Source organism: Psychroflexus salarius (assembly GCF_900129035.1).
Lineage (GTDB): Bacteria > Bacteroidota > Bacteroidia > Flavobacteriales > Flavobacteriaceae > Psychroflexus > Psychroflexus salarius.
On sequence record NZ_FQTW01000005.1, the window covers coordinates 1 to 57,671 of the forward strand.

At 33.6% G+C, this 57,671-nt stretch carries 59 protein-coding genes and 1 tRNA gene (1 of these 60 running past the window's edge); 35 read left to right on the forward strand and 25 right to left on the reverse strand.

Annotated features, from left to right (window positions below; translation table 11 throughout):
* Positions 1 to 546 precede the first annotated feature (546 nt).
* From BUB82_RS07165 to BUB82_RS07180, 4 genes are all read right to left on the reverse strand, one after another.
* Positions 547 to 620 (reverse strand) — tRNA-Arg (locus BUB82_RS07165).
* A gap of 159 nt (positions 621 to 779) precedes the next feature.
* The gene (locus tag BUB82_RS07170) at positions 780 to 1,625 is read right to left on the reverse strand and encodes an OmpA/MotB family protein (RefSeq protein WP_073192934.1); all 846 of its coding nucleotides are present in this window, start codon (positions 1,623 to 1,625) and stop codon (positions 780 to 782) included.
* Between the two features lie 58 nt (positions 1,626 to 1,683).
* The gene (locus BUB82_RS07175) at positions 1,684 to 2,703 is read right to left on the reverse strand and encodes a glycosyltransferase family 2 protein (protein WP_073192935.1); all 1,020 of its coding nucleotides are present in this window, start codon (positions 2,701 to 2,703) and stop codon (positions 1,684 to 1,686) included.
* A complete protein-coding gene (locus tag BUB82_RS07180; protein WP_073192936.1) occupies positions 2,693 to 3,139 on the reverse strand; it encodes a type I restriction enzyme HsdR N-terminal domain-containing protein in 447 nt (148 codons plus the stop codon). The genes BUB82_RS07175 and BUB82_RS07180 overlap by 11 nt, the downstream gene beginning before the upstream one ends.
* Before the next feature lie 37 nt (positions 3,140 to 3,176).
* Here BUB82_RS07180 and holA point away from each other — a divergent pair, with 37 nt between their 5' ends.
* The gene (gene holA, locus BUB82_RS07185; protein WP_073192937.1) at positions 3,177 to 4,184 is read left to right on the forward strand and encodes a DNA polymerase III subunit delta; all 1,008 of its coding nucleotides are present in this window, start codon (positions 3,177 to 3,179) and stop codon (positions 4,182 to 4,184) included.
* Here the strand turns inward: holA and BUB82_RS11725 are convergent.
* From BUB82_RS11725 to udk, 5 genes are all read right to left on the reverse strand, one after another.
* Complete coding sequence (locus BUB82_RS11725; protein ID WP_143185662.1) at positions 4,181 to 4,351, reverse strand: Lacal_2735 family protein; 171 nt, start codon at positions 4,349 to 4,351, stop codon at positions 4,181 to 4,183. The genes holA and BUB82_RS11725 overlap by 4 nt on opposite strands.
* A 256-nt stretch (positions 4,352 to 4,607) precedes the next feature.
* Positions 4,608 to 6,734, reverse strand: coding sequence for a methylmalonyl-CoA mutase (scpA, locus tag BUB82_RS07190; protein ID WP_073192938.1), 2,127 nt, complete (start codon positions 6,732 to 6,734; stop codon positions 4,608 to 4,610).
* 15 nt (positions 6,735 to 6,749) lie between these two features.
* Positions 6,750 to 8,129 (reverse strand): methylmalonyl-CoA mutase subunit beta, encoded by a 1,380-nt coding sequence (locus BUB82_RS07195; protein ID WP_073192939.1) that lies wholly within the window; start codon positions 8,127 to 8,129, stop codon positions 6,750 to 6,752.
* A 5-nt stretch (positions 8,130 to 8,134) separates the two neighbouring features.
* The gene (locus BUB82_RS07200; RefSeq protein ID WP_073192940.1) at positions 8,135 to 8,458 is read right to left on the reverse strand and encodes an FtsB family cell division protein; all 324 of its coding nucleotides are present in this window, start codon (positions 8,456 to 8,458) and stop codon (positions 8,135 to 8,137) included.
* A gap of 70 nt (positions 8,459 to 8,528) precedes the next feature.
* Positions 8,529 to 9,137, reverse strand: a complete 609-nt coding sequence (gene udk, locus BUB82_RS07205; protein ID WP_073192941.1) for a uridine kinase — start codon at positions 9,135 to 9,137, stop codon at positions 8,529 to 8,531.
* Between the two features lie 175 nt (positions 9,138 to 9,312).
* Between udk and BUB82_RS07210 the strand changes: the two genes are divergently transcribed.
* The 5 genes from BUB82_RS07210 to BUB82_RS07230 are packed head-to-tail and all read left to right on the forward strand — an operon-like array spanning position 9,313 to position 13,360.
* The gene (locus tag BUB82_RS07210) at positions 9,313 to 10,419 is read left to right on the forward strand and encodes a PQQ-dependent sugar dehydrogenase (RefSeq protein ID WP_073192942.1); all 1,107 of its coding nucleotides are present in this window, start codon (positions 9,313 to 9,315) and stop codon (positions 10,417 to 10,419) included.
* Between the two features lies 1 nt (position 10,420).
* On the forward strand, positions 10,421 to 10,846 hold the full coding sequence (locus BUB82_RS07215; protein ID WP_073192943.1) for a c-type cytochrome: 426 nt from the start codon (positions 10,421 to 10,423) through the stop codon (positions 10,844 to 10,846).
* A 60-nt stretch (positions 10,847 to 10,906) separates the two neighbouring features.
* Positions 10,907 to 11,467 (forward strand): RNA polymerase sigma factor, encoded by a 561-nt coding sequence (locus BUB82_RS07220; protein WP_073192944.1) that lies wholly within the window; start codon positions 10,907 to 10,909, stop codon positions 11,465 to 11,467.
* The gene (locus BUB82_RS07225; protein ID WP_073192945.1) at positions 11,464 to 12,156 is read left to right on the forward strand and encodes a hypothetical protein; all 693 of its coding nucleotides are present in this window, start codon (positions 11,464 to 11,466) and stop codon (positions 12,154 to 12,156) included. Before BUB82_RS07220 ends, BUB82_RS07225 begins: the two co-directional genes overlap by 4 nt.
* 28 nt (positions 12,157 to 12,184) lie before the next feature.
* Entirely contained in the window at positions 12,185 to 13,360 is a 1,176-nt protein-coding gene (locus tag BUB82_RS07230; RefSeq protein ID WP_073192946.1) for a hypothetical protein, read from the forward strand.
* A gap of 77 nt (positions 13,361 to 13,437) precedes the next feature.
* Here the strand turns inward: BUB82_RS07230 and BUB82_RS07235 are convergent, their stop codons facing one another.
* The 3 genes from BUB82_RS07235 to gcvT are packed head-to-tail and all read right to left on the reverse strand — an operon-like array spanning position 13,438 to position 15,638.
* The gene (locus BUB82_RS07235) at positions 13,438 to 13,722 is read right to left on the reverse strand and encodes a 4a-hydroxytetrahydrobiopterin dehydratase (protein WP_073192947.1); all 285 of its coding nucleotides are present in this window, start codon (positions 13,720 to 13,722) and stop codon (positions 13,438 to 13,440) included.
* A 3-nt stretch (positions 13,723 to 13,725) separates the two neighbouring features.
* Entirely contained in the window at positions 13,726 to 14,532 is an 807-nt protein-coding gene (locus tag BUB82_RS07240; protein WP_073192948.1) for a sugar nucleotide-binding protein, read from the reverse strand.
* Positions 14,533 to 14,555: 23 nt separating this feature from the next.
* On the reverse strand, positions 14,556 to 15,638 hold the full coding sequence (gene gcvT / locus BUB82_RS07245) for a glycine cleavage system aminomethyltransferase GcvT (RefSeq protein WP_073192949.1): 1,083 nt from the start codon (positions 15,636 to 15,638) through the stop codon (positions 14,556 to 14,558).
* A gap of 117 nt (positions 15,639 to 15,755) precedes the next feature.
* Between gcvT and BUB82_RS07250 the strand changes: the two genes are divergently transcribed.
* Both BUB82_RS07250 and hutH read left to right on the forward strand, forming a co-directional pair.
* Positions 15,756 to 17,267 carry a bifunctional ADP-dependent NAD(P)H-hydrate dehydratase/NAD(P)H-hydrate epimerase gene (locus tag BUB82_RS07250; protein WP_073192950.1) on the forward strand — a complete coding sequence of 504 codons (1,512 nt, stop codon included), beginning with the start codon at positions 15,756 to 15,758 and terminating at the stop codon, positions 17,265 to 17,267.
* Positions 17,268 to 17,307: 40 nt separating this feature from the next.
* The gene (gene hutH / locus BUB82_RS07255) at positions 17,308 to 18,813 is read left to right on the forward strand and encodes a histidine ammonia-lyase (RefSeq protein WP_073192951.1); all 1,506 of its coding nucleotides are present in this window, start codon (positions 17,308 to 17,310) and stop codon (positions 18,811 to 18,813) included.
* Here hutH and BUB82_RS07260 read toward each other — a convergent pair.
* The 6 genes from BUB82_RS07260 to BUB82_RS07285 form a co-directional block, all read right to left on the reverse strand.
* The gene (locus tag BUB82_RS07260) at positions 18,806 to 19,687 is read right to left on the reverse strand and encodes an SDR family oxidoreductase (protein ID WP_073193115.1); all 882 of its coding nucleotides are present in this window, start codon (positions 19,685 to 19,687) and stop codon (positions 18,806 to 18,808) included. The genes hutH and BUB82_RS07260 overlap by 8 nt on opposite strands.
* Before the next feature lie 137 nt (positions 19,688 to 19,824).
* On the reverse strand, positions 19,825 to 20,724 hold the full coding sequence (gene menA, locus BUB82_RS07265) for a 1,4-dihydroxy-2-naphthoate octaprenyltransferase (RefSeq protein WP_073192952.1): 900 nt from the start codon (positions 20,722 to 20,724) through the stop codon (positions 19,825 to 19,827).
* Positions 20,724 to 22,061 (reverse strand): adenylosuccinate lyase, encoded by a 1,338-nt coding sequence (gene purB, locus BUB82_RS07270; protein ID WP_083574494.1) that lies wholly within the window; start codon positions 22,059 to 22,061, stop codon positions 20,724 to 20,726. Before purB ends, menA begins: the two co-directional genes overlap by 1 nt.
* A 79-nt stretch (positions 22,062 to 22,140) precedes the next feature.
* Entirely contained in the window at positions 22,141 to 22,824 is a 684-nt protein-coding gene (locus BUB82_RS07275) for an SIR2 family NAD-dependent protein deacylase (RefSeq protein WP_073192954.1), read from the reverse strand.
* 2 nt (positions 22,825 to 22,826) lie between these two features.
* Entirely contained in the window at positions 22,827 to 23,594 is a 768-nt protein-coding gene (locus BUB82_RS07280; protein ID WP_073192955.1) for a carboxypeptidase-like regulatory domain-containing protein, read from the reverse strand.
* A gap of 68 nt (positions 23,595 to 23,662) precedes the next feature.
* Positions 23,663 to 25,411, reverse strand: coding sequence for a DEAD/DEAH box helicase (locus BUB82_RS07285; protein WP_073192956.1), 1,749 nt, complete (start codon positions 25,409 to 25,411; stop codon positions 23,663 to 23,665).
* A 169-nt stretch (positions 25,412 to 25,580) separates the two neighbouring features.
* Between BUB82_RS07285 and BUB82_RS07290 the strand changes: the two genes are divergently transcribed.
* The 3 genes from BUB82_RS07290 to BUB82_RS07300 are packed head-to-tail and all read left to right on the forward strand — an operon-like array spanning position 25,581 to position 27,585.
* Positions 25,581 to 26,075 (forward strand): RNA polymerase sigma factor, encoded by a 495-nt coding sequence (locus BUB82_RS07290; protein WP_073192957.1) that lies wholly within the window; start codon positions 25,581 to 25,583, stop codon positions 26,073 to 26,075.
* A 2-nt stretch (positions 26,076 to 26,077) separates the two neighbouring features.
* Positions 26,078 to 26,683 carry a hypothetical protein gene (locus BUB82_RS07295; protein WP_073192958.1) on the forward strand — a complete coding sequence of 202 codons (606 nt, stop codon included), beginning with the start codon at positions 26,078 to 26,080 and terminating at the stop codon, positions 26,681 to 26,683.
* Positions 26,684 to 26,718: 35 nt separating this feature from the next.
* Positions 26,719 to 27,585 (forward strand): TraB/GumN family protein, encoded by an 867-nt coding sequence (locus tag BUB82_RS07300; protein ID WP_073192959.1) that lies wholly within the window; start codon positions 26,719 to 26,721, stop codon positions 27,583 to 27,585.
* Positions 27,586 to 27,590: 5 nt separating this feature from the next.
* Here the strand turns inward: BUB82_RS07300 and BUB82_RS07305 are convergent, their stop codons facing one another.
* Both BUB82_RS07305 and BUB82_RS07310 read right to left on the reverse strand, forming a co-directional pair.
* Positions 27,591 to 28,400, reverse strand: a complete 810-nt coding sequence (locus BUB82_RS07305; RefSeq protein WP_073192960.1) for a lysophospholipid acyltransferase family protein — start codon at positions 28,398 to 28,400, stop codon at positions 27,591 to 27,593.
* Positions 28,401 to 28,577: 177 nt separating this feature from the next.
* Positions 28,578 to 29,234 carry an NUDIX hydrolase gene (locus BUB82_RS07310; protein ID WP_073192961.1) on the reverse strand — a complete coding sequence of 219 codons (657 nt, stop codon included), beginning with the start codon at positions 29,232 to 29,234 and terminating at the stop codon, positions 28,578 to 28,580.
* Here BUB82_RS07310 and BUB82_RS07315 point away from each other — a divergent pair.
* Positions 29,222 to 29,950 carry a peptidylprolyl isomerase gene (locus BUB82_RS07315; protein ID WP_083574495.1) on the forward strand — a complete coding sequence of 243 codons (729 nt, stop codon included), beginning with the start codon at positions 29,222 to 29,224 and terminating at the stop codon, positions 29,948 to 29,950. The genes BUB82_RS07310 and BUB82_RS07315 overlap by 13 nt on opposite strands.
* Before the next feature lie 10 nt (positions 29,951 to 29,960).
* Here BUB82_RS07315 and BUB82_RS07320 read toward each other — a convergent pair whose 3' ends face one another.
* Together BUB82_RS07320 and BUB82_RS07325 are read right to left on the reverse strand one after the other, a co-directional pair.
* Complete coding sequence (locus BUB82_RS07320) at positions 29,961 to 30,590, reverse strand: trimeric intracellular cation channel family protein (protein WP_073192963.1); 630 nt, start codon at positions 30,588 to 30,590, stop codon at positions 29,961 to 29,963.
* A complete protein-coding gene (locus BUB82_RS07325; protein WP_073192964.1) occupies positions 30,590 to 31,303 on the reverse strand; it encodes an RDD family protein in 714 nt (237 codons plus the stop codon). The genes BUB82_RS07320 and BUB82_RS07325 overlap by 1 nt, the downstream gene beginning before the upstream one ends.
* Positions 31,304 to 31,333: 30 nt before the next feature.
* Here BUB82_RS07325 and BUB82_RS07330 point away from each other — a divergent pair, with 30 nt between their 5' ends.
* From BUB82_RS07330 to rdgB, 7 genes are read left to right on the forward strand one after another with little or no spacing between them, the layout of a single operon-like run.
* Positions 31,334 to 32,314 carry a stage II sporulation protein M gene (locus BUB82_RS07330; RefSeq protein ID WP_073192965.1) on the forward strand — a complete coding sequence of 327 codons (981 nt, stop codon included), beginning with the start codon at positions 31,334 to 31,336 and terminating at the stop codon, positions 32,312 to 32,314.
* Positions 32,283 to 33,170, forward strand: a complete 888-nt coding sequence (locus BUB82_RS07335; protein WP_073192966.1) for a hypothetical protein — start codon at positions 32,283 to 32,285, stop codon at positions 33,168 to 33,170. The genes BUB82_RS07330 and BUB82_RS07335 overlap by 32 nt, the downstream gene beginning before the upstream one ends.
* Complete coding sequence (locus BUB82_RS07340) at positions 33,163 to 33,927, forward strand: DUF4129 domain-containing protein (RefSeq protein ID WP_073192967.1); 765 nt, start codon at positions 33,163 to 33,165, stop codon at positions 33,925 to 33,927. The genes BUB82_RS07335 and BUB82_RS07340 overlap by 8 nt, the downstream gene beginning before the upstream one ends.
* A complete protein-coding gene (locus BUB82_RS07345; RefSeq protein WP_073192968.1) occupies positions 33,920 to 35,122 on the forward strand; it encodes a DUF4350 domain-containing protein in 1,203 nt (400 codons plus the stop codon). The genes BUB82_RS07340 and BUB82_RS07345 overlap by 8 nt, the downstream gene beginning before the upstream one ends.
* The gene (locus tag BUB82_RS07350; RefSeq protein WP_083574496.1) at positions 35,115 to 36,191 is read left to right on the forward strand and encodes an AAA family ATPase; all 1,077 of its coding nucleotides are present in this window, start codon (positions 35,115 to 35,117) and stop codon (positions 36,189 to 36,191) included. Before BUB82_RS07345 ends, BUB82_RS07350 begins: the two co-directional genes overlap by 8 nt.
* Positions 36,191 to 37,519, forward strand: coding sequence for a DUF58 domain-containing protein (locus BUB82_RS07355; protein ID WP_073192969.1), 1,329 nt, complete (start codon positions 36,191 to 36,193; stop codon positions 37,517 to 37,519). The genes BUB82_RS07350 and BUB82_RS07355 overlap by 1 nt, the downstream gene beginning before the upstream one ends.
* Positions 37,519 to 38,115 carry an RdgB/HAM1 family non-canonical purine NTP pyrophosphatase gene (rdgB, locus tag BUB82_RS07360; RefSeq protein ID WP_073192970.1) on the forward strand — a complete coding sequence of 199 codons (597 nt, stop codon included), beginning with the start codon at positions 37,519 to 37,521 and terminating at the stop codon, positions 38,113 to 38,115. The genes BUB82_RS07355 and rdgB overlap by 1 nt, the downstream gene beginning before the upstream one ends.
* A 42-nt stretch (positions 38,116 to 38,157) precedes the next feature.
* On the opposite strand, the gene BUB82_RS07365 is transcribed toward rdgB, so the two are convergent.
* Positions 38,158 to 39,558, reverse strand: coding sequence for a S1C family serine protease (locus BUB82_RS07365; RefSeq protein ID WP_073192971.1), 1,401 nt, complete (start codon positions 39,556 to 39,558; stop codon positions 38,158 to 38,160).
* Between the two features lie 240 nt (positions 39,559 to 39,798).
* Here BUB82_RS07365 and BUB82_RS07370 point away from each other — a divergent pair, with 240 nt between their 5' ends.
* The 7 genes from BUB82_RS07370 (at position 39,799) to BUB82_RS07400 (ending at position 46,214) form a co-directional block, all read left to right on the forward strand.
* Positions 39,799 to 40,338: a Riean_0653 family protein gene (locus BUB82_RS07370; protein ID WP_073192972.1), complete on the forward strand. Its 540-nt coding sequence runs from the start codon at positions 39,799 to 39,801 to the stop codon at positions 40,336 to 40,338.
* Between the two features lie 17 nt (positions 40,339 to 40,355).
* Entirely contained in the window at positions 40,356 to 40,763 is a 408-nt protein-coding gene (locus BUB82_RS07375) for a hypothetical protein (protein ID WP_073192973.1), read from the forward strand.
* Between the two features lie 77 nt (positions 40,764 to 40,840).
* Entirely contained in the window at positions 40,841 to 43,309 is a 2,469-nt protein-coding gene (locus BUB82_RS11730; protein WP_143185663.1) for a PGAP1-like alpha/beta domain-containing protein, read from the forward strand.
* A 138-nt stretch (positions 43,310 to 43,447) separates the two neighbouring features.
* On the forward strand, positions 43,448 to 44,233 hold the full coding sequence (dapF, locus tag BUB82_RS07385) for a diaminopimelate epimerase (protein ID WP_073192975.1): 786 nt from the start codon (positions 43,448 to 43,450) through the stop codon (positions 44,231 to 44,233).
* Complete coding sequence (locus BUB82_RS07390; protein WP_073192976.1) at positions 44,223 to 44,744, forward strand: GNAT family N-acetyltransferase; 522 nt, start codon at positions 44,223 to 44,225, stop codon at positions 44,742 to 44,744. The genes dapF and BUB82_RS07390 overlap by 11 nt, the downstream gene beginning before the upstream one ends.
* The gene (gene mltG / locus BUB82_RS07395; RefSeq protein WP_073192977.1) at positions 44,734 to 45,777 is read left to right on the forward strand and encodes an endolytic transglycosylase MltG; all 1,044 of its coding nucleotides are present in this window, start codon (positions 44,734 to 44,736) and stop codon (positions 45,775 to 45,777) included. Before BUB82_RS07390 ends, mltG begins: the two co-directional genes overlap by 11 nt.
* Positions 45,774 to 46,214 (forward strand): DUF4829 domain-containing protein, encoded by a 441-nt coding sequence (locus BUB82_RS07400; RefSeq protein WP_073192978.1) that lies wholly within the window; start codon positions 45,774 to 45,776, stop codon positions 46,212 to 46,214. The genes mltG and BUB82_RS07400 overlap by 4 nt, the downstream gene beginning before the upstream one ends.
* A 1-nt stretch (position 46,215) precedes the next feature.
* On the opposite strand, the gene BUB82_RS07405 is transcribed toward BUB82_RS07400, so the two are convergent.
* Complete coding sequence (locus tag BUB82_RS07405) at positions 46,216 to 47,655, reverse strand: L-serine ammonia-lyase (protein ID WP_073192979.1); 1,440 nt, start codon at positions 47,653 to 47,655, stop codon at positions 46,216 to 46,218.
* Positions 47,656 to 47,897: 242 nt separating this feature from the next.
* On the opposite strand from BUB82_RS07405, the gene dnaK reads away from it, so the two are divergent.
* Complete coding sequence (gene dnaK / locus BUB82_RS07410; RefSeq protein ID WP_073192980.1) at positions 47,898 to 49,808, forward strand: molecular chaperone DnaK; 1,911 nt, start codon at positions 47,898 to 47,900, stop codon at positions 49,806 to 49,808.
* A gap of 204 nt (positions 49,809 to 50,012) precedes the next feature.
* Here the strand turns inward: dnaK and BUB82_RS07415 are convergent, their stop codons facing one another.
* Positions 50,013 to 51,257, reverse strand: coding sequence for an NRAMP family divalent metal transporter (locus BUB82_RS07415; protein WP_073192981.1), 1,245 nt, complete (start codon positions 51,255 to 51,257; stop codon positions 50,013 to 50,015).
* A gap of 116 nt (positions 51,258 to 51,373) precedes the next feature.
* Between BUB82_RS07415 and pyrR the strand changes: the two genes are divergently transcribed.
* The 8 genes from pyrR to BUB82_RS07455 form a co-directional block, all read left to right on the forward strand.
* Positions 51,374 to 51,913, forward strand: coding sequence for a bifunctional pyr operon transcriptional regulator/uracil phosphoribosyltransferase PyrR (pyrR, locus tag BUB82_RS07420; RefSeq protein WP_073192982.1), 540 nt, complete (start codon positions 51,374 to 51,376; stop codon positions 51,911 to 51,913).
* A 3-nt stretch (positions 51,914 to 51,916) separates the two neighbouring features.
* Positions 51,917 to 52,855 (forward strand): aspartate carbamoyltransferase catalytic subunit, encoded by a 939-nt coding sequence (locus BUB82_RS07425; RefSeq protein WP_073192983.1) that lies wholly within the window; start codon positions 51,917 to 51,919, stop codon positions 52,853 to 52,855.
* Complete coding sequence (locus BUB82_RS07430) at positions 52,845 to 53,183, forward strand: hypothetical protein (protein ID WP_073192984.1); 339 nt, start codon at positions 52,845 to 52,847, stop codon at positions 53,181 to 53,183. Before BUB82_RS07425 ends, BUB82_RS07430 begins: the two co-directional genes overlap by 11 nt.
* Before the next feature lie 4 nt (positions 53,184 to 53,187).
* A complete protein-coding gene (locus BUB82_RS07435) occupies positions 53,188 to 54,096 on the forward strand; it encodes a ribonuclease Z (RefSeq protein ID WP_073193117.1) in 909 nt (302 codons plus the stop codon).
* Between the two features lie 77 nt (positions 54,097 to 54,173).
* Entirely contained in the window at positions 54,174 to 54,821 is a 648-nt protein-coding gene (gene pdxH, locus BUB82_RS07440; RefSeq protein ID WP_073192985.1) for a pyridoxamine 5'-phosphate oxidase, read from the forward strand.
* On the forward strand, positions 54,818 to 55,312 hold the full coding sequence (locus tag BUB82_RS07445) for a SixA phosphatase family protein (protein ID WP_073192986.1): 495 nt from the start codon (positions 54,818 to 54,820) through the stop codon (positions 55,310 to 55,312). The genes pdxH and BUB82_RS07445 overlap by 4 nt, the downstream gene beginning before the upstream one ends.
* Positions 55,313 to 57,373 carry a polyphosphate kinase 1 gene (ppk1, locus tag BUB82_RS07450; RefSeq protein ID WP_073192987.1) on the forward strand — a complete coding sequence of 687 codons (2,061 nt, stop codon included), beginning with the start codon at positions 55,313 to 55,315 and terminating at the stop codon, positions 57,371 to 57,373. It begins immediately after the preceding gene.
* Positions 57,366 to 57,671 carry the 5' end (the start) of a Ppx/GppA phosphatase family protein gene (locus tag BUB82_RS07455; protein ID WP_073192988.1) on the forward strand. The gene runs 588 nt beyond the window's last position, so only the first 306 of its 894 coding nucleotides appear in the window; its start codon is at positions 57,366 to 57,368; its stop codon lies off the right edge, out of view. Before ppk1 ends, BUB82_RS07455 begins: the two co-directional genes overlap by 8 nt.

The following is a 57,671-nucleotide window of genomic DNA, read 5'->3' on the forward strand; positions in this document are numbered from 1 at the left end:
AATAAGATAAGGATGCATATTATATGTATTAAAATGTATTATAGGCTAATTTTGTATACGCTTAGCTTAAAAATTGAATTTGATGACTTATAATTGATTAATTAATGTACATTAAATGAATAAATAAAGCACATTAAATACATAAATGATGTACATTAAAATATAAAATAATGTACATTAAAAATAAAAATTTTGTACATTAATTATACAAATGGATATTATAAGTTAATAAAACAAACCTATGTATTTAGAAGCTTATTAATCTTGTTTTAAATGAGACATCAATTGAAAGTAATGCTATCTCAATTAAGCTAAAGTGTTAACTTAAGATGAGACACTAGATGAATTAAATGATTTTATATAACTGACATCTGTTGAATGATTCAGACGTCATCTTGTTAATAACTAAAGTCTAGTGTTGAAAATTATAGTTTTAAATCAAATTTCTAAGGCTATCATTAAATATATAATAGAATGGTACAAAACCTTAGATTATTTATAAAAAAGAAGCCAAAACCCAGTATTGGTGCGGGTTTTGGCTTTCTGTGATCGCGACAGGATTCGAACCTGTGACCGTCTGCTTAGAAGGCAGATGCTCTATCCAGCTGAGCTACGCGACCTATACATTTTCAACTTAAAATGGCATCAACAAAATAATATTTTGTTTAGCGGATGCAAATATAAAACATTTATCAGCTCTCACAACTTTTTAAACCATTAAACGCATAAAAAAAAGCGCTCTTAACAGAGCGCTTTTATAAAGATATAAAATAAATTATTTAATCTAAGTTTTTCATACCATCTTCAATCATACCAAAAAACTGGTCTAATTTCGGTAGAACTACTATGCGAGTTCTTCTGTTTTTAGCTCTTCCAGATTTTGTATCATTTTCGGCAACTGGCACATATTCACTGCGTCCTGCAGCTGTCATTCTAGATGGATTTACATTATATTCATTTTGTAAAACACGCACAACTGCTGTTGCTCGTTTTGTACTTAAATCCCAGTTATCTTCAAAACATTCTCTAGAAATTGGTACATTATCTGTATGTCCTTCAACCATAAACTCAAAGTCTTTTTTGTCATTAACCACTTTGGCAACTTTACCTAATACGCGTTTAGCATCTTCTGTTATTTTATAACTACCGCTTCCAAACAACAACTTATCTGAAATGGAAACAAATACAACACCTTTTTCTACGCTAATTTCAATATCACTGTCATTAACATCATCTAAAGCACCTTTTAAACTGGTAACTAAAGCTAAGGTTACACTGTCTTTTTTATTAATAGCATCACGCATGGTTTTAATTTGTAAATCTTTTTCTTGAAGACTTTCTAAAGAGCGTTCAAGATTTTCAGCGCCTTTTTTAGAAATCGTAGCTAAATCACCCTGGCTATTTAGTAATGCAGAGTTTGTATTCTTTAAAGTCTCAATTTGAGATTTATAATTCGCCACTAGGTCACGATTTTTGTCTTCACAAGCACTTAAAGCCATCTCGGCCGATTTTAAATCGTTTTCAACTTTAGAATAATCTTCTTCTAAGGCTGCAAATTTCTTTTTAGATACACACGAGCTAGCTAATAGCAGCACGGTTAATCCCAATCCAATTACTTTTTTCATCACGTTTTAATTTAATTTTTAAACAAAAATAAGCTTTATCTACTCCTAATAATACGTCTTAACACTTTTTTGAAGTCAATGCTTCATAGCTTTTAATTCTCCAGAAAAATTTATGCCAAACTATGCTTTTTACCCTAAAATATTTTTCTGAAGAAAATACTTCTCGTCGCTTGCTTTTGATTTTTGAATAAAGTTTTATAAAACTAACATAAGCGCTTACAATTGCCAGTGCATGCTTCAGTTGAAGTTTAAAAGCAAAATACAAAATGGCTGAGCTATCAATTAAAACTCTACTAATAATTAAACATGTTAGCTTTTTTGGTGCATTCTTAACCAAATTAAACAATGAATTTCTGAAGTTTAAAAAAGTTTTTTTAGGGTTTTGAGCGTTTAAACTACCGCCACCTAAATGATAGACTTGGCTATATGGTGTGTACATAATTTTATAACCAAAATTTTTAAATCGCCAGCAAAGGTCTATTTCTTCTTGGTGTGCAAAATAATCTTCATCAAAACCGCCCAAGTTCATGAAAACTTGGCGTTTTAAAGCTAAACAGGCACCACTAGCCCAAAATATTTCGCGGGTATCGTTGTATTGCCCTTCATCTTTTTCGAGCTCATCAAACAACCTGCCACGGCAAAACGGGTATCCTAATTGGTCTATAAAACCGCCTGCTGCACCTGCATATTCAAAATAATCAGGCTTATTTAAATCTTTTAGCTTGGGCTGTACAGCGGCAACTTCAGCCTTTGTTTGTAATAATTCAATTAATGGCGGTATCCAGTTTTTGGTTACTTCTACATCATTGTTTAATAAAATAAGGTAGTCTTCTTTAATTAATTTCAGTCCTTCATTATAGCCACCGGCAAAGCCAAAATTTTGTTTGTTTTCTATAATTTTTAACTCAGGATAATTCTCTTTTAAAAATAATATAGAGTCATCGGTAGAGGCATTATCAATCACATATATATTTGCTTCTTTACTATATTTAGTAAGGCTTGGCAAAAAACGTTTCAGCAAGTTTTTACCATTCCAATTTAAAATAGCAATGGCAATTTGTGACGATTTAGCGTTCATAAGCTGGTAAATCTTTTAAAAATATATATTGTTGTTGTTGATAGTCTATCTGGCAATAATAGTGAGAAATACCATTAGTTACCCATAAAAATTTGGCATTTAATTTTAAATTGTACTGCGCTATTTGGTCAAAGGTTTGTTGGGTAATTTTAATATTTGGGGCTTTACATTCTACAAGTAATTCAATGCTACCAGAGTTGTTAAAACCAACCACATCATAACGTTTTTTTAAACCATTGAGATTAACCAACTTTTCTTCATTGAGTAGGTTAGGAGAGTAGTGTTTTTCATTAATTAAGTGTTCAATGCAATTTTGCCTGACCCATTCTTCTGGTGTTAAAAGCAAGTATTTTTTACGTAATCTAGAAAAAATAAACGTTTTATTTTCACTACTTTTGAGCTTAAATTGAAACTTTTTGAAGTTGAGTTGTTGCATGGCTTCAAAAGTAATAAAATATCCTTAAGCACCAGAAATGAAGCAAGCACAAGCCTTAATTAATAGCATTAAAAAGCGAGATTTTAAACCGGTCTATTTTTTGGTCGGTGAGCGTGAGACTTATTTTGTTGATTTAATTGCCGAGGCTTTAGAGCAACATGTATTAACTGATGATGAAAAGGCTTTTAACCAAAACATTGTTTATGGTAAAGATGTTAGTATAGATGAAGTAATTAGCTTGTCTAAGCGTTTCCCGATGATGGCTGATTACCAACTTATTATTGTAAGAGAAGCCCAAAGTCTCTCTAAACAACTTGCCCAATTAGAAGCTTATTTAGAACAGCCACAAGAATCAACTATTCTGGTGTTTTGCTATAAATACAAAAAACTTGATGCCCGTAAAAAGGTGGTTAAACTATTAAAAAAGCATCATGTTTATTTTGAGACGCCAGCGATTTATGACAACCAAGTACCTGATTGGATTTCACAAACCATGACATCTGCCGGATACAGTATAGACCATAAAGCGGCCGTAATGCTAGTTGAATTTTTAGGGGTTAATCTTGCGCATATCTCTAAAGAATTAGAAAAACTCATTATGCTAATTCCTAAAGGTCACCATATAACACCAGAAATCATTGAAGAAAATATTGGTATAAGCAAAGATTTTAACAATTTTGAGTTAACTAAAGCTATCGGTTTAAAAAATGAGCCCAAAGCTTACCAAATTATCAATTACTTTGCTCAAAACCCCAAGAATAACCCTTTAGTGGTGACCACCGGACAATTGTTTAGTTACTTTCAAAAACTTGCAAAGTATCATGCTTTAAAAGACAAGTCTAAAATGAATGCGGCTAAAAAATTAGGAATTTCGCCTTATTTTGTAAGTGAATATGTTGCAGCCGCTCAAAAATATCCTTTAAAAAAAGTAACACGAAACTTACATCACATTAAACAAATTGATTTAATGGGTAAAGGTGTTGATACCTACCAAACTTCACAGGGTGATTTGCTAAAAGAACTCATGGTAAAGCTGATGCGCTAATCTTTTTTTAAAGCTTCCAGTTTTTTAGCTACTTCTTCAGCTTCGGCGGTTTTTTGGTCAGCGGCTTTACGATTTGTTTTTGATAAATCAAAGGCTTCTTTTTGAAGTTTCTCGTACTTTTCGCGTAGTTGGTCTTCTTCTGATTTTTTCTTAAATAATCCGAACATAGTTTTTTGCTTAAAGAAAACGTTTAAATTACAACTTGTTAGCTTAAGACTTCAACTTTAACGCTAAATTAGGTTTGGTATAAAACTTAAACCCGATTATGCACTAAAACTTTACGATGAGGTTTGAAAATACTATAAAATCAGGTGATTTGGAAGATTTAGCATAGCATCGTTATGGTGAATCTGAAAACACAAATGAAATGTTGATTTTGGAGTAGTTTCAGGCCGTAATAGATTTTTTAATGCATAAGTCGGATTAGAAGCTATCTAATAAAACTTCTAAAATTTCAATAGCTGCATCACTAATTCGGCTTCCAGGGCCAAACACGGCCACAGCACCTGCCTCAAATAAAAATTCGTAGTCGGCTGAAGGTATTACACCACCAACAATAACCATAATATCTTCGCGACCTAAAGCCTTTAATTCATTGATAACTTGCGGCACTAAAGTTTTGTGACCAGCCGCTAATGATGAGACGCCTAACACATGGACATCATTTTCAACGGCTTGTTTGGCAGCTTCTTTTGGGGTTTGAAATAAAGGCCCAATATCAACGTCAAAACCAACATCTGCATAACCTGTAGCAACTACTTTCGCGCCGCGGTCATGGCCATCTTGTCCCATTTTGGCAATCATAATTCTAGGTCTTCGGCCTTCTTTTTCAGCAAATTCATTGGCTAAATTTTTGGCCTTACTAAATGAGGTATCTTCTTTCATTTCTTTGCTATAAACGCCACTAAACGATTGTATTTTTGCTTCATGCCTACCGTAAACTTTCTCTAAAGCTAAACTAATTTCGCCTAATGTTGCTCTGGCTTTAGCGGCTTCAACAGCACAGGTCAATAAATTTTCTTTACCACTTTTAGCGGCTTTAGTAAGTTGTTCTAGAGCTAAATTCACTTTGGTCTGATCGCGTTGCGCTTTTATACTTTTAAGCTTTTGCAGTTGCTGTTTTCTAACGCTTTGGTTATCGACCTCTAAAGTAACAATAGGGTCTTCTTTAGGCAATCTGTAGGCGTTTACACCAATAATTTTATCACTACCGCTATCTATTTTAGCTTGCTTTTTAGCAGCAGCTTGCTCAATGCGTAATTTAGGAATACCAGCTTCAATGGCTTTAGTCATTCCGCCAAGTTGCTCAATTTCTTGAATATGTTCCCAAGCCTTGTGCGCAATATCATGGGTAAGTTTTTCTACATAGTAACTACCTGCCCAAGGATCTACAGTTTTAGTAATTTGCGTTTCTTCTTGCAAGTAAATTTGTGTATTTCGGGCAATTCTAGCTGAAAAATCGGTTGGTAAGGCAATAGCTTCGTCTAAGGCATTGGTATGTAGACTTTGTGTGCCTCCAAAAGCAGCAGCTGTAGCTTCAATACAAGTTCGTGCCACATTGTTAAAAGGGTCTTGCTCTGTAAGTGTGTAACCACTTGTTTGGCAATGTGTTCTTAAGGCTAAAGATTTAGGATTGCTTGGGTTAAATGGTTTTATAAGTTTAGACCAAAGCATTCGTGCTGCACGCATTTTAGCAATTTCCATGAAATGATTCATGCCAATGCCCCAGAAAAATGATAAGCGCGGTGCAAAAGTATCAATGTCCATGCCGGCATCAAGCCCTTTTTTTATATATTCTAAGCCATCAGCTAAAGTATAGGCCAGTTCTATATCGGCGGTTGCACCAGCTTCTTGCATGTGATATCCAGAAATACTAATGCTGTTAAATTTAGGCATGAATTGAGAGGTATACTCAAAAATATCTGATATAATTTTCATGGATGGTGTTGGCGGATAGATATAGGTATTTCTCACCATGAACTCTTTTAAGATATCATTTTGAATGGTACCTGAAAGTTTCGATTGGTCAACGCCAGATTCCTCGGCAGCTGCAATATAAAAAGCCATAATTGGCAAAACAGCGCCATTCATGGTCATTGAGACTGACATTTTATCGAGCGGAATTTGGTTAAATAAAACTTTCATATCTTCAATCGAGTCGATTGCAACACCAGCTTTACCAACATCTCCTACAACGCGTTCATGATCGGAGTCGTAACCGCGATGGGTTGGCAAATCAAATGCTACTGAAAGTCCCTTTTGTCCTGCAGCTAAATTTCTACGGTAAAAGGCATTACTTTCTTCTGCTGTAGAAAAACCAGCGTACTGCCTAATTGTCCAAGGTCTACTTACATACATGGTCGAATAAGGACCGCGTAGGTAAGGTGGAATTCCTGCGGCAAAATTAAGGTGTTCAGTTTGGTCTAAATCACTTTTAAAGTAACAGTTTTTAAGTTGTATACCTTCAGCTGTTTTTGCAGTTTTTTTACTCGTGTTTTGACTTTCGTTTTCAAACTGAAGCTTTATATCTTGTATATTTTTTCGTTTCATAGTCTCTAAATTGGCTTAGGCGTTTGCTTCTTTGTCAAGGCGTTTCAGTTCAATCTTTTCGGCAAGTCTTCTGGTGATAATTGGTTTAAATTTGACTTGGCGTTGTTGCTTTTTTACAAATGGGTATAACTCTAAATCGGCTTTCATGCGATCATCTGTATTTTCATACTTATTAGTACCAACCATCACAAATTCTGTTTTTTCAAGTTTTTCTTCTTCTTTTTTGGCACTTGTTTCTATCGCTTTAGTCACATTGCCTTTAAAGAGTTCACTTAAATAGCCTTCATTTTTTTCGATGCTTTTAAATTCATCTAGTGCTTTTTGCGCTAATTGTTGGGTTAACTCTTCAATGTAGTAACTTCCATTTGTGGGATTATGGACTTGATCAAAGTAAGATTCATGTTTTAAAATGAGTAATTGGTTACGAGAAATGCGCTCGCCAAATTCATTTGTTTTATGAAAAATTTCGTCGTAAGCTAAATTATTTACCCAATCTGCACCACCAAGTACAGCACTCATACATTCGGTTGTGGTGCGCAGCATATTAACATTATAATCGTAAATCGTTTTGTTACGTTGGCTTGGTTCAGCAATTATTTTTAAGGTAACATCTACTGAAAATGAATTAGCTAAACTGTTGATTAACAATCGATAGGATTTTAGTTTAGCGATTTCGAAAAAGTAATTAGAACCTGTTGAAGTAATGACGTTAAGTTCAATTGTTTGTGGTAATGTTTGGGCATTACTTAAATAGTTGAAGTATTCACTAAGCACCGCTAAACTAAAGCTTAATTCTTGCTGTTTTAAGGCACCAGCATTTTGAAATAATCGCGTATCGATTGAGAGTTGAGGTTCTAGATGCTTCAATTGGGCGAATTGTTGAATTATAGCTAAATCTTCAGTTTGAGATTTCTGCCAATCACCCTGAGATGACAAATGCTTAATCGGGTCAAAGTTAAGTAGAATATCAATATTCAGTTCTGCACTAAATTCATCTAAATGCTTTAAAAACTCCTGTTCAAGTTTAAGAAATTCCAGCATTACGGGAACCTTTAAGGTGTTGATTTCTGTAAGTAAATCAAATAATTTTGTATTGGCTTCGGGGACAATTAACCATAGAGATTCGGCGCCGCGATTAGTAACATCATTTACTATTTTGGTGACTGCCGTATAATTTTCAAGGTAAATCTTTTCTGTAATTCGCCAATCTTCTGTAATTGGTAAATCGATGTTTTGATGTGTGTCTTGGTGATAAAAAGGTTTGACGTCTATACCTTCGTCAGAGTGGTCAATTAATTTTTCGTTATAATCGGCGCCTTTTAAATCAGCTTGAATTTTTTGTTTCCAAGCTTTAGAGGTTATCGGTTCAAAATCTTTAAATAATTGTTTGGCCATGTGGTTTAGTTTTGTTGTAAACTATCTTCATACTCTATAATGTAGACTTCTTCGTTCGGGCGTTTCATGAAATAATTTTCACGAGCAAAGCGTTCAATTTCTACAGAGTCATTAAGGGTTTTAAAGGTTGCTTTATCTTTAGCAATTTCCTTGATATAATATTGCTTGTTTTGTTCAAGCTCTTCAATATCTTGATTGAGTTCATGATGTATCAACCATGAATTGGTATCTATAAACAGCATCCAAATTATAAATAAACTTAAGGTTAAAATATACTTGTTGGTAAGTATTTTAAACCAGCGTTTAGTTCTTAATTCGTTTAACTTCATGGGATAAATTTACAAAAATTAAAGCTATTAAACTTAAAGTTTTGTGTGGGCTTTAATTATTAATTGGGCTTTATACCAAACGTTCTTTTATGATGGTTTGTACAATATCAATGGCTACTGTATTAAAGCGATTGTTTGGGATAATAATATCAGCATACTCTTTAGTGGGCTCTATAAATTGTTGATGCATCGGTTTAAGGGTAGATTTATAGCGGTTAATAACTTCATCAAGGTCTCGTCCACGTTCATTAATATCGCGTTTAAGGCGTCGCATCAGGCGCTCATCACTATCGGCATGTACAAAAATTTTAATATCAAACATTTTGCGAATGTCTGGATGCGTAAAAATTAAAATTCCCTCAACAATCATTACCTTTCGAGGTTGGGTTGTAATGGTTTCATTAGTGCGGTTGTGTTCTTTAAATGAATATACCGGTTGTTCTATTGATTGTCCAGATTTTAACACCTTTAAATGATCAACAAGTAAGTCAAAATCAATTGATTTGGGATGGTCAAAATTAATTTTTGTCCGATCTTCAAAACTTAAATGTGAAGTGTCTTGATAATAAGAATCTTGATAAATGACATCAACTTCATCATGTTGTAATTCATTTATAATTTGATTGACCACGGTTGTTTTACCACTTCCTGTACCACCAGCAATACCAATAATTAACATGCGTTCACTTTTGGTGTAAAAGTACACAAGCCCTAGAAATTATAAAATTAATCTGTCAATAATGTTGAGTAATTCGAGTGATAATTTTTAGAATTATTTAATTTTTGCGTTTAAACTCTCGTTAATTTGGTAGTCTAACTTAAAGATTTAATTAAATTTATATAAAATTTTAAATATGAAATTATTTTTATCATTTTGCTTTGCTTTTAGTCTATTGGCTTGTGCACAAGAAGATACATCAATTACAGTTATTGAAAATGATTATGAATATGAAGTTATTACAGACCAAGTTAATATGCCTTGGGGATTTGATTTTTTTGATGATGGGCGGATTATAATTACTGATAAATCTGGAGAAGTATATTTATATGATGACGAAAATACAACTAAATTAAGCGGTTTTCCAGAAGTCTATAATCGTGGTCAAGGCGGCTTGTTAGATGTTAAAATTCATCCTGATTATCCTAAAAATCCCTGGATTTACTTTACCTACGCTTCAATCGAAGGTAAAGCTAAAGGTGGTCACACTGCTTTTGCACGTGCTCAATTAACCGGCTCACAACTTATCGATTTTGAAGTTTTGTATAAGGCTTCACCAAACACAACAAAAGGTGTACACTTTGGTAGTCGTATAGAGTTTGACCATCAAGGTTATGTTTATATTTCAATTGGCGAACGTGGCGAACGCGATGTAAACCCTCAAGATATTTCACGTGATGGAGGTAAGATTTATCGTTTTCATGCAGATGGTCGAATTCCAAACGATAATCCGTTTGTAAATGAAGACAATGCCAAGAAGGCTATTTATTCTTATGGACACCGAAATCCACAAGGCATGGAAATACATCCTAAAACTGGTAAAATTTGGGTGCATGAACACGGACCACGTGGCGGAGATGAAATCAATATTATTAAAAAAGCGGCCAATTATGGTTGGCCAGTTGTTACGTACGGAATTAATTACTCAGGAACAACGATTACCGATGAAACCCAAAAACCTGGGATGACGCAGCCAATTCATTATTGGGTACCATCTATTGCGCCAAGCGGAATGACGTTCGTTGACTCTAATAAGTATCCACACTTAAACCAAAACTTGTTAGTTGGGTCGCTTAAATTCATGTACTTAGAGCATTTAGTCTTAGCGGATAACCAAGTTGTAAAGCGCGAAAAAATTCTCGATAAAATAGGTCGTGTAAGAAGCGTAGAACAAAGTCCTGACGGCTTTATTTATGTTGGTGTAGAAGGTGTAGGTTTGGTTAAAATACTTCCAAAATCTTAATATGAAAGTAGTTGTAATCTCTTCATTTTTGTTGTGCTTATCTGTATTGATCTGGAAATCTGAAACTAGTTCTATAAATTACCTTGAGCAAAGCCAACTAACCGAGAGTATCAAGCGCGGTCAAATTGTTTACAATAATTTTTGCATGCGTTGTCATTTGCCCGATGGCAGTGGTGTTGCAGGTGTTTATCCGCCAATTGCCAATTCAAATTGGTTGAGTGAAAAACGAACTGAAAGTATTAAAGCTGTAAAATATGGCTTAAAAGGCGAAATTGAAGTCAATGCTAAAGTTTATAATAATATGATGTCGCCTATGGGTTTAAGTGATCAAGAAGTGGTTGATGTAATGAATTATATCATGAACAACTTTGAAAACAAACAAAAAAAACCTGTCACGCTTTCTGAAGTTCAAGATATTAAAAAATAATTTTAAGTTTCAGGCAACCCTTTTTGAAATTCTGGCGTCTATATAAACAAGAGACGCTTTGTGAAAATAATAAATCTACATACCAAGCTTGAAAAGCTAATAGCAAGAGCTAAGCAAAACGACCGTCGTGCACAGCATGAAATTTATAAACGTTTTGCTCCCAAGTTACTGAGTTTAGCAAGATTATACATTGCTGATGTTCAGTTTGCCGAAGATGTTTTGTCACGGAGTTTTGTGAAAATTTTTAATAAGATTCATCAATTCTCTTCAAATGACAAAGCTTTTCCAGCTTGGTGTAGGCAAATTTTAGTACGTGAAGCTATCGATTTTTTAAGGCGACAGAAGGCTATTGAATTTCCATCTCATGAACTAGAGCATTTAGCCATTACAACTGATGATGAGACATTAAATTATACCCAAATAGACCAAATACAAAGCTGTATTGATCGATTACCCAGTGGTTACAAATTGGTGTTTAACCTTTATGTAGTTGAATCTTATACACATAAAGCTATAGCTGAAACTTTAGGAATAAGTGTAGGAACTTCAAAGTCGCAGCTCTCTAAAGCAAAAAAAATGATTATGAACCTACTTCACGATCAAAAGCAATTGAACGGATGAAAAATTTAGAACAACATATTAAATCAAAAATTGAACAGCGCGAAATACAACCTAGCGACCATGCTTGGTTTAAAGTAGTTGAAGGTTTAGAGCAATCACCGCAACCCAAAAAACGCCCTTACCTATATTTTATCGCGGGTCTTGCAGCCGGTTTAGTTTTATTTTTCAGTCTACAAACTTTATGGTTTTCGCCTAGCAGCAACTTAGATGCTCAACCAACAAAGTTTGCTTCACCAGCACCAAAATCAAATTCAGTTACTAAAAGCATACTAGTTGTAAGCTCTAATTTGAAGTCTAAAGATGTCTTAATTACATCAAAACTACCACAGTCAAAACCTATAAATTTTGATCAATTAAATTTGTTTCTACAACCAAGTAACAAGCAAAATTCACATCAGCCTGAAACCACGGAAGATTTAGCAAACTCACTTTTAGCCGAAATTGAATTAGAACTTCAAGAACAGCCAAACTCAACATCCAAAGATAAATTAACTGAAGTTGACCGTTTACTAGCGGAAGCAAAAGCGCAACTTCAGCCGCAACAAAGACAGCTTGTAAGCCATGTTACACCAGAATTATTATTAGCAGATGTTAATGCACAACTAGAAGATGATAATTTTAGAGATAAAGTTTGGGCAGCCATAAAACTTAAATTTAATCAAGTGCAAGAGGCACTTACTCAACGTTAATATACTTATAACTTAAAAACCATTACCTATGATTAAAATTGCATTTTACATCGCAACATTGCTTGTTATGTCTAGCTATGTAACAGTAAACGCTCAAATGACCACAGTTCTTGACAGCCTTTCTGTTGAAGATCAACAAGAAGTTCAAGAACTCATGGATAAAATTGAAGCACAAGAAAAAGAACAATTAAAACTAAAGGTCAAAGCGATTAATAAAAGCTTAGAAGCTAAAAAGATTACTGTTGATGAGGCTGAATCTCTGAAACAAAAAGCGGCACAAACTGCAGCAATGAATATTCAAGAGCGGCAGCAACTCGCCAAGCTTTACTTATCTTATGCCATTAGAAACGATGTTGAATTAATTGATTTGAGTGAAATGGATTTAAACCTTGACCTTGATTTACCATTAGATCGTCTTAAGCGATATACAGATACGATTCAACTAGACTTTACACCATTCTTTAAATATGAGCGTATTATAAAAGATGGTGATGAACGTGAAAATAATTTAGTTTTTGGGGTTAAATCTTCAGATACTATTTCTAAAAACAAACAATTTAAAATAGAGTCACGCACAGACTCTCGATTTATTCTTGGCTTTGGGTTTAATAACAGTTTTAATGAAAATGATTTTGGTAATGAAAACTATAAGTTTGCTGGGAGTCGTTACTTTAGTTTTGGGTGGAATTGGAGTACGCGTGTATTTAAATATTCAAATTTTTTACGATTTAATTACGGTGTAGAGTTTCAATTCAATGGATTAAAACCACAGGATAATCAGATTTTTGTAGAAAATGGCAATCAAACGGTATTAGAAACTTTTGAAGTAGAATTAGATAAGTCAAAATTTAGAATGGATAACCTTATCATTCCTCTACATTTAGAATTAACTAATTCTAGAAAGAAAACCACAAAAGACCAATATACCTATTTTACAGATCCTGGTGTTAAGTTTGGTTTTGGTGGCTTTGTTGGTCTTAACTTATTAAACACCCAAAAACTTAAATACAAAGAAAATGGCGATAATTTTAAAGTTAAGCAGCGCACTGATATGAATACGAATAATTTGTTATACGGTATCAGCACCTATATTGGTTGGGATAATGTTCAACTGTACGGTCAATATAATCTAAATCCTTTGTTTAGTGATAATACAGTTGACGAACATAACATTCAAATCGGGATGCGATTTGAAATAGATTGATTTTCATCATTTGTTTTAGTTAGCTTGGTCTTGATTGACTATTAAAAACGGCTCATTAGAGCCGTTTTTAATTTGAGCTAGCTTTTTGCGATTGCATCTATTCGTGCGGCCAAATCAATATCTTTTTGGGTAATTCCGCCAGCATCATGTGTATTAAGACTAATATTAACCTTGTTATAGACGTTGTCCCAATTGGGATGATGCATTAATTCTTCAGCTTCAAATGCTACGCGTGACATAAAACTAAATGCTTCTTTAAAATTTTCAAAAGTAAATGAGCGCATAATGAATTCACCTTCATGATTCCAATGGTCAAGTTCACTTAAGGCTTTTTCTATTTCCGTTTTTTTCAGTGTTTGCATAAATTATAATTTTACAGAGTTGTAAATAATGTCTTCAATACTAATGTACAAATGTTCCGGGAGAACATGTGTTTTAGGTAACACTGCAATATAACGATCTCGATTTGAACTGTAAACGTTTTTAAAGAGAATGTGATCGTAACCTAAAGCTTTTCCAATATCTTTAATTAAGTCTTTATGGTGAATTAAATCACGGCTACCTAAATGATAAATGCCTTCTAAATCTTGATTTATAATATAGTGTATTTGTTGGGTAAACTTTTGGTGAGTTGTAGCGTTTATAACTACATTAGGAAAAACTTCAACGGCTTCATCAAGTTCAAGTAATAACTTTAATTCTTTAATTTTAGGAGAATTATAACCATAAACCATCGGTAAACGTATGATGTTATAGAGATGGTTTGGTAATCGCATTAGCCTGTTTTCAATCTTGATTTTGTACCGACCATAACTACTTTCTGATAAGGTTTTATCGTATTCATAAGACGGATAATTGGTAAAAGCATCAAATACATTGGCCGATGAAATATACATCAGCTTTTTGTTGTACTTTTCAAGATATTCGCAAATTTCAAAATGTGTATAAACCTGCCCAGCAAAATTACCTTTTAGACAAGAAATAATTAAGTCGGGTTGAAGTTCAGAAAGCAATAAGTGGATGGAGTCGAGTTCAAAATCCCATTCAAAAAACTTATGATTGTTGTGCAAATCTTCATCAGGCGTGCGGTATGTACCATACACATCAAAATAAGCATAAAGCTCTCGGTAGAGTTCGCTACCGAGAAATCCACTGACACCTAAAATTAATATTTTTTGTCCACCTTTAATAGCGCTTATTTTTTATAAAATGGTGGTTTAACCGTAATTCCAGCGACAGCTTTTTTGCGGATTTGTAATTGTATCGGTGTTCCAAATTTACTGTATTCGGTAGCAACATAACCCATGCCAATTGGTTTTTTTAAACTAGGAGACATGGTCCCTGAAGTTACCTGGCCAATCTGTTCGCCATTTTCATTTAAAATAGCATAGCCTTGACGCGGAATTCCTTTTTCAGTCAGTTCAAAAGCGATGAGTTTACGTTGAGGTCCAGCTTCTTTTTCGGCTTTTAAAGCCTCTGCATTAATAAAGTCTTTTGTAAATTTTGTGATCCAGCCTAGTTTAGCTTCTATTGGTGAAGTTGTCTCATCAATATCATTACCGTACAAACACATCCCCATTTCTAGTCGTAATGTGTCGCGTGCTGCAAGTCCGATCGGTTTTATGCCATAAGGTTTACCAGCTTCTAAAACGCGACTCCAAATTTGTTCGGCATGTTTATTTTTAAAGTAAATTTCAAAACCACCGCTTCCAGTATAACCTGTTCCAGAAATAATAACATCTTTAACACCAGCAAAATCGGCAACTTCAAAATGGTAAAATTTAATTTCAGACAAATCTATTTTTGCAAGTGATTGCATAGCTTCAACAGCTTTGGGACCTTGAACAGCCAATAGGCTATATTCATCTGAAGCATTGATTACTTCAGCATCAAAGTTATTGTGTTTAGTTACCCAATTAAAATCTTTTTCTATGTTTGAGGCATTAACTACCATTAAAAATTTATGGGCATTAAAGCGGTAAATAATTAAGTCGTCTACAATGCCGCCTTTGTCATTTGGCATACATGTATATTGTGCTTGGCCATCAATTAATTTACTAGCATCGTTGGTTGTAATATATTGAATCAGCTCTAGCGCTTGTTTACCTTCAACAAAAAACTCGCCCATATGCGATACATCAAAAACCCCAAGATGTTCACGAACACATGCATGTTCGTTATTTACACCTTCATAAGAAACAGGCATTTCATAACCTGCAAACGGAACCATCTTAGCACCAAGTTGATGATGAATATGGTTTAAAGCTGTTGTTTTCATACGTATTAAGTTTTTTTTGCAAAGTTAGGATTTTAGCTGAATTAGACTGTGATTTAAAGCGGTGATTAGCTTTATTTGTTGTGATAAAAGCCGTATGTTTAAGTTAAAATTTGGCTTATGAAAATTTATAATCCGCAACAACTTTCAGAATTAGACAAGTTAACTATGTCCATAAAAGGTATATCTTCACTTAACCTAATGGAAACAGCCGCTGAAAAAGCGACAACTGAATTATTGTCTATTCTTCCATCATCAACACCTGTGGTGGTTTTGTGCGGCATGGGAAATAATGCTGGAGATGGTTTTGCTATTGCTCGATTACTTAATCAACAGCATTATCAGGTTGAAGTTTTTTGGTTGAAGTTTGCTGACCAGCTTTCGGCTGATGCACAAGCCAACTATCATCGTTTACCAGCCGAAGTTAAAGTAACTGAAATTGACGAAACCCAAACAAACTTTGAATTATCAAAACAAAGCAATTATATCGATTGTATTTTTGGTGTAGGTCTTAACCGACCGATGCCTAAATTTGTTCAGGCTATAATTGAAGATATAAACCAGAAAAAAGGCTTAAAAATAGCTATTGATGTGCCTTCAGGAATGTATGCTCATCAGGCTAACAAACCTAATGATATTCGATTTAAAACCGATTTATGTTTAAGCTTTCACGCGCCAAAGCTTAGTTTTTTCTGTTCAGAGAATGCTGCTTTTTTGAACGATTTTAAAGTGATTGATATCGGACTTGTTGAAGACCATAATTTCAGTACTCCTTTAACCTGCCATTACATTACTCAAAATGACTTATTGAAAATTTATAAACCTAGACAACAATTTTCACACAAAGGAAGTTTTGGTCATGCACTTTTAATAGGTGGTAATACTGGTATGCACGGTAGTGTTATTTTATCTGCTGAAACTGCTTTAAGAAGCGGTGTTGGTAAATTGAGTGTTCATTCTAACGCCATAACTAACCAGGTATTATTAACCCGACAACCTGAAGCGATGACAACTAATATAGATGAAGACCTTTCTTTAAATTTAGCTGAAGTACTCCTGAAAGATTTTGATGCTATAGGTTTAGGAATGGGATTAGGACGTACAGCTGAAGCAAGTGAAATTGTTTCAACTGTTTTTAAAAATATTCAAAAGCCAGTTTTACTAGACGCAGATGCGCTTTATGTTATTTCTAAAAATGAAGCTTTACGGCGTCAAATTTCACCAAAATCTATATTAACACCACACAAAGGCGAATTAAAAGGCTTGATCGGCGATTGGCAAACGAGTTATGAAATGCTAGATAAAGTTAAAGCCTTTTCTCATAAATATAATGTAATTGTAGTCGTGAAAGAAGCCTTTACCAAAGTAGTTTGTGGCGATCAGGTTTTTATAAACACTACAGGAAATCCTGCCTTAGCGACGGCTGGTTCTGGCGACTGTTTAGCAGGTATGATTACTGCTTTAATGGCGCAGAGTTATGAGTCCTTAAACGCCGCTATTTTAGGTGTATATTTGCATGGTATAACAGCAGATTTAGCCTTAAGCCAGGAATCTCAAGAAAGTTTTTTAGCATCTGATATTTCAAAATTTCTAGGTCGAGCTTTTAAATACTTTGAGTGTGAACAAAACTAAAAAAATGTTTAATTTCGCAATCGTTTGAAATTAAACTCCTATGTCTAAAATTCATTACATCAACGATGCGCATTTAAGTATTAATCAAATAGAACAACTGCTTCAAGGTAACTTTAAATTGGCATTGTCTAAGTCTGCTAAAGCTTCAATTTTAAAAGCACGAAATTATTTAGACCATAATCCAGCTATAAGCGAAAAGGCTTTTTACGGAATAAATACTGGTTTTGGATCGCTATGTAATATTCAGATTTCTAATGAGAAACTATCTGAACTTCAGCGAAATTTAGTTTTATCTCATGCTTGTGGAACAGGAGATTTAGTTGATCAAGAAATCGTTAAAATAATGCTATTGCTAAAAATTCAATCCTTAAGCTATGGACATTCTGGCATTAGTTTAGAAGTGGTTGAGCGACTTATTTATTTTTATAATCACAATATATTTCCCGTTGTTTACAGTCAAGGTTCACTTGGGGCTTCAGGAGATTTGGCACCATTAGCGCATTTGTCTTTGCCATTATTAGGTGAAGGTGAAGTTTATGAGAACAATACAATAATTGACGCTAAACAAATCTTAGCGACTCATAAGTTAAAGCCTTTAGAGTTACAATCAAAAGAAGGTTTAGCGCTTTTAAATGGAACGCAGTTTATGAGTGCGCACGCCGTTTATGCCTTAATTCAAACCAAGCAGTTGATTGACTTAGGTGATTTAGTTTCGGCTGTTTCTATGGATGGTTTTGATTGTAATTTATCACCATTCGATGCCTTGGTTCATCAAGTTAGACCACATCAAGGTCAGGTTAAAACAGCTCAACGTATTTTACAACTTCGCCAAAATAGCCCTATAGCTCAAGCTGATAAAAAACACGTTCAAGATCCGTACTCGTTTAGGTGTGTGCCGCAAGTTCATGGCGCTACAAAAGACACCTTCGAGTTTGTGAAAAAAACCATTGAAATAGAAATTAATTCGGTGACCGATAATCCTAATATTTTTGTTGATGAAAATAAAATAATATCAGGCGGAAATTTTCACGGTCAGCCAATTGCTCTGCCTATAGATTATTTGGCAATTGCTTTGGCTGAACTCGCAAATATATCAGAGCGACGAACTTATCAATTGGTATCAGGCTTGCGCGATTTACCAGATTTTCTTGTTGATGTGCCAGGATTAAACAGTGGTTTTATGATTCCGCAATATACAGCAGCAAGTATTGTTAGTCAAAATAAACAATTATGTACGCCAGCTTCGATTGACTCTATTGTATCTTCTAACGGTCAAGAAGATCACGTTAGTATGGGGGCAAATGCAGCAACCAAGCTTATAAAGGTGGTCGAAAATGTTTATACCGTTTTAGCTATTGAATTATTTAATGCTTCTCAAGCTTTATATTTTAGAGAACCACTTCTGAGCAGTGAAGAAATTCAAGATTTTATCCAGAAATTTAGAACAAAAGTTCCATTAGTTAAAGCCGATAAATTTATGGCAGCTGAAATTAAAGCATCGATTAATTTTTGTAAATCAACCGATGCTTCACAATGGATTATTTAGCTTTTTTACTTTTTATCATTTCTTCGAGCATGTCCCACATCTGCTCAGGAATTTGATCGAGTAAATTAAACTGTCCAGCACCTTTTAACCATTCGCCACCATCAATTGTGATTACTTCACCATTAAGATAAGCTGAAAAATCAGAGACTAAAAAGGCAGCTAAATTGGCAAGTTCTTGATGGTCACCGACACGTTTAAGCGGTACTTTTTTAGCTAAATCAAACTTGTCTTTTAGCTCGCCTGGTAAAAGTCTATCCCAAGCGCCTTTTGTTGGAAATGGACCTGGTGCAATTGCATTAAATCTAATACCATATTTTGCCCATTCTACTGCCAACGAGCGTGTCATGGCTAAGACACCAGCTTTAGCCGTTGCACTTGGGACAACATAAGCTGAGCCTGTCCAAGCGTAAGTCGTAACAATATTTAGAACCCTTTTGTTGGTCTCTTTTTTATCAATCCAATGTTTACCTAGCGCCAGCGTGCAATTTTTAGTCCCTTTTAGTACAATATCAATAATAGTATCAAAAGCGTTACTCGATAAGCGCTCAGTTGGCGAAATAAAATTACCAGCAGCATTGTTAAGTAAAACATCAATAGTACCAAGCGTTTCATGAGCTTTTTCTAGCATATTTTCAACTTGGTCGTAATGCCTAACATCGCATTGTAAAGGAATACATTTTGCATCAACATTAGCACTAAGTTCGCTTGCGGTTTTTTTCAGTTTATCTAAATTTCGTGAGGTAATTACCACATTGGCACCGAGTTCTAAAAAGTATTTGGTCATTGATTTCCCCAATCCAGAACCACCACCAGTTACAATAATATTAGTGTCTTTTAAAGCGTCTTCACGCAACATTTTGTCAGTATAAGCCATTGTTTTTTCTTTTGAATACAAGTTACGATTTTTTCAAACTTTAAGATTGAAGTTCGTAACTTTTCCGTTAACTGAAAATTGACAGCTTGTTGTCGTTTTTCAGTTGAAGTTAAAGCTGAGAGTTCAATAACTTCAGATTAAAATAAACTTGCTAGAAGATAAATTAAGGCTATTGCAAAACAACTTAGCGCTACTTTTTTTAATTCAGGATCTAAGTCTTTGGGATTAGTGTAATTAATGACTTTCTTTAAGTGAATAAGTAAAGGAATACATCCTATTAAACTTAACCATTGGTCATTCTCAAATCGGAAATAGCCATAAAAAACTAAACACAGTATCGCTATACAAATGAGACTTACGTGATAGATTTTGGCAAATTTCTTTCCATGCTTAACCACTAAAGTTAATTTGTTAGAATTTCGATCACTATTCTCGTCGCGCATATTATTAAGATTGAGCACCGCAGCTGATAAGAGACCAATACTTGTTGCTGGCAATAATTGAATTTCGTAAAATTGATTTGTCATTAAATATTGACTCCCTAAAACAGCTACTAAGCCAAAAAAAACAAATACAAATACATCACCTAAACCTTTGTAACCGTAAGCTGTATCACCAACAGTATATTTAATAGCGGCAATTGTGGCTAAAATGCCTAATGCAAAAAATAGGAGCGAGGCTAAGAAATTGTCTTGTCCAAAAGCCTTATAAATTAATGCAATTGCTAGAACTAAACCAATAATACTATTAATAATAATACCGCGTTTAAGCTCTTTATCAGTTAATGCACCACTTTGTAAAGCACGTTGAGGTCCTAGTCGATCATCATTATCAGTACCTTTAACGCCATCGCCATAATCGTTAGCAAAATTAGATAAGATTTGGAAGCTGAGTGTTGTTAAAATAGCAAGCCAAAAAATGGTCTGGTCAAAAGCCTTTTGCTCAAAAGCTAAACTACTACCCATTAAAATACCTGCAATAGAAAGTGGTAAGGTTCGTAATCTTGCTGCTGAAATCCAAGCTTTAAACTTTTGCATTAAATCCCTATATAATTTTGTGGCGTAATTTGCTTTAATTCTTGCTTAACTTCATCACTAACTTCTAAGGTTTCAATAAAAGCTTGAATACTTTTTTGATTGATTACTGAGTTTGTTCTTGTTAATCCTTTTAAAGCTTCATAAGGTTTTGGATAGGCTTCACGACGTAAAATGGTTTGAATAGCCTCAGCAACAACAGCCCAATTTTGCTCTAAGTCTTGATTAATTTTCCTCTCGTTTAATAATAATTTCCCTAATCCTTTAGCTGTTGATTTTAAGGCGATTAAACTATGAGCGATGGGCATACCAATACTCCTTAAAACAGTTGAGTCGGTTAAGTCGCGTTGTAATCTTGAAACGGGTAATTTTGCAGAAAGATGTTCAAATAATGCATTGGCAATTCCTAAATTTCCTTCTGAGTTTTCAAAATCGATAGGATTAACTTTGTGCGGCATTGCTGAAGAACCAACTTCGCCTGCTTTAATTTTTTGTTTAAAATAGTCCATCGAGACATAAGTCCAAATATCACGATCTAAATCAATTATAATTGTATTGATACGCTTTAAGGCATCAAAAGTTGCCGCTAGATAATCATAGTGTTCAATTTGTGTGGTTGGAAAAGAGTATTTTAAATTTAAACTTTTTTCCACAAAATTTTGACCAAATGCTTTCCAATCAATTGTTGGGTATGCTACATGATGCGCATTGAAGTTTCCAGTTGCACCACCAAACTTAGCAGGCATTGGTGTTTTTTCGAGCGTTTTGATTTGTTCTTCTAACCTCACAACAAAGACTTCAATTTCTTTTCCTAAACGTGTAGGTGAAGCTGGCTGCCCATGTGTTTTGGCAAGCATAGGAATATGTTTCCATTCGCTTGATTTTTGCTTTAGAGCTTCAATAAGCAACTTCAATTCAGGGGTATAAACCTGGTTTAAACCTTCTTTTAAACTTAAAGGAACAGCGGTATTGTTGATGTCTTGGGAGGTTAATCCAAAGTGAATAAATTCTTTTGATTCTGTTAAGCCTAACTCATCAAATTTTGACTTAATGAAGTATTCAACTGCTTTAACATCATGATTTGTGGTAGTTTCGATTTCTTTTACAGCTTCAGCATCTTTAGTGTTGAAATTTTTATAAATAGCACGAAGTTGATTAAATAAATTATGGTCGAAGTTTTTAAGTTGCGGTAGTGGTAACTGACATAAGCTAATAAAGTATTCAATTTCTACATGAACGCGATATTTTATTAAGGCCTGCTCACTAAAAAATTGATTCAAGTCTTTAGTTTTAGAAGCATAGCGTCCGTCAATTGGTGAAATAGCGTTGAGAGCATTCATAGTTGAGGTTTTAAGACGCTCGCAAATATACATTATTAGCCCTAAATTTTAGTTGAAATTGAGGGAAATAAGCTAGATTTTAATTGTGTTTAGTGATGTCTTTTATAGCTTGAGGAACACCAGTTGAAGCTTTTTCAGCGTATATTTTTGTTTTATTATTAGCTTTTATTTGAGGCTGTGGATCAATAAAGTAAATTGGTGTTTCAGCTTTCTTAAAATCGATTAAACTTGCAGCAGGATAGACTTGCATTGAAGTTCCTACAACCATAATAATATCGGCAACTTCAACCTGAGCAATGGCGTGTTCAAACATTGGTACAGCTTCACCAAACCAAACAACATGAGGTCTGAGTTGACTGTTTTTTTCACATGTATTTCCAATTTTGATATCTTCTGACCAGTTATAAATTAAGCTATCATCAATACTACTTTTAGCTTTCATTAATTCACCATGAAGATGCGTTACGCTTTTGCTACCGGCGCGTTCATGCAAATCATCTACATTTTGTGTGATGATATTGACTAGATATTTCTGTTCAAGCTGAGCCAAAGCTAAGTGTGCTGCGTTAGGTTTTACGCTTTTAAGCTGTTTTCGGCGTTGGTTGTAAAAATCTAAAACCAGTTCAGGGTTTTTCTTGAATCCTTCTGGCGTAGCTACTTGCATTACATCATGGCCTTCCCAGAGTCCATCATGGTCGCGAAAAGTTTTAACGCCGCTTTCAGCACTAATTCCAGCTCCAGTAAGAACGCAAATATTTAACATGTTTATCGGTTAACTGCTCTATATTCTTCATAACAATCACTGATGGCATCAAGTAATTGTAAATCGTTAGCCTTGCGGACAAAAGATTCTGAGTAGTCACATTTTTTTAGAATGTCTACAATATCAACTTTGCTGATTTGGAGGACAGCTGATAACGTTTCACGATCAAATTTATCTTGTAGTAAATCTCGAATGGCATTGTCTTGCTTCATTTTTCGTAAACGCTTCATCTGTTTTGGCTTTTTACCAAAAATTTGATAGAGCAAATCAGCAGGATTTAAAATGGCGTCTATGGTTCGAGAAATAGATGAGCTTTGGTAATTGCCACCTTCATAGGCATAATCTGTTCCAGAAATTGAATATCTGTAATTATCGTAAATGGGGATATTTTTTGCGTCAATCTCTAGAAAACCTGTAAGTTTAATGTCTTGTAATTTTACTTCTTCTAGAGCAATAGCAGATTCTGTCATTTTAATTTTAACATCACCAAAATCTACCCAATCTTGAGTAATGCGAACTTGAATAGGTTTAAAGCCTAAATAAGAAAAGTATAAGGTGTCATTGACATGCGCCTTTATATTAAAACGCCCGTTTGAATTGGTAACTGTACCTCTAACGGTGTTGATATTGATAATATTTACATTTTCAAGAATTTTATCATTAGCGGCATTCATGACCGTACCTTTAATTGTTTCAAGTTTTGCGTTTAGTGAATCTTGGCTAAAACTTGCTAGTGATAAAAAAAATAAGATGTAATATAAATACTTCATTTTTTAAAAATAAAGAAATCTTAATACGCAACGTATGTGTCGTATTAAGATTTCGATAAAATTAACAATTACTGTTTTTTGCGTCGACGTTCAATTGATTTGTTTACGCTGCGATCTCTATTTCTGCCACCAGATTTAAAATCACGTTTGCCAGAACCTTTACCGCTAGAGTGGCGCTTACCAGAACGTTTGCCTTTAAAGCCACCGCCTGATTTTTTCTTGTCTTTTGTGATTTCAACATTAACATGTCTGCCAAATAGTTTAAAATCTTCAAATAAAGCTTTAACTTTTTCAACATCGTCGTTTGGGACATTAAAAAATGAAAATGTGTTTTTAACATCAACTCTGGCTACTGCATCGCGGCCTAAATCAAGTGTTTCTTTTAAAAAGTCTTTTAGAGACATCCAGTTAAAGCCGTCTTTTTCACCAACGTTAATAAAAAAGCGTGTTTCATCGCCGTAGCTTGCACTGCTTTTTCCACCACGGTCTTCAGAAGGTTTTGTCAACTTAGGAGCGTTTTTATAGTAGTTATGAAAACGCGTAAACTCAACTGAAAAGAATTTTTTAATTAAATCTTCTTTTGAAATATCTTCAAATTGAGACTCAAGTTGATCGACATAAGGATCTATATCGTGATTGATTTCAGTATTGTGAACTTCTTTAGCTAAATGCAGTAATTGAACTTTACAAATTTCATCACCAGTTGGTAATTCTTTTGCTACAAAACTTTGACCAATAATACGTTCAACTTGTTTAATTTTACGTATTTCACTTTTAGTGATAATCACCATTGAAGTACCTTCTTTGCCAGCACGACCAGTACGTCCGCTTCGGTGTGTATAAGTTTCAATTTCGTCAGGTAATTGGTAATTGATAACATGTGTAATATCGTCTACATCAATTCCTCGCGCCGCAACATCAGTAGCCACAAGCATTTGGATTGACTTAGACCGGAAGCTTTTCATAACCAAATCACGTTGATTTTGGCTTAAATCGCCATGAATTGCTGAGGCCGAATAGCCATCTTCTATTAAACGTTCTGCTACTTTTTGAGTATCGCGTTTAGTTCTACAAAATACAACGGCATAAATATCGGGATTTGCATCTACCAAACGCTTCATTGCATTATAGCGGTCTCGACCAGCAACAATGAAGTATTCGTGAGTTACATTTTTAGTAGAAACATTTTTCTTACCAATAGTTATTTCTTTTGGGTTTTGCATAAACTTTTTAGCAATCTGCGCAACCTCTTTTGGCATTGTGGCACTAAATAGCCAAGTGTTTTTTGTGGCTGGTGAGTGCGACAAAATCTCTTTGATATCCTCAAAAAAGCCCATGTTAAGCATTTCATCAGCCTCATCAAGAATACATATATCAATTTTTGATATGTCAATAATGTTTCGACGAATCATATCTTTCATTCGTCCAGGTGTTGCCACAATAATTTGCGCTCCTTTTTTAATTTGTTTCGCCTGGTCTGTAATACTTGCACCGCCATAAACCGCAACTGTATTGAGGTTTTTGTAATGTTTAGCATAAGATTTTAATTCGTTTGTGATTTGCAAACAAAGCTCGCGAGTAGGCGACAAGATTAAACCCTGTGTGCTTTTAGAATTAAGATCGATGTTTTGAATTAGTGGAAAGCCGAATGCAGCAGTTTTTCCTGTACCTGTTTGGGCTAGCGCAACCATATCGGTTGGCTCTTCAAGCAAAATAGGAATGGTTTTTTCCTGTACTTCACTTGGTGACTCAAACCCCATATCTTTTACTGCTTCTAAGATTTCTTGGCTTAAGCCTAATGATTCAAATGTATTCATATAAATTTTAAAAATAGCTGCAAAGATAGGTTTTAAATATGACAATCTAAGCATCATAATGTTAAGCCTTGTTTAGAAGTTAAAGTGTTTTGTTTTTTCAATTTTGATTTTGGTGATTACTGTAACAAAATAATAACTTTACCTACTAATTAATTGAATTAAATCTTACGTGATTAAACAGCAAGAGCATCAGTTTGTAGAGTTACTTGAAACTCACCAAAATATTGTGCATAAAATATGCCGGCTTTACACGCATGATGAAAGTTCTCACAAGGATTTATTTCAAGAAATTACAGTTCAATTATGGAAAGCTTTTCCAAAATTTAGAGGCGATGCTAAGTTTAGTACTTGGATGTATCGAGTAGCATTAAATACAGCAATTACACTTTACCGTAAACGCAAACGAAGCATCACTACATCAGATATTGACCAAATAAATTTTAAAATTGCTTCGGAAGTTTATGATGACACGGTAGAAGAAAATTTAAAGCTGATGTATTCAGCTATAAAAGAATTAAATGATATTGATAAAGCCTTAGTTTTTTTATATCTAGAAGATAAAAACTATAAAGAAATTTCTGAAACACTTGGGATTACTGAAGTTAATGCAAGAGTGAAAATGAATCGTGTAAAAACCAAGTTAAAACGAATTTTGAACCCCTAATTATGGATGAATTAGAATTATTAAAAAAACGCTGGCAAGCTCAAGAGTCCAGTTTGCCCAATTATAAATCAACAGAGATTTATGAAATGCTTCATAAAAAGTCGTCTTCTATTGTGAAATGGATTTTTTTGATCAGTATTTTTGAATTCATATTTTGGTTTGTGATTGAATTTATTGGCATGTCCCAAAGCGTTAATGAGAGTTTAAAAGAGCTTGATTTACAAACTTTTTATAGAGTAACTTTAGTGGTTAATTATGTGGTTATTATCGCTTTTATCATTAAGTTTTTCTTTAATTATAGACAAATACAAACCACGGATACCGTTAAGAGTTTAATGAAAACTATTGTTAAAACACGTTTAACTGTAAAATACTATGTTTGGTTTAATATCATCTTCTTTGCGATTACATCTATTGTTTCAGTTGTGGTAACCTTAAATCATCTTGATAATATAAATTCTCAGAGTTTTTGGTTAAGCATACTTATATCAATAGCTATTCTTGGTTTCATTATTTTAATTATTTGGGCTTTCTATCGCTTATTATATGGCATTTTGACTAGAAGACTTTTAATTAATTATAAGAACTTAAAAAAAATTGAACTTTAAATAGATTTTTAATAACAAACAAAAAAACTTTTATTATGATCCATAAAATTATATTTCTATTAGCGCTATGCAGTTCAGCGATTTTTAATCTACAAGCACAATCTATTGAAAATGCTTTATTATGGAAAGTTAGCGGTAATGGACTTGAAAACGAGTCTTACTTGTATGGCACAATTCATTTAGCTTGTGAAGTTAATATTTCTGAAGAAGTCCAATCTGCTTTTGAAGCTACCAATCAACTTGCGTTAGAAATTAATATGGCAGACCCAGCGATGATGACAACCATGATGCAAAGCATGTATTTGGCTGATGGTAAAACCCTAGCTGATTTTACAACTGAACAAGAACTGAAGCAGTTAGAAACTTTTTTTGAAGGAAAAGTACCAGGAATGAATTTTGCTATGATTCAAAACATCAAACCCTTCTTCTTGAGTTCTATGGCTATGACCAGTTTTTTAAGTTGTGCCAACCCTCAAGGTTATGATATGTATTTTCTTCAACAAGCCAAACAAGCTAAAAAGTCAATTATTGGTTTAGAAACACTTCAAGATCAATTAAACATGATTGATAAGTTGCCTTATGAAAGTCAGGTTGATGATTTATTAGTTATGGCTAATGCAACGGCAGAAGAAAATAGAAAAATGTTTCAAAAGATGTTTAAATTTTATGAGGCTAAAGATTTAAAGGGTTTAATGGATTTTATGACTCAACAAGAGTCTTCTGTAACCTTATTTGCCGAAGATTTCTTAGATAACCGAAATAAAAAATGGATTCCGGTTATCAGTAAAAAAGCAAAAGAAAAATCTACTTTTTTTGCTTTTGGAGCGGCGCATTTAGCAGGGAAAAACGGTGTTGTTAATTTACTTAGAAAAGCTGGATTTACAGTTGAAGCAATTCAGTAAATTCTTTAATTTTTAGCGCTATAACGTCGTTTTTCATTAAGTGCTTCGATGGCTTCAAGCTCTTTTTGTGGAATTACTTTTAACAATGATGGGTGTTGCTCAATCGCATATTCAATTTTTTCTACAATTTGGTTGATACTTTCATTATCGTAATCAATTTCTAAAGGCGCTTTAATCACCATTGATTGTAAAATATTCCTTTTTTTGATGCGAATACCTTTCTTGTCAAACGAACGTCTAAAACCGTCAATTACAATAGGCACTACAATTGGTTTGTAACGTTTTATAATGTGAGCAGTTCCTTTTCTAATAGGTTTCCAAGGCTTAGTGGTACCTTGTGGAAAGGTAACCACCCAACCGTCATTTAAAGCCTTGCCAATATTGCTAATATCACTCATTTTTACTTGTCGGTTAACGTCTTTACCAGCAGCACGCCAGGTTCGGTCTATACTTACAGAACCAGCATAAGCGAGAATTTTAGGTAAAAGTCCACCCTTCATAGTCTCGCGCGCAGCGACATAATGTAGATTCAGCTTAGGGTTCCATAAATAACCAACATTTTTAATGCTATCATCACGACCACTTAGACTTGCATTAAACACGTGATACATGGCTACAACATCAGCAAAATAAGTTTGGTGGTTAGAAATAAACAATACATTTTCATCTGGCAAATCCCTTAAAATTTGTGATCCTTCAATATGTAAGTCATTAAAACCTCGATAACGCCGATGCGTTAAACCGCCCATAATCCTAATGAGCCATTTTTTTAAAAATAAATAATGTCCAAACGGATTCTTCTTAAACAAACCCATATTTTTCGTAAATTAGACCGACAAATATACACTGTTTTAGCTCTAAGCCGAATCAAATTAACGATTTTAAACCCAATTTATGCATTATAACTTTGCAATAAGGTTTGAAAACACCAATGAAATATTGATTTTGACATTGTTTCAAGCCCTAATAGATTTTCTAATGCTTAATTTGGGTTAAATACTTTTACCTGCTAACCCGTTTAGCATAAGTGATTTAATTTCGGCTAGCATCATTGCCGTTGCACCCCAAACTATTCGATTATTGAAGTTAAATGCATTGACAAGCATTCTCTTGGCATAAGCCGCAGATACTTCGGTTTTAACCTCATTAATAGGGTTTAAACAATCAGCCAATAAAATGCTGTAAACACATTCTACTTCAGTTTCTTGTAGAATAAATTTCGGTTGATGATCTAAAAAACCAAGAAAAGGAAAAACAATAAAATTAGAAGGTGGAATGTATAGCTTAGTTAAAGGCCTAATAAGCTTAACAGTTGAAGTTTTTACGCCTATTTCTTCTTCGGTTTCACGTAAAGCGGTTTCTAAATAGTTTGCGTCTCTTTTTTCGACTTTTCCGCCTGGAAAACCAATTTGATTAGAGTGTACACCCGAATTAGATTTTCGTTGAATAAAAACCATTTGCATTGCATTAGCTTCATCAGGGTAAACCAAAGCCATGACTGCTGATTCTTTAGCGTTTAGATTATTATAGTTAATATTTTCAAGTTCTTTCCGTCTACTAAATGGCGCCATTTTAACCTGAGCAGAAAGTCCTGGAAGTTCATTTTTTTGTAATTTTGGAACTAAATTTATAAATGATGAGAATTGCATTAATAGGAATTATTTGCTTTTGTATACTAGGATGTCAGCAAGATACAAATAAATCTAAAAGCAAAATAAAGGCTAAAAAAGAAACTAATAGTATTATAAAAAAAACACCTGAAGAAGAAGTGGTTATTCCTTCAGCTGGAGACGCTGATATTGATTTATCTAAGGTGAAAACAATTACTCAAGAAGAACTCATGCCTTTTTTAAGGGATTATTTTAAAAAAAATAACCAACGTTTGTTCGTTATTGAAACCCGTTTTGGCAACATCAAGATTAAACTATATAATGATACACCGCTTCATACAGCAAATTTTGCGCGTTTGGTCGAGCTTGATTATTTCAATACCACTTTTTTTCATCGGGTCTCAAAAAATTTTGTAATACAAGGCGGAAATAGTGATAAAATTGTAACACACAAATTCAGAAATAAGATTGGTGACTTTCTCATTCCTAATGAATATATGCCAATGCATAAACATGTATATGGTGTTGTTTCTGCTGCTAAGTTCACAGAACAAAATGTAAGTAATGCATCCTCACCATTCGAGTTTTTTATTGTAACCGCAAAAAATGGCGCACCACATTTAGATAAAAAGCATACGGTTTTCGGTGAAGTTGTTAGCGGAATGGATATTGTGCATGAAATTTCTAAGGTTGAGGTTGATGATAGTGAGTGGCCAAGACAAAATATTGGTATTGACATTAAGCCTGCTAATTAACCTGAGATCATTACCAGTAATCTTCAATATTTTCTTCTTTCTTATAGATGCTTGGTAAGGAAATTTTAAAAACAACTGCTGCTAAACGAACTAAAATCACAACAATTCCGGCAATGATAAATATTAAACCTTTCGGTACATTGAGTTCGAGTAGTAAAAAATAGCTTAGACCGCCTAAAATGCAAGCGGTTGCATAAACTTCTTTTCTAAAAATAACAGGAATTTCATTACATAAAGTATCTCTTATAACACCACCAAAGCATGCACTCATTGTGCCTATTGCAATGCATATTTCAGCCGAAAACCCGTAACTGATTCCTTTCTCAACACCAACAACAGTGTACAAACCAATACCTAAAGTATCAAACAAGAATAGTGACTTGCGCATGTAGGCCAGTTTTTTTCTAAAAATAACCGCCAAAATTGTGGTGATTAAAATGACATATACGTAAATCATTTCTTGCATCCACATCACTTCAGAGCCGATCAAAATGTCTCTTATCGTACCACCACCAACCGATGTTACAAAGGCTATAATTAAAATACCAAAGGCATCCATGCGTTTTTTTAGCGATGATAAAACTCCTGATATTGAGAATGTAATTACGCCAAGAATATCAACAAGTAAGATGTAATCCATTATTTTTGAGCGTAATAGTTATAATCTTTAATGAGTGTTTCTACAAATGTAACTGGTTTTTCTTGAGCCTTTACATTTAATTTTCGTTCTAAAGTTTTTGAAAGCTGTAAAATTACATTGTGTTTAGAATTCAGTTTTGCATCTTTAAAAATAGAATTAATCCGACGCATTTCAACATCATCGATAATAGTAACTTGCGGATAAACAGGTGAGTAATTATCAGGGATTTCAGTTGCCATTGTTTTAAGTAGTGAAGATTTTCTACGTTCACTTATTACTGTTGTTTTTGCAGCAATATCACCTAATCGCTGACCTTTACCGTTAATTAAAACAGTTAAAACCGCAACCGAAACGCCTGTTAAACTTAAATCAATTGTACGCAAAAGCCATCTAATTAAGTAAGCTGAAAATTTTGGTTTAGAGCCATCAAGCATAACAACGCGAATGTTCATGGCCATTTTACCAAGACTTTGGCCATTTAAAAAAACTTCCATCAATAAATGATATAATAAGAATGGTAATGTAATGACCAATCCGCTTGCCCAAGTTTCAAAAGGTGAGATGTTCATACCACTTAAAATTAAAACCACAGTTGTTATGTATGCAATTAATATTAAATAATCAATCAGGTAAGCAATTCCCCGGCTAAGTACTGATGCCGCGTTTTGTGTAATTCTAACATTTTGTGCTGTTTCTATTTGATAGTTATCCATGAATTATGTTTCTTTGAAAAAAATCTACCGATGCGTGAGGCGGCATTTATAAAACAAAATAAGAACAATTGGATAAAATTTGAAAGCCTTCTGCAAAATTATTCTGAAATTGATGCTGAAGTTTTATCAGATTTGTACATTAAACTCACTGATGACCTTAGCTATGCCCAAACGTTTTATAACGGAAGTGAGACGCACAAGTATTTAAATGAACTATCAGTTGCCGCTCACCAGAAAATCTATAAAAACAAACGTGAGTCACGTAATAAATTTTATCGATTTTATTTTGTAGAGTTTCCACTGATGTTTTATCAATACCAAAAGCAGCTACTATTCAGCTTTGTTGTTTTTGCTTTTTTTGTTGCTGTCGGTGCATTTTCTGCAGCGAATGATAGTGATTTTGTTCGCTTAATTTTAGGTGATGCTTATGTGAACCAAACCATTGCTAATATTGAAAGTGGCGATCCTATGGCTATTTACAAAGAGTCTAACCAAGTTGATATGTTTTTAGGAATAACCATCAATAATATTCGGGTTTCGCTTACAGCTTTTACTTTTGGTGTGTTGTTAGGTCTAGGAACACTTTACATTGTCATACAAAATGCTGTGATGTTAGGTTCGTTTCAATTCTTTTTTTATGAAAAAGGCTTGCTTTGGGAATCGGCTAGAACAATTTGGATACATGGTACAATCGAAATATCAGTCATTATATTAGGTGCTTGTGCTGGGTTTGTGGTTGGCCAAAGCATATTAATGCCTAGAACTTATACACGCTTGCAATCATTTATTAATGGTGCTAAAGATGGACTGAAAATAGTAATTAGTACAGTTCCATTTTTTATTGTCGCTGGTTTTTTAGAAGGTTTTGTGACCAGACTTACTGAAATGCCTGACTGGCTGGCGATTTTAATTATTTTAAGTTCTTTAGGATTAATTATTTATTATTACGTTATTTTACCAATTCAAGTTAATAAAGCTCATGAAACAAAATTTACAATTCAAAAAAAGTAGAGATTTAGGTGAAATTATCACCGATACGTTTACCTTTTTAAGGCATCATTACAAAAGCTTTTTTACTGTGTTTTTTAAACACGTTGGGCCTTTAATATTATTAACCACGCTATTATCTGCTTATTTGCAATATTCTGCAACTGGTTTAGTTACTGATTTTGGTGGCGGTGATGGTTCAGTATCAGCTTCTGCAGGTTTAGATGTGATGAATTATATAGCAGAGTTTTCAGTTGTTGGATTATTAAACATATTAGCTGCAGTAATTACCTATGCTATGAGTATTTCATGCGTATTATATTGCATAAAATCTGTAGTTGACCACGGCGAAATTCAAGAAACTGAAGTTGTACAGCAAATGCGTCAAAAATTTTGGGCTTTTATTGGTGCCAGTATTTTAGTTTTTTTATCGGTTATGGTTGGTGCACTTTTCTGTGTAATTCCAGGGATTTATTTAGGTATTACTTTGTCAATCATATTTTCAGTAATGGTGTTTAAAGATATGTCAGTTATAGATGCTTATTCATATTGTTTTCAATTGATCAAGCAAAACTGGTGGATGACTTTTTTAACGTTAATTGTTATCGGTCTTTTGGTTGGTATTGCTGGTACTATTTTTCAACTACCCATGATAATTATGGGCGTGATTGAAGGAGTAAGTTCTGTGCAATCTGGTGGTGAACCTGATGTGTTTTTTGGTGATAATTGGTTGTATATGGTATTTTATGTGATTTCAACAATTGCTAGTTACGCTCTTCAAGTTATTACAATTATTTCAACCGCATTGATATACTTCAATTTAGACGAATTTCACAACAATACTGGTCAATTAGAACAAATTGAAGAACTAGGTGCATAAAATTTTCTTATTCATATTCAGTTGCTTAATATTTCAACTTTCGGTTGCTGGTCAAGTTGATTCAACTTCTGTTGAAGAACAAGAATTGCTCTATGACGATTCTGAGGCAAGTTCAATTGAAGTGTTTGAACCAAATTTTAAGGAGACTTACCTTGATCAAGATGCGTTTAATTACACTGAAGTTGCTTATAAAGAAAGCGCTTGGCAGAGTTTTAAAAACTGGTTAAACTTAAAATGGAATGAATTTTTAGAGTGGTTACTTCCAAAAGCTTCAAAAAGTAGTTTCTGGGATATTTTGGGTACAGTTTTAAAGTTCTTACTAATTATAGGTATTATTACACTAATTATTTGGTTATTTATTAAGTATAATCCAGGTCAAAGTTTTGTAAAATCATCTCATAATTCTGAATTGAATTGGACAGAAGATGACTATTTAATTCATAAAGAAGACTTAACTAAACTTATTGCTCAAGCTAAAACTGAAGAAAATTTTAGGTTAGCAACACGATATTATTTTCTTGAAACATTGAAGCGCTTTAAAGATTTAGATTTAATTAAATATGAAGCTGAAAAAACAAACTATTCTTATGTAAATGAATTATCAAACACAAGCTTAACATCTAGTTTTACTGAAGCTGTTCGGTTTTATGAGTACGTTTGGTATGGCGATTTTGAGATTAATAAAAGCCAATTTGACCAAGTTGAAGCTTTGTTTATGAAGATGTTTAATCAACTAAAGTCTAAAGCTCATGCCTAGATCGATTAAACTATTTTTAGTGGCCATTTTTGGCGTTGTTTTAGTAGTGATGTACTTAGAATATACAGCACCAAAACCTTTAGATTGGACACCTGATTATTCGCGCAACTCGAATTTACCCTTAGGTACTCAAGTTTTTTTTGAGCAACTAGAAAACAATCAGCAAATTAACCTTAAACTCAATAATCGGCCACCAATTGAGTCTTTGGGAGAAGACTCTATAAATTTAAATCAAAATTTCATTTTTATAAATAATTATCTACCATTTTCAGGAACAGAATTAGACTCTTTGTTGAATTGGGTGAGTTCAGGAAAACAAGCTTTTGTTTCTACTTATTATGCGCAAACTCTATTTGATAGCTTAGGTTTAAAAACCACCAATCTAGTCCTAAATGATCGTATCAACTACAAACCAGAGTTTCAGCTTTATAACGATAAACGTGCCACTTCAGTTTTAAGTAAATTTAATAAAGCAAGAAATTACTATCATCATTTTAAAGAGTTAGATACTCTAAATACAGTTGTTCTTGGTTACATGCAGCCAGAAAATTCTGCTAATCAAAAGCAAGTTAACTTTGTTAAAGTAAATTATGGTCAAGGTGAGTTTTTTGTTCATTTAGCACCAGAAATTTTCTCTAATTATTTTATACTTGATAAAGCTAATTCAGATTATACAACTCAAGTTTTAAGTTATTTAGATTTTGAAAATCCATTAGTTTGGGACGCTTATTATAAAACCGGTCGCGAGCGTATTTCAAGTCCGCTATATTATTTGCTCACAACACCAAGTTTAAAATGGGCTTACTACACCTTACTAGTTTGTTTAGTGCTTTTTATCATATTTGAAGGTAAGCGTAAGCAAAAACCTATAAAAGTAGTTAAGCCTTTGCAAAATAAATCTTACGAGTACGTTCAAACCATTTCAGGAATGTATCTTGACAAAAAAGCACACCATAAGATGGCTTTAAAAATGATTGATTTATTTTTGGCAAAAGTACGTCAAGATTTTCATTTGCAAACCCAAGATATCAATACTCAATTTATTTCACAATTAGCTCATAAGCTTAATGTGAACAAAGATGAAGTGACTGCTTTTATGAAAAAAATAGACCGTATTAAGCGGCAAAATCATCTTACAAAATCAGAATTAATCGAACTAGAACAAGAGATTTCAAAGTTATTAAACCATGGATAAATCACAAGACAAAACATCAAATCAAAACCTCAACAATAGCGATGACGAACAATTAAGTACATCACAAAACAACAAGCAAGAGGTTGCAGCAGACTCATCAACCGATTTTGAATCGCGAATCCCTTTAGATCAGCTTAAACAAAGCGTTCAAGAGCTTAAAACAGAACTTCAAAATCTCATTGTAGGTCAACACGATTTTATAGAGCTTCTTATTGTGAGTTTACTCGCTAATGGCCATGTTTTGATTGAAGGCGTTCCTGGAATTGCCAAAACAATTACCTCTAAGTTGTTTGCTAAAACGATCAGCACTCGTTTTAACCGTATACAATTCACGCCAGATTTAATGCCAAGTGATGTTTTAGGAACTTCAATTTATAATAAGGCCAGCCAATCTTTTGAGTTTAAAAAAGGGCCTATTTTTTCAAATATTGTTTTAATTGACGAAATTAATCGAGCACCTGCTAAAACACAGTCGGCTTTATTTGAAGTGATGGAAGAATACCAAATCACAATGGATGGTCAACAGCATAATTTCGAGCAGCCTTTTATGGTGATTGCCACTCAAAACCCTATTGAACAAGAAGGAACTTATGCATTACCTGAAGCACAATTAGATCGGTTTTTATTTAAAATTAAAATAACTTACCCTAATTTAGAAGAAGAAAAAGAAGTTTTAAAATTACATCATTTACGAAAAACACAGCGAGCTACAGATTTAATTAAGGAAGTTATTAAACCAAGTGACTTGTTAAACTACCGCGATTTGATTAACAACATTGTATTTGAAGATAAGTTGTTTGATTATATCGCACAGATTATTAATGAAACACGTCAACATCCGCATTTAAGTTTAGGCGCTTCACCTCGGGCATCACTTGCTATTATGAAGGTTTCTAAGGTTTTTGCAGCGATTCAAGGGCGAGACTTTGTAACGCCTGATGACATCAAACAGTCATTAAATCCTGTGCTAAACCACAGAATTGTGTTAACACCAGAAAAAGAAATGGAAGGTTTACAAACCGAAGATGTTGTTGATATGATCGTAAAATCTGTAGAAATTCCACGCTAGTGATTTCATTTTTTAAATCTTTATTTTTTGGACAACGCTTGTTTCAAAGCTTGATTGTGATTGCAGCTTTGTTCTTACTATCGCAGTGGGTACAAATACTGTACTTACCAACATGGATTTTACTTATAGCACTTGTTTTTTTAGTGTTAACAGAAGGTATTGCGTTATACAAATCAACTTCATTTAATGCTGAACGTATATTAACAGAAAAGTTTTCTAATTCTGACGAAAATTCAGTTACCATTAACCTTTCAAATTCCTACGGCTTTAAGGTCAATATTGAAGTGATTGATGAAATACCAATTCAATTTCAAAAGCGTGATTTCCAGAGAAATTTCAACCTGAGCGCCAATTCAAACACTCATTTTTCTTACACTTTAACACCAAAACAACGTGGTGAATATCATTTTGGCGCAGTACACTGTTTCATTTCAACTGTTCTAAAATTGGTAAAACGCCGCTACAGTTTTAGTCAAAATCAAATGGTAAAGGTGTATCCGTCTTATATTCAAATGCAAGCTTTAGCTTTTTTAGCGCTTGACCGTCAAAGTGAAATTGGCCTAAAAAAAGTACGTCGGATAGGACATACTTTAGAGTTTGAACAAATTAAAGACTATGTTTTAGGTGATGATATGCGAACAATTAATTGGAAGGCCACAGCTAAACGTGACCAGTTGATGGTTAATCAATATCAAGATGAGCGTTCGCAACCTATTTATAATATGATAGATCGCGGCCGATTAATGAAAATGCCTTTTGAAGGTTTAACTTTGCTAGATTATGCTATTAATTCAACTTTAGCTTTTAGCAATATTGCTCTAAAAAAGAAGGATAAAGTTGGTTTGTTAAGTTTTGCAGAATCGATTAAAGATTTTACAAAAGCTACCGATAAGTCGTCTCAATTACGGATTATTTTAAACCGATTATACAATGTAAATACGCATTTTTTAGATCCTGATTTTAATCGCTTATATGCTCATGTAAAAACATATATCAATCAACGGAGTTTACTGTTGTTGTATACTAATTTTGAACATATGAGCAGTCTTGAACGCCAATTGCCTTATTTGCGTGCCTTATCTAAAAAACATGTTTTGGTAGTGGTTTTGTTTGAAAATACTGAAATTACCGAACTTGCTAATTCTAAAACAACTAACATTACCAGTGTTTATGAAAAAACTATTGCGCAACAATTTAATTATGAAAAACAATTGATGCGTAAAGCTTTATTGGCAAATGGCATACAAAGTATTTTGACAAAGCCTAAAGATTTATCGGTAAATACAATTAATAAATATCTAGAAATTAAAGCAAAAGGACTACTTTAATGAAACTTATTTTTGCCACACACAACCCCAATAAAGTTAGTGAAATTCAAGCCATGTTACCTAGCGGAATTGAACTAATTTCACTAAAAGATCTTGATGATTATGATGAAATTGAAGAAACAGCATCTACTATTGAAGGTAATGCTAAGCTAAAGGTTGAAGCTATTGCAAATAAATACAATTATCCGTGTTTTGCTGATGATACAGGTTTAGAAGTAGCTGCTCTAAATGGCGAACCAGGTGTAAAGTCAGCCCGTTATGCTGGTGAAACCAAAGATAGTAAGGCTAATATGAGAAAGTTATTAAACAATTTGGCAGACAAATCCAATCGTAAGGCTCAATTTAAAACGGTGATTGCTTATAAAGCAAAAGGTGGTCAAATATTAACTTTTGAAGGGATTTGCAAGGGTGAAATTTTAAAATCGGCTAGAGGTGAAGGCGGTTTTGGGTATGATCCTATATTTCTACCAAGTGGTTATACACAATCATTTGCTGAAATGACAGCTAATGAAAAACACCTTATCAGTCATCGTGGATTAGCATTTAAAAAGTTTATTAAGTTTTTAAGTGAGTCTCATAAAAACAAAACGCTTTAGCATTAGAACTAAAGCGTTTTGTTGTTTATCGTTTTTGTTAATTTACCTAAATATGTAAGTGTCTTCTTGACCAGCACTATTTTTAAATGTAATGATTAGCGGTTGATTGTTAGAAGTTTGTAAAATTTGCTTAACTTCAGAAATAGAATTTACTTTTCGTTTATTAATCTTAGTAATTAATAATCCTTCAAACATACTCAGTTTAGGCGATAAAGCCTTATCAATCATCACACCATTATCACTATCAAAGGTTTTATATTCGTCTTTCTCAAGGTTTCTAATTTGTAAACCTAGTGGCTTAATGATGTAAGTTGAACTCATCATCAACTCAACTGAAGTTTTCATTTGTTTACCATTTCTTAAATAAGTGACTTCCACAATATCACCAGGGTTTTTAGAATTTAAATAGCCTTTTAAATCTGTGAATTTTCTGATTTTGATTTGATCAATTTTTGTGATGATATCACCCTTTTTAAGACCGGCATTTTCTGCAGAACCATCTTTGGCAAAACCAGTAATGTAATAACCTTGCGTTACGTCAATATTAAGCTCTTTGTAATTTTTTTCATTGATATCTAGTCCGCTAACGCCTAATAATGCTTGTTTAATCGAGCCATATTCAATTAAATCATCTATAATTTTCTTAGCGTTATTACTTGGTATAGCAAATGAATATCCTATATAGGAGCCAGTTTTTGAAGTTATGGCCGTATTAATTCCGATTAATTGTCCTTTTGCGTTGACTAAAGCGCCACCACTATTGCCTGGATTTACAGCTGCATCTGTTTGAATAAATGATTGAAATAAATTATCATTCGGATTCAAGTCACGGGCTTTAGCACTAATAATTCCAGCGGTAACCGTAGATGTTAAGTTAAACGGGTTGCCAATGGCTAAAACCCATTCACCAACTTCAACCGCATTTGAGTCTCCGAAACTTAAATAATTTAAGTTGTCACGGTCAATTTTTAATAAGGCAATATCATATTCAGGTGCTGTGCCAATAATTTCAGCTTTAAAAGTTTCGTTATTATTTAAGGTGACATCAACTTCAGTTGCACCATCAATAACATGGTTATTTGTTACAATATAGCCATCAGGACTTATAATAACGCCGCTTCCAGCACCTCGAATGTATTTTCTTGGTTCGTCATTATAGCCATAACCAAAACCCCAAAAGCCTTTAGATTTTGTCACGGTTACGTTTTTAACGTGAACAACAGCATCTAAGCTTGTTTTTGCTGCTGTTGTAAAGTCAGTTTCTTCAGCGGCATAATTAGTACTATAATTCACAGGCATGCTTGATTGTTGAACAATAGGTTGAGTTTCATTGAGATTTAAAGAACTGGTGTTTTGGGTTGTTGATACCGAATAATGATAAACACCAATACTTAATGTACTCACTATAATTGTGATGATAATTAATTTTATTGCTTCTTTCATGTTAATCAATTTTGTTTCAAATTTTTAAAAAATTACAGATATCGTCAATCTTATTTAACGTCTATTTAACCCACAAAAAATGGGTCTATTTTCCATATTTGTAATTTTTGCACCATCCGTGAGCAATATGGTGGAAGAAGTAGAATTGTTAACATAATCATAACGTGAATTACGGAAAAACCGTTAAATAAAATATCACAATTTCATTACTTTTAGAATATAAAAAACAAATCAATAGTTATGAAAAATTTAATTTTGCTTATAGCAATTGGACTTACACTATGTTGCTGTAGTAACGACGACGATAATAATAATGGCGAGACTTTACCACCTGCAACCCAAACAGGTGCAAATACGGTTGGTTGCTTAGTTAACGGAGAAGTATTTTTGCCTAAAAGCGAGGGCATAAATCCTGCTGTGGTTTGCAATTATGAATATGAAGAAGGAGAGTTTTATTTCAATTTAGTTTTTAGTGACCTAAGAGGAACTGGTGTAAAAACAGTTTCAGTTAGAACAAGTGAAATAGCACTACAAGCTGACTCGACTTACTCTCTCGACCAAGATAATACAATTTTCGACTCTTTTATTGGTGGTGGCGGATTATATGGTATTAATGCTACAAATTATTTTTATACAAATTCTGCAAACACAGGAGAATTGACAATTACCCGTTTAGACCTTTCTAACTCTATAATATCAGGAACATTTTGGTTTGACGCTATAAATGACAAAGGCGACATTGTAGAAATTAGAGAAGGACGATTCGATTACCAATATTAAAATAAATACCTAAACCAATGAAAACTATTTACACATTACTATCTATTTTATGCTGTACTTTATTTTTAAATGCACAGCAAGCCAATACAGATTTTGCCAACCAAATGAATACCATATTTCAGCACTTGGATAAAAACCGAGTACCACACGGTATTCTTACAGATTTTGGGTTGGAATATGTTGACCTTAATGGTTACAATGGTACACTCAATAATAACAACCATACCAGCAGAACAACGGTACACGAATCGTTTTACACCTTAATTTCATCACGTATCCGCGCAGTCAATACAGGCTTTATGCAACCGATTGACTTTGAAAAATTATGGCATAGTAAAAGAACTCAAGGCTTGATTACCGTTGGTGGACTTTACTTTAAATATGCAAAGTTTAAGGACGATGCTAGAACACATCTGGTAAGGTAAGTGTTGTAAACAACAAACTGTATGATGTATACAATAATGGTGTTTGGCAAAATCCGTATGAAGATAAAAATATGTTTATGCTAGCACCTTCCATAAATCATTATAAAGGCTTAAACCTTCAAGTAAAGTTACCCCAAGATATTTTTCTTTCAAATTATCCTTCCGAAATTCAAAATGTTGCCATAGATTTTGGTGATGGCTTAGGCTATAGAACAGTTACCTATAACCAAATTTTAAATGTTAACTATACACAAGCCAATACCTATATATGGAAGTATAAACTCAATTTAACTAATGGGCAAACTTTATATAGCCATTCAGAAGTAATAATAGAAGAGGGTCTAAATACACGACCTTATGGTCAATTTGCCACTAAAAATAGCGCATTAGATGTTTATGAAAAGATTTCAGTGACTGCTTCCGAAGCTTATTATGGTAAACACGCTACAGCAACTTTATACATTAGAGATGCTAATGATGACGGTATCAGTAATCCGCTTATTGTTGCCGAAGGTTTTGATACAGGCGCGATACTAAACCCAGAACAAGAGGCAGGAGATAATAATATTATCGGATTTCTAAATAATGTTAATACCTCGCTTTCTAATTTACCTGCTGAATTAAACACATACGACATCATTTATGTAGATTGGGATAATGGCGTAGATTTTATTCAACGTAATGCCTATGCTTTAGAAGAAGTCATCAAATGGGTAAACCAAGAAAAAGCAGCCGCTGGCAGTACAGAGAAAAATGTAATTATAGGCCAAAGCATGGGTGGTTTGGTAGCACGCTACGCTTTAACGGACATTGAGCAAAACCAAAATTTTAACCACGACACCGATTTGTACATTAGTCATGATGCGCCACACTTGGGTGCAAATACACCAATTGGTATGCAACATATGTATCGCCATGTTAATAACATGTACCAATCTGCACCATTACCTCTTTTTCTTGGTGAGGTTGTACTACCATTAGCTTATGATGCGTCTGGTATTTTTGGCGATACCGTAATTAGTGTTTTTGGCACTGATATACTATATGATTTAGGAGAATTTGTAACACCAAATCAGTATTTAAGCATATCGGATTTTCCAGCATCAAGGCAAATGCTATATAATTGGGTAAACATGGATTATGAAATTAGAAACGTAATACACGATGCTTGGCAACAAGAACTAAGTGATATGGGTTATCCTCAAGGGTATACAGGTGACCCCATTCGTAATATTGCGATAGCCAATGGTAGCGAGTGTGGCGTAGAATATACGCATGAAACTTCGTTAATTCGATACGAGAAAACAGCTGCTGATAAAACTGCTCTAAATTCCATTATTGGGTTGACAGATATTGGTGTAGGCCTTTCTTTAATTGGAACTTGGCAAGGTACTGCTTTGATTGGTTTTGGTATATTACCAGGTAATTCTAAATATGATATAATATTTAATGCTTCTGCCATGACTAACCTCAATGAAAATAAACAAATTTATTATGGTAGGATTACTTACAAAAAGAAAATTTTGTGGTTCATCCCAATAACCGTTAACCTTACTAGAGAAGAAAAGAATCAGCCCAATGATATCTTACCTTACGATTCTTACGGTGGTGGTGCTTATACTATTGTAAATTATTCGGAAGATTTATTCAATACTTTACCTACTCTGCAAAACAATGGCACCTTTGGTAGGTATGGTTTTATTCCTACAGCGAGTGCTTTAGATGCTGGAAAGGGTACAACTAACCTTGACGATATGGATTACAGAAGTGAATATGTTGGTGCAAATCCACCTTCTGCACCTAATGACAGTCCATTTGATAATTTTGTTACTCATTTTGATAGATACAGTACATCAAATACAAACAGTGAACATATATCATTTAATAGACGTAATGGCAATTGGTTGGTTGCAGAACTAACAAATAATCCAGATTTTACTGATTGTTCTTTTACTTGTTCCGATGTTAACTTGTTTATCCCAGATGATATTGTATGCTCTACAACCACTTACTTTTTTGATGATGATATTAACATCAGTAATATTAATATTACACAAGGTAGTAGTCTAGTAAATATATTTGGTCTCAACAGTAATACATTAACAATTTCACCAAATAGCCTTTTTGGAGGTGGTGGTTTACTTGCTTTTAATTTTACTATTGGTAATGATAAATGTGGTAGTCAAACATTCTACAAAACTATTTGGGTTGGAAAACCAAAAAACGATTTATCATTAATAAGTTCAGGCGGGTTTACAATTAGCTTAGGTAATTTTTATCAAATAACTGCTATGCACGACAATAATAGTAATTACACACAAGCTAATTTGTCTTATGAGTGGGAAATCCCTTATGCAATGATTATGTTCTCGAACAATAATCGTTCAGCAAGCATAAGACCAACTCGACTTGGAACATATCCATACAAGGTAAGAGCTCGTAATTTATGTGGCTGTAGCCAATGGGCTACCCAACACTTTGAGGTACTTAGTGCGCCAGGTCCTGGTGATTACTATATATCTCCTGCTAATCGATTCGGAAACTAAAAAGCACGGTGCCTAACAAAAAAATAAAAATAATAGCTGGTTGATAGCTAAAACAATCAGTACGGGATAAATAAAATGTTTATATTTGGCTGAAAAGTTGTGTGCTTAAATTCGCTACTATTCTTATACTAGACCGTTATGCAAATCAATTTTTATAAATATCAAGGTGCTGGAAACGATTTTGTCATGATTGACAATCGCACTGGTAATTTCAAAAATGATACCAAATTAATCAACTGGTTATGCGACCGCCGATTTGGTATTGGCGGTGACGGTTTGATACTGCTTGAAGAGTCTAGTCAAGTTGAAGCCCATTTTAAGATGACTTATTTTAATGCAGATGGTCGTCAAAGTACCATGTGTGGAAATGGTGGTAGATGTATTGTTGCTTTTGCCCAGTTTTTAGGCATTATAAAGGATGAATGCATTTTTGAAGCGATTGATGGTCTGCATGAAGCTAGTATTGAAGGTGATGATATTGTCAATTTAAAAATGATTGATGTAGACGATGTAACACAGTCTTCTCAAGATTGTTTTCTTGATACTGGATCACCACATCACATTAAATTTGTAGATAACTTAGAAGCTATAAATATTCAAGTTGAAGGCGCAGCACTTCGCTATAGTGATAGATATAAAACATTTGGTGGTGCTAACATCAACTTTGTTGAGGTCAGGAATTCTGATTTGAATATTCGTACTTATGAACGCGGCGTAGAAGCCGAAACTTTAGCCTGTGGCACAGGAATTACGGCAGCTGCGCTTGCCGCAGCCCTGAAATTTAATCTTGAATCACCAATTCATGTTAAAGCCATTGGTGGTGATTTGTCAGTAAATTTTAGACGTCAAGCATCAAGATTTAAAGATGTTTGGTTAAACGGACCAGCACAACAAGTTTTTAAAGGAGTGATTGATGTTAAGTAATTCAGCTATTAAACTACGTGCTTTAGAGCCGGATGATTTAGATTTTTTATTTTCTATTGAAAATCAAACCCAATATTGGCATTTAAGTGACACCTTACAACCTTTTTCAAAACATATTTTACAGCAATATTTAGATCAGGCCCATCTTGACATTTATGAAGCTAAACAACTACGCCTAGTTATTGCAAATCAAAAAGATAATCCTTTAGGTTTAATTGATTTGTATGATTTTAACCCCAAGCATAAGCGTGCTGGATTAGGCATTATTTTACATCAAAATTACCAAGGTAAAGGCTTTGGCAAAACTGCTATCAACTTGATGCTTAATTATGCTTTTGACACTTTAGACTTGCATCAAGTCCACGTGACTATTAATAGCGAAAACATTAACAGCATTAAATTATTTGAACTTTTAGGATTTCAACTTATAGGTGAGCAAAAAGATTGGAATTACAGCAATGGCAATTATTACTCACAATATTTTTATCAAAAAATAAACCATGTACATTAAAAAAATTCTAACCATTACGGCACTATTAGGTTTAGTTGCTTTAGGTATTTTTAGCTACTCCATCTATCAAATTATATTATCCCCGAATACTTCATTTTCTAAAGAAGAACAATCAATTTACATTTCAAATCAAGCAGATTTTCAAACTTTGGTAGACTCTATTGCTCCGTATTTAAAATCAGCAGAAGATTTTATTACAGTCGCACAAAAAAAACAATATCCTTCAAATATGAACTCAGGACATTTTGTATTAAAAAATGGAATGAATAATAATGAAATTATAAACACGTTGCGTAGCACAAATGTTCCAATCAATATCAATTTTAATAATCAACATAATCTTACAGATTTATCGAACCGTTTGTCTCAACAACTCATGCCTAACCAAACTGAAATCCTTCAATCCCTGACCGATTCTATTTTTTTAGCCGAAAATAACGTGTCAGCTTTACAGTCATTAGCGTTTTATATCCCTAACACTTATGAATTTTATTGGAATTCTTCTGCTGAAGATATTCGCGACAGACTTCATCAACAGTATTTGAATTTTTGGACACCAGAACGTACAAAAAAACGAAAGGCTCTAAATCTTAGTCCAATTGAAGTTTCTACATTAGCTTCGATTGTACAAAAAGAAACCGCACAAGTAGATGAACGTCCAAAAGTAGCTGGTGTTTACATCAACCGCTTGAGAAAAGGGATGAGACTTCAAGCTGATCCAACTTTAATTTTTGCTTTAAAACAGAAATTAAATAATCGAGATACCATTATTAAACGTGTTTTAAACAAAGATAAATTAATAAATTCGCCATTTAACACTTATAAATATTCAGGTTTACCACCAGCGCCAATTGCAATGCCTGATGTATCTTCTTTAGATGCGGTTTTAAATTATGAAAAACACGATTATCTCTATTTTGTCGCCGATATAAAAAATATAGGTTACCACAAATTTTCCAAAACATTACGTCAGCATAATCGTTATGCTAATGAATATAGAAATTGGATTAATAAACAAAAGGTTTACAGATGAAATTAATTAAACTACTAAGTGTAATTGTTATTTTTACAGTTATACCATCAAATGCACAGAATACAGCAGAGCAAACAGTTAACGCTTTTTTTGAAGCTTTAAACGCTAAAGATGTTGCTAAGATAGAAAAATTATGTCTAGATAATTTAGTGTTGAATAGTCTTTCTGTGACAAGCGAATCCTCTAAGCTTAATCAACAAAATCTTAAAGGTTTTCTGCATTCTTTAAAACAAATGCCTGAAACCTTAAAAATTAAAGAAGTGATTACAAAAACCAAATCACGAGATGATAATTATATTGAGCACTTTTGGTTAGAGTATGAGTTTTACGTTAATGATAAACTATCACATAAAGGCGTTAATTCAATTACATTATTAAAAGGTGCAAATGGCTGGAAAATCTCAGCGATAACAGATACTCGAATTTCTGAAAAATAGCTTAACAATCGCTTAAGCTTACTTTGATAGCTAGGCCACCTTCAGAAGTTTCTTTGTATTTAGTGTTCATATCTTGAGCGGTTTCCCACATCGTTTCAATCACTTTATCTAAAGGAACTTTTGCTTTTGTGGCATCACTTTCAATAGCGATTTCAGCGGCATTAATCGCTTTTATAGCGCCCATAGCATTACGTTCAATACATGGAATTTGAACCAAGCCCGCAATTGGGTCACAAGTTAAACCTAAATGATGTTCCATAGCTATTTCACTAGCCATAAGGACTTGTTCTGGCGTGCCACCCATTAACTCGGTTAAGCCACCAGCAGCCATAGCTGATGAAACACCAATTTCAGCTTGGCAACCACCCATAGCAGCTGAAATTGTTGCCCCTTTTTTAAATAAGCTACCAATTTCTCCAGCTACAAGCATAAAGCGTTTTAAATCTTCAAAACTTGCGTCGTGGTTCTCAATCGTCATATAATACATCATAACTGCCGGTAAAGTTCCTGAACTTCCATTAGTTGGTGCAGTTACAACACGACCTAAAGAGGCGTTGACTTCATTAACTGCAATAGCAAAACAGCTTACCCATTGCAGAATTTGTCTAAACTTAACCTCTTTTGTACGAATGGTTTCAAGCCATTCTTGTGGGTTTGAATAGGTATTATGTTTATTGTCAAGAAGTTTTTTATTCATTTTAGCAGCTCGTCGCGTAACATTTAAACCACCAGGAAGCTCGCCTTCAGTGTGAGCACCAATGTAAATCGACTCGAGCATAGCATTCCAAATTTGCTTTAATTGCGCATCAATTTCTTGATCTGTGCGGAGTGAACGTTCGTTCTCTAATACAATTTCTGAAATTAATTTTTGTTCCTGTTGACAAAAGCTAAGTAAATCAGTGGCTTTTTCTATTGAAAACGGGAAACTCTTAAAGTCTTCGATATTTTGTTTTGCATTTTCACGTTCTTCTTTAACAACAAAACCACCGCCAATCGAGTAAAAGCTGGATGAAATTAATTTTCCATTTCTTAAACGTGCTTCATAGGTAATGCCATTAGGATGAAAATCTAAAAATTGCTTATGAAATTTAATGTCTTGATCAAAGTTAAACGATATCGTTTGCGTTTTATCTAAAAAAAGTTGATGGCTCTTTTTAATAGCATCAATTTCTTGATTAATGATTGAAGTATCCATAGTTACAGGATCAAAACCACATAAGCCTAAAACACTAGCAATGTCTGAAGCATGGCCTTTACCTGTTAATGAAAGTGAACCGTATAAGTTAACTTGTAAGGCTTCAACTTGGTTTAAAACCTTATCTGACTTTAATTCTTTAATAAAACGCTGAGAAGCTCGCCACGGTCCAAGTGTATGTGAACTTGATGGCCCAACGCCTATTTTTAACATATCAAAAACGCTGATGCATTCAATTTTTTTCATAAATACCAAGCCTTAATTAAATATGATGCAAAGATTCATATTTTTTTGTTTATAATATTCATTAATCGATAAATTTTGAACATTTATATCATGTTGCCTATTTAATCTCAAAGTCTTGATTATGAGTATTAATGAAAATTGTTGTCATTGATTATGTCATGATGTCATGTAAAAAGAGATGGCATAAAGATTGACTTTAGTTAATCGAATTAAATTATTAACAAATTAGAAAATAAACAATTATGAGTAAAATTATAGGTATAGATTTAGGAACAACAAACTCTTGTGTTTCTGTAATGGAAGGTAATGAGCCAACTGTTATTCCTAATGCCGAAGGAAAAAGAACAACGCCATCAGTTATTGCATTTGTTGAAGATGGTGAAATTAAAGTTGGTGATCCTGCAAAACGTCAAGCAGTTACTAACCCTACTAAAACAGTCGCCTCAATTAAACGCTTTATGGGAAATAAATTCTCAGAATCTGAGCGTGAAGTGGGTCGCGTACCTTATAAAGTAGTCAAAGGTGAAAATGATACTGCACGAGTAGATATTGACGGTAGAATGTACACACCTCAAGAATTATCAGCTATGATTCTTCAAAAAATGAAGAAAACAGCTGAAGATTACTTAGGTCAAGATGTTTCAGAAGCGGTAATTACAGTTCCTGCTTATTTTAATGATTCTCAACGTCAAGCGACTAAAGAAGCTGGTGAAATTGCAGGTTTAAAAGTAAGTAGAATAATTAACGAACCTACAGCAGCATCATTGGCTTATGGTTTAGATAAAAAAGATACCGACCAAAAAATTGTGGTATTTGACTTTGGTGGTGGTACACATGATGTCTCTATTCTTGAATTAGGTGATGGTGTTTTTGAAGTTTTAGCAACAGATGGTGATACGCATTTAGGTGGTGACGATGTTGATGAAGCTGTAATTGACTGGTTAGCTGAAGAATTTATTAAAGATGAAGATATCGATTTACGCAAAGATGCTATGGCATTACAGCGTTTGAAAGAAGCAGCTGAAAAGGCTAAAATTGAATTATCATCTTCAAGTTCAACTGAAATTAATTTACCTTATGTTACGGCAACTTCATCAGGGCCAAAACACTTGGTTAGAACTTTGTCACGTTCTAAATTTGAACAATTAATTTCAGAATTAGTTAAACGCACCATCGCACCTTGTGAGAAAGCATTAAAATCAGCTGAATTATCTAAAAGTGATATTGATGAAATTATATTAGTTGGTGGTTCAACTCGTATTCCAGCAGTTCAAAAAGCCGTTGAAGATTTCTTTGGAAAAGCACCTTCTAAAGGCGTTAATCCAGATGAAGTAGTAGCGATTGGTGCTGCTATTCAAGGTGGTGTTTTAACTGGAGATGTTAAAGATGTTTTATTGCTCGATGTAACCCCATTATCTTTAGGTATTGAAACTATGGGTGGTGTAAACACTAAATTAATCGAAGCTAATACAACTATTCCAACTAAAAAGTCGCAAATCTTTTCAACTGCTCAAGATAATCAACCAAGTGTTGAAATTCATGTTCTACAAGGCGAACGCCCAATGGCAACTGACAACAAAACAATAGGTCGTTTTCATTTAGACGGTATTCCGCCAGCAAAACGCGGTACACCGCAAATTGAAGTGACATTTGATATTGATGCTAATGGTATTATTAAAGTTAGCGCTACAGATAAAGCAACAGGAAAATCTCAAGATATCAGAATTGAAGCCTCTTCTGGATTAACTGAAGAAGAAATTGAAAAAATGAAAAAAGAGGCCGAAGCTAATGCTGAAGCTGATAAGAAGACCAAAGAAAAGGTTGAAAAACTTAATGAAGCAGATGCTATGATTTTCCAAACCGAAAGTCAATTAAAAGAGTTTGGCGATAAGCTATCTGATGATAAGAAAAAGCCGATTGAAGCAGCTTTAGATGACTTAAAAAAGGCACATGAAACGAAAGATGTTGAACAAGTCACGCCAGCACTCGATAAGTTAAACGAGGAATGGAAAAAAGTGTCTGAAGAAATGTACAAAGCGCAAGCTGAAGCCCAAGGTGCTCAAGGAGGAAATGCTGGGGCAGAACAAGCTTCAGGCTCTTCTGATGAAGGCAAAGATGATGTTGAAGACGTCGACTTCGAAGAAGTGAAGTAAGTTAAGTTTTCAATTAAAGATAAAAAAACCATCTCAAATTTGAGATGGTTTTTTTATGTAATACCAAATATTCTATAAGATTAGACAAAAAGAAATTGAATTATAATTGTCTTAATCAAGGCAAAAAAATGAAACATAGCCTAAGCTACGTTTCATTTTTTTAACGAAGGGAAAGGCAATTAGAAACTATTTATTTATCTTATCTTATGGGAGATTTGGTATAAAAATTAAAAGAATAACATAACTCAAAGCAATAACAATTAAAACAGTTAAACAAATTTGCATAAAATAGCGATATGGCTTTGCTGGTTTCAGCTGATCAACACTTGATTTTAGAACAAGTTTATAGTTAAACCAAGCTAAAACTGGAGAAGAAATAAATGACAGTCCAGCAGCAAAGTCAACTAATGTTTTAAAACTAGATTTTAAAAAGTATAGTAAACACAGCGAAGAAATAATAAGTAGAGCCATGTATAGATTATAAAATTTAGAATTAGATATTTTTGTAGATTTTAAACTAACTGCTTGTAGTCTACTTAAAACTCTTGGATAGGCATCGGCAACAGTTAAGGTGGTACTAAACATGGTAATTAAAGCAATTCCTGCAATTAAATGTTTAGACCAAGCACCTAGAGTTTGACTGTATAACTCAATCAATTGTTTTGAAAATTCTACTGCATTACTTGAAAATTTTATCCCTTCGCCATACATTATCAAAACACCTAATAAAAAGAAAAGTATCCCTAAAAAACTAGCCGAAAAGTAACCTAAGTTAAAGTCCATAAAACTTTCGCTAGCAGAAGTTTTAAGACTTTTCTCTTTTTCTTTTACCCAAATCGACTGCCATACTGAAGCATCTATAGGAATAGGCATCCAACCCATTAGTACAACTAAAAAACTCAATCCGCTTATAGACCAAAGACTTGTTGTGTTAAAATTAACGGTGTTTGCTTCATGTTCAACTATTGCTATAAAAACAGCAATAGTAGTAGCAATTGTGAGTAAGGAAATAACAATTTTTAAAAGAACATCTAATTTACTATAGCTTCCAAATTGTAAAATCAATAAACAAGACATTAAAATAAATGAGCACCACCAAAAACTACTCCAACCAAAATCAAACAAATATTCAGCTAAACCAGCAGTAACTAAGGTAACAGCTGCAAGTATAATAAACATACTACCAAGCGTGAATACACCAAAAGAAATTACATACCATTTCCCTAAGCTTTTATAACCTTGAATAAGGTCTTTTTTGGTTAGTGCTGGATATTGAGCACCAATAGCTAAAAAAGGATATTTAGAAACACAAGCTAAAATGATGGCAATTAACATAATTATACCATAATTGGCACCAGCTCTAGTGGCCTGAACTAAATGAGATGCACCAATTGCAGCACCAGCGAGCAAAAAACCTGGGCCTAATTTTTTTAAAAATCCACGATTCATTATTGAGAATTTCAGTTAAAAATAGAATAAATTTTTTAACTCTTACACCAATTTGTTTTCATGACTCATTAAACCCTTATTTTTATTTACTTTTGTAATGTTACAATTTTACAACCATGCACCAACAACTTTTACTTAACGCAGAACAAATGCAAATTACGCTTCAGCGTTTAGCCTGCCAACTGGTTGAAAATCATAAAGACTTTTCTCAGACTTGCTTAATTGGTATTCAGCCAAGAGGAACTCAAGTGCTAGATAGGCTTCATACGATCTTAAAAAAAGATTTTGGTTTATCTTCTGTTGAAGTAGGCAAGTTAGATATTACTTTTTACCGTGATGATTTCAGAAGAACTGATAAACCAATTCAAGCCAATTCAACTTCAATCAATTTTATTGTAGAAGAGAAGCAAGTCGTTTTTATTGACGATGTGCTTTATACTGGTCGAAGTATTCGTTCAGCCTTAACAGCTATACAATCATTTGGAAGGCCAAAATCAGTTGAATTGTTAACCTTAATCGATAGACGATTTAGTAGACATTTACCCATTCAGCCAGACTATAAAGGTAGGCAAGTTGATGCTATAAATAATGAGTATGTAAAGGTTTGCTGGAACGAAACTGATCAAGAAGATGCAGTTTATTTAGTAAAAAAATAAAACATGGAAGAATTAAGCGTCAATCATTTATTAGGCATAAAATACCTTAATGAAGCAGATTTACAACTTATTTTTAAAACTGCAGATCAGTTTAAAGAGGTGATTAATCGGCCTATTAAAAAGGTTCCTTCATTACGTGATTTAACCATTGCCAATCTGTTTTTTGAAAATAGCACAAGAACACGGTTATCATTCGAGTTAGCTGAAAAACGATTAAGCGCAGATGTTGTTAACTTTTCAGCAGCTTCATCTTCGGTTAACAAAGGCGAAACTTTAATTGACACTGTTAATAATATCCTTTCTATGAAAGTAGACATGGTGGTGATGCGGCATCCTAACCCAGGAGCTGGTGTTTTTTTATCGAAGCATATTAAAGCTTCAGTGATTAATGCAGGAGATGGCGCTCATGAACATCCAACTCAAGCTTTATTAGATGCCTATTCTATCCGAGAACAACATTCTAATATAGCTGGTAAAAAAGTGGTTATTGTAGGAGATATTTTACACTCACGCGTGGCCTTAAGTAATATTTTAGCACTTAAAAAACTTGGTGCTGAGGTAAAAGTTTGTGGGCCACTGTCACTAATGCCAAAGTTTATAGAAACCTTGGGTGTAAAAGTTGAACCAAATCTAGAAAAAGCACTTAATTGGTGCGATATAGCCAATATGTTACGGGTACAAAACGAACGCATGGACACATCGTATTTCCCTAATACCAGAGAATATGTACAACAATACGGTGTTAATAAATCTCTATTAAGTCGTCTTGAAAAGCAAATTACAATAATGCATCCTGGACCTATTAATCGCGGAGTTGAAATTACAAGCGATGTCGCCGACTCAGAACATTCAATTATATTAAACCAAGTTGAAAATGGTGTGGCTGTTAGAATGGCAGTACTCTATTTATTAGCATCAAAAATAAAGGCTTATGCAGGTTAATCAACATCCAACTCAAGAAGCGGTTGAAGTGGTCCCAACTGAAGAACAACTTTCGGCAATAGCTACTAATTTAGCTAAAACTTACAACGAGACCAAATTACATTTAATTGTAAACTTAATTAATTTTGAGTCTGATCTGCAAATTAATGATTTGTTGAATTTTTTAAAATTATCAAATCATTACAAGTCTAATAAAAAATCCTTTGTTTTAGTAGCACCTCAAATTGATGTTCACCAAATACCAGAAGAGCTTGCTATTGTACCAACTTTGAACGAAGCTTTTGATATTATTGAAATGGAAAATATTGAACGCGATTTAGGTTTTTAATATGATGCACTTGCACATTTTAGGTTGTCACTCGGCAACACCAAAAGCTAACCTTCATCCAACCGCTCAAGTGCTTGATTTTAATGGTGAGTTATGCTTAATTGATTGTGGCGAAGGAACACAAGTGCGCTTACGCCAACAAAAAATAAAATTTACACGTATTAAGCACATCTTTATTTCGCATTTACATGGCGATCATTGTTATGGTTTAATAGGTTTAATTTCAACTTTCGGTCTACTAAAACGTGAAGCAGATTTACATATTTATGGACCAAAGGGCATTAAAAAGTTTATAAATATTCAGTTAGAACTCTCCAAAACCTACACATCATATAAAATAATATTTCATGAGTTAACTTCAACCAAGTCTGAAATAATTTTAGAGCACAATAAATTTACCGTTGAAACAATACCGCTTGATCATCGAATTTATACAAATGGTTTTTTCTTCCGTGGAAAATCACGTGATCGAAAATTGCTAATCAATCAAGTTGAAGAATTTGGTATTGATGTTGCTTATTATAAAAGTATAAAAAAAGGTAAAGATATTAAGTTAGATGATGGTACTTTAGTAAAAAATGAAAGACTTACGGAACCACCAAATCCACCTAATTCTTATGCCTATTGTAGTGATACCGCTTTTAAACCAAGTTTAGTTGAGCAGCTTAACCAAGTTGAAGTTTTATATCATGAGTCTACTTTTCTAGAAAAAGATGAAGATTTGTGTTTTAAAACAAAACATTCTACAGCCAAACAAGCAGCCATTATTGCTCAAAAAGCTCAAGTCAAACATCTCATTTTAGGTCATTTTTCGGCGCGTTACCGTGATGAAAACACCTATAAAGTTGAAGCTGAAACTATTTTTGAACCAACTTATTTAGCTAAAAGTGGCCAATGTTTTAGTTTCGAATAAAATTTTATTTTTAGATTAATTTAGTATCTATAACCAACTAAATTTTTATTTTTATTCAAAAGAATTTATAAGCTTCTATGCAAGATAATTTACACGATTACAGAAAATCTTACACCAAGTCTGCCTTAACACGCGATAATTTAGATGCTAATCCTATGCAACAGTTTAGGACTTGGTTTTATGAAGCCGATAACTCTAATACTGTAGATGAAGCTAATGCAATGAGCGTCTCAACAATTGGTGAAGATGGTTTCCCAAAAAGTAGGGTTGTGCTACTTAAATCTTACAATGAGAATGGTTTTGTGTTTTACACCAACTATAATAGTGAAAAAGGTCAGGCCTTAATTAATAACCCGAAAACTTGTTTATCTTTTTTTTGGTCTGCCTTAGAACGCCAAGTCATAATTAAAGGTGTTGCTGAAAAACTTCCAGAACATCAATCAGATAACTACTTTGCTTCACGACCTAAAGGCAGTCAGCTTGGTGCTTTGGTTTCTCCCCAAAGTCAAGTGATTAAAAACAGAACTATTTTGGAAGATAAACTTAAAGAGCTTGAGGAAGATTATGCTCATAAAGAAATTAACCGACCAAGAAATTGGGGTGGATTTTTAGTGAAGCCACAGAGTATTGAATTTTGGCAAGGAAGACCAAACCGTTTACACGATCGATTTTTGTTTACTTTACAAGAAGATTTTGATTGGAAAATTGAACGTTTAGCACCATGAGTTTAAAAACTTTAGTTTTAATTAGACATGGCAAATCTTCGTGGTCAAATCCTGACTTAGATGACTTTTATAGACCGCTTAAAAAAAGAGCAACTCACGATGCTAAATTGGTAGCTGAAGCATTTCAAAAAGTAAATACTAAACAATTTAGAGCAATTTCAAGCGATGCTAAACGCGCTTTTGAAACAGCTAAGATGTTTCAATCTCATTTACCAAATACCATCATTGATTTAGAACCTAGACATGAGTTGTATACCTTTTCGCCTTCAAATTTGTTAGAGACTATTTTAACAACATCGCCCGATATAGATGAATTAATGGTTTTTGGTCATAATCCTGCAATGACTGATGTAGCCAATCAACTTGGTCATCAATTTTTTCAGAATATACCAACTACTGGATTAGTACAACTCTCATTTGATGTTGATGATTGGTCGCAAATCGCCGAAGGCAAAACACAATTTTATTTATTCCCAAAAAAATTACGATAAATGCAAAGATACGTTAATAGAGAATTAAGCTGGTTGCAATTTAATGCACGCGTACTTCAAGAAGCCGCCGATGAATCTGTACCTTTAATAGAACGCCTTAGGTTTTTAGGGATTTTTTCGAATAATTTAGATGAATTTTTTAAGGTGAGATATGCAACAGTAAAGCGTATTGATATGGCTGGTAAAGCCGGTAAAAAGGTTTTTGGTGGCGTAAAAGCAAGTCGACTGCTTAAAGAAATTACTCAGATAGTTATTAAACATCAAGCCGAAAGTTTAAATATATTGAGTGATATTAAAGAAAAGTTGAAATCTCATAATATATGTATTATAGATGAAACTCAGGTGAAGCCAGAGCAACACGAATTTATCAAAGACTTTTTTTTACAAAAAGTGAGTCCGGCTTTGGTAACCATCATGCTCAATGAAGTTGAAAAAGTTCCGCATTTAAAAGATTCTAAGGCTTATTTAGCTGTTAAAATGCGCCAAAATGTAGCATCAGGAATTCGAAACCGCTACATTTTAATAGAAGTTCCTACAAATGTTAACAGGTTTATCGTGTTACCTTCAACTGATGATAAGCATTATATCATGCTTCTAGATGATTTGATTAGGTATAATTTAGATGTATTGTTTAATATTTTTGATTACGAATCAATTTCAGCACACATGGTTAAAATCACCCGTGATGCTGAGCTTGAAATGGAAAGTGATCTTAGTAAAAGTTATATTGAAAAAATTATTGATAGTGTTAAAGATCGTATAGACGGTGATCCAGTTCGGTTTGTTTATGATAAAGAAATTGAACAAGATACGCTAGATTTTTTACTGAGTAAAATGGGGATCGATAACACTGACAGTTTAATACCTGGCGGTCGTTATCACAATCGAAGAGATTATATGAAGTTTCCAGACCTTGGCGCTAAACATTTACTTTACGATAAGATAGACCCATTACCTATTAATGGCGTTAAGCTACAAGGAAGTTTATTAGCTAAACTTAAAGAGAATGATTTTTTACAGTACACGCCTTATCACACCTTTTCTTACACCGTAAAATTTTTACGTGAAGCCGCTTTAGATCCTTTAGTTAAGTCGATAAAAATAACCATTTACCGTTTAGCTGAAGTCTCACATATTGCCAGTTCACTAATTAATGCAGTGAAAAATGGTAAATCTGTAACGGTTTCAATAGAACTCCAAGCCCGTTTTGATGAAGCCAATAACATTAAATATGCTGAGAAAATGGAACGCGAAGGCATTAAACTCATATTTGGTGTAACAGGATTAAAAGTGCATGCAAAAACCTGCGTGATAGAACGCTTAGAAAATGATAAAGTGGTACGTTATGGCTTTATCAGCACAGGAAATTTTAATGAAAATACAGCTAAAATTTATACAGATTATACCTTATTTACAGCCCATCAAGGCATTTTAAAAGACATAAAAAAAGTATTCGATTTCTTTGAGGTTAATTATAAGATTAAGAAATACAAACATCTTATCGTTTCGCCGCATTACTCTCGTGATGCTTTTACAGCTATGATTAATCAAGAAATTGAAAACCATCAAGCTGGAAAATCCTCTGGTATGTGTTTTAAAATGAATAGTCTATCAGATTATGGTATGATTGATCAATTATACGAAGCAAGTCAAGCTGGCGTAAAAATTAAACTAATTGTTCGGGGTATTTGCTGTTTAAAGCCACAAGTTGAAGGTTTAAGCGAAAATATTGAAGTCATTAGTGTAGTTGATAAATTTTTAGAACACTCAAGATTATATATTTTTGAAAATGATGGATTACCAAAAGTGTTTATTTCATCGGCAGATTTAATGACCAGAAATCTTGACCATCGTGTCGAAGTAACTTGCCCAATTTATGACGAATCTATAAAAAATGAACTTATAGAAACTTTTAATTTATGTTGGTCAGAAAATGTAAAAGCGCGTGATATGGCTCAGCAAGATACGAATGCTTACAGAGTTGTCCCGTCAAATTCAACTAAACATAGAAGTCAGTTTACAACTTATGATTATTATTTAAACGCTTCAAAAAATGCTTAAAATAAGAAAAATTGCCGCTATAGATATAGGCTCAAATGCCGTAAGATTACTCATATCAACCATAACTGAGCCCAAAGATAAACCAGTAACATTTAAAAAAACTTCTTTAGTTCGAGTGCCGATCCGTTTAGGACAAGATGTGTTTACAACAGGTGAAATCAGTAATTACAATCAAAAACGAATGTTGAAAACCATGAAGGCTTTTAAGTTTTTAATGGAGTGCCATGAAATTGAAGACTATAGAGCCTGTGCAACTTCAGCAATGCGCGATGCTAGTAACAGAAATGAATTAGTTGAA

Bases quoted from the DNA above. Each gene is read 5' to 3' on its own strand.
- BUB82_RS07170 (WP_073192934.1), bottom strand. From the start codon at position 1,625: ATGAAAAAAGTAATTGGATTGGGATTAACCGTGCTGCTATTAGCTAGC.
- BUB82_RS07175 (WP_073192935.1), bottom strand. From the start codon at position 2,703: ATGAACGCTAAATCGTCACAAATTGCCATTGCTATTTTAAATTGGAAT.
- BUB82_RS07180 (WP_073192936.1), bottom strand. From the start codon at position 3,139: ATGCAACAACTCAACTTCAAAAAGTTTCAATTTAAGCTCAAAAGTAGT.
- holA (WP_073192937.1), top strand. From the start codon at position 3,177: ATGAAGCAAGCACAAGCCTTAATTAATAGCATTAAAAAGCGAGATTTT.
- BUB82_RS11725 (WP_143185662.1), bottom strand. From the start codon at position 4,351: ATGTTCGGATTATTTAAGAAAAAATCAGAAGAAGACCAACTACGCGAA.
- scpA (WP_073192938.1), bottom strand. From the start codon at position 6,734: ATGAAACGAAAAAATATACAAGATATAAAGCTTCAGTTTGAAAACGAA.
- BUB82_RS07195 (WP_073192939.1), bottom strand. From the start codon at position 8,129: ATGGCCAAACAATTATTTAAAGATTTTGAACCGATAACCTCTAAAGCT.
- BUB82_RS07200 (WP_073192940.1), bottom strand. From the start codon at position 8,458: ATGAAGTTAAACGAATTAAGAACTAAACGCTGGTTTAAAATACTTACC.
- udk (WP_073192941.1), bottom strand. From the start codon at position 9,137: ATGTTAATTATTGGTATTGCTGGTGGTACAGGAAGTGGTAAAACAACC.
- BUB82_RS07210 (WP_073192942.1), top strand. From the start codon at position 9,313: ATGAAATTATTTTTATCATTTTGCTTTGCTTTTAGTCTATTGGCTTGT.
- BUB82_RS07215 (WP_073192943.1), top strand. From the start codon at position 10,421: ATGAAAGTAGTTGTAATCTCTTCATTTTTGTTGTGCTTATCTGTATTG.
- BUB82_RS07225 (WP_073192945.1), top strand. From the start codon at position 11,464: ATGAAAAATTTAGAACAACATATTAAATCAAAAATTGAACAGCGCGAA.
- BUB82_RS07230 (WP_073192946.1), top strand. From the start codon at position 12,185: ATGATTAAAATTGCATTTTACATCGCAACATTGCTTGTTATGTCTAGC.
- BUB82_RS07235 (WP_073192947.1), bottom strand. From the start codon at position 13,722: ATGCAAACACTGAAAAAAACGGAAATAGAAAAAGCCTTAAGTGAACTT.
- gcvT (WP_073192949.1), bottom strand. From the start codon at position 15,638: ATGAAAACAACAGCTTTAAACCATATTCATCATCAACTTGGTGCTAAG.
- BUB82_RS07250 (WP_073192950.1), top strand. From the start codon at position 15,756: ATGAAAATTTATAATCCGCAACAACTTTCAGAATTAGACAAGTTAACT.
- hutH (WP_073192951.1), top strand. From the start codon at position 17,308: ATGTCTAAAATTCATTACATCAACGATGCGCATTTAAGTATTAATCAA.
- BUB82_RS07260 (WP_073193115.1), bottom strand. From the start codon at position 19,687: ATGGCTTATACTGACAAAATGTTGCGTGAAGACGCTTTAAAAGACACT.
- menA (WP_073192952.1), bottom strand. From the start codon at position 20,724: ATGCAAAAGTTTAAAGCTTGGATTTCAGCAGCAAGATTACGAACCTTA.
- purB (WP_083574494.1), bottom strand. From the start codon at position 22,061: ATGAATGCTCTCAACGCTATTTCACCAATTGACGGACGCTATGCTTCT.
- BUB82_RS07275 (WP_073192954.1), bottom strand. From the start codon at position 22,824: ATGTTAAATATTTGCGTTCTTACTGGAGCTGGAATTAGTGCTGAAAGC.
- BUB82_RS07280 (WP_073192955.1), bottom strand. From the start codon at position 23,594: ATGAAGTATTTATATTACATCTTATTTTTTTTATCACTAGCAAGTTTT.
- BUB82_RS07285 (WP_073192956.1), bottom strand. From the start codon at position 25,411: ATGAATACATTTGAATCATTAGGCTTAAGCCAAGAAATCTTAGAAGCA.
- BUB82_RS07295 (WP_073192958.1), top strand. From the start codon at position 26,078: ATGGATGAATTAGAATTATTAAAAAAACGCTGGCAAGCTCAAGAGTCC.
- BUB82_RS07300 (WP_073192959.1), top strand. From the start codon at position 26,719: ATGATCCATAAAATTATATTTCTATTAGCGCTATGCAGTTCAGCGATT.
- BUB82_RS07305 (WP_073192960.1), bottom strand. From the start codon at position 28,400: ATGGGTTTGTTTAAGAAGAATCCGTTTGGACATTATTTATTTTTAAAA.
- BUB82_RS07315 (WP_083574495.1), top strand. From the start codon at position 29,222: ATGAGAATTGCATTAATAGGAATTATTTGCTTTTGTATACTAGGATGT.
- BUB82_RS07310 (WP_073192961.1), bottom strand. From the start codon at position 29,234: ATGCAATTCTCATCATTTATAAATTTAGTTCCAAAATTACAAAAAAAT.
- BUB82_RS07320 (WP_073192963.1), bottom strand. From the start codon at position 30,590: ATGGATTACATCTTACTTGTTGATATTCTTGGCGTAATTACATTCTCA.
- BUB82_RS07325 (WP_073192964.1), bottom strand. From the start codon at position 31,303: ATGGATAACTATCAAATAGAAACAGCACAAAATGTTAGAATTACACAA.
- BUB82_RS07330 (WP_073192965.1), top strand. From the start codon at position 31,334: ATGCGTGAGGCGGCATTTATAAAACAAAATAAGAACAATTGGATAAAA.
- BUB82_RS07335 (WP_073192966.1), top strand. From the start codon at position 32,283: ATGAAACAAAATTTACAATTCAAAAAAAGTAGAGATTTAGGTGAAATT.
- BUB82_RS07345 (WP_073192968.1), top strand. From the start codon at position 33,920: ATGCCTAGATCGATTAAACTATTTTTAGTGGCCATTTTTGGCGTTGTT.
- BUB82_RS07350 (WP_083574496.1), top strand. From the start codon at position 35,115: ATGGATAAATCACAAGACAAAACATCAAATCAAAACCTCAACAATAGC.
- rdgB (WP_073192970.1), top strand. From the start codon at position 37,519: ATGAAACTTATTTTTGCCACACACAACCCCAATAAAGTTAGTGAAATT.
- BUB82_RS07365 (WP_073192971.1), bottom strand. From the start codon at position 39,558: ATGAAAGAAGCAATAAAATTAATTATCATCACAATTATAGTGAGTACA.
- BUB82_RS07370 (WP_073192972.1), top strand. From the start codon at position 39,799: ATGAAAAATTTAATTTTGCTTATAGCAATTGGACTTACACTATGTTGC.
- BUB82_RS07375 (WP_073192973.1), top strand. From the start codon at position 40,356: ATGAAAACTATTTACACATTACTATCTATTTTATGCTGTACTTTATTT.
- BUB82_RS11730 (WP_143185663.1), top strand. From the start codon at position 40,841: ATGCTAGCACCTTCCATAAATCATTATAAAGGCTTAAACCTTCAAGTA.
- dapF (WP_073192975.1), top strand. From the start codon at position 43,448: ATGCAAATCAATTTTTATAAATATCAAGGTGCTGGAAACGATTTTGTC.
- BUB82_RS07390 (WP_073192976.1), top strand. From the start codon at position 44,223: ATGTTAAGTAATTCAGCTATTAAACTACGTGCTTTAGAGCCGGATGAT.
- mltG (WP_073192977.1), top strand. From the start codon at position 44,734: ATGTACATTAAAAAAATTCTAACCATTACGGCACTATTAGGTTTAGTT.
- BUB82_RS07400 (WP_073192978.1), top strand. From the start codon at position 45,774: ATGAAATTAATTAAACTACTAAGTGTAATTGTTATTTTTACAGTTATA.
- BUB82_RS07405 (WP_073192979.1), bottom strand. From the start codon at position 47,655: ATGAAAAAAATTGAATGCATCAGCGTTTTTGATATGTTAAAAATAGGC.
- dnaK (WP_073192980.1), top strand. From the start codon at position 47,898: ATGAGTAAAATTATAGGTATAGATTTAGGAACAACAAACTCTTGTGTT.
- BUB82_RS07415 (WP_073192981.1), bottom strand. From the start codon at position 51,257: ATGAATCGTGGATTTTTAAAAAAATTAGGCCCAGGTTTTTTGCTCGCT.
- pyrR (WP_073192982.1), top strand. From the start codon at position 51,374: ATGCACCAACAACTTTTACTTAACGCAGAACAAATGCAAATTACGCTT.
- BUB82_RS07425 (WP_073192983.1), top strand. From the start codon at position 51,917: ATGGAAGAATTAAGCGTCAATCATTTATTAGGCATAAAATACCTTAAT.
- BUB82_RS07430 (WP_073192984.1), top strand. From the start codon at position 52,845: ATGCAGGTTAATCAACATCCAACTCAAGAAGCGGTTGAAGTGGTCCCA.
- BUB82_RS07435 (WP_073193117.1), top strand. From the start codon at position 53,188: ATGCACTTGCACATTTTAGGTTGTCACTCGGCAACACCAAAAGCTAAC.
- pdxH (WP_073192985.1), top strand. From the start codon at position 54,174: ATGCAAGATAATTTACACGATTACAGAAAATCTTACACCAAGTCTGCC.
- BUB82_RS07445 (WP_073192986.1), top strand. From the start codon at position 54,818: ATGAGTTTAAAAACTTTAGTTTTAATTAGACATGGCAAATCTTCGTGG.
- ppk1 (WP_073192987.1), top strand. From the start codon at position 55,313: ATGCAAAGATACGTTAATAGAGAATTAAGCTGGTTGCAATTTAATGCA.